The sequence below is a fragment of the Cetobacterium sp. ZWU0022 genome (assembly GCF_000800875.1).
Classification (GTDB): Bacteria; Fusobacteriota; Fusobacteriia; order Fusobacteriales; family Fusobacteriaceae; genus Cetobacterium_A.
In genome coordinates this window covers 1-57671 of sequence record NZ_JRJZ01000039.1, presented here as the reverse complement: position 1 = coordinate 57671, position 57671 = coordinate 1, and the positions used below count along the sequence as shown (strand labels likewise).

Genomic DNA, 57671 nt, shown 5'->3' with positions numbered 1-57671 from the left:
CTTACAGGAATTTTGAAATTAGAATTTGAAACTTTTAAAATATAAGTGCCATTAAACCAAGGTTCTACTTCGATAATTTTATCGATATTTACAATATATGAACGATGGCATCTAAAAAATAATTCTTCAGAAAGAATATTTTCTAATTGAGAAATTTTTAATTTTGATGTATACATTATTTCTTTCATAAAAATATTTGTTTCTTTTTCATCTGCTTCAATGTATAAAATATTATCAGTTGAAACTACTAACATTTTTGAATCGGAATTAACAGTTATTTTTTTTATATTATAGTCTTTAGGAGGGGAATCAATTTTTTTAATTTTTTCTACAATATTTTCAAGAAGAGTTATTATCCGATCTTCTGAATATGGTTTTAAAATATAATCAAAAGCTTTTATTTCAAAAGCTTCTACAGCAAAATCCTTATAGGCAGAAATAAAGACTAATTTTATATTTTTATTGACTCGATGGATTATCTTTCCCAGAGTCATACCGTCTAATTCAGGCATATTTATATCTAGAAATACGACATCTACTTCATTTGCCTCAATATATTTCAAAGCATCTATTGGATTTTCAAATTCTTTTTCAATTTGAAAATTGGTATTACTGTTAATAAAGAATTTTAATTCCTCTCTAGCGGGAAATTCATCTTCAACAATTACACATTTAATCATTGTTCCTCCTGGTCAATATAGAATGAAATTTTTGTTCCGTTACTTAGACGTTCTATATTTAATCCTTTACCATAGATAAGTTTTAAACGATTATGAACATTTTTTAAACCTATATTTTTTTCAATTTTATTATTTATATTTTTGATTATTTCTGGATCAATTCCAATACCGTCATCCTCTACGGAGATTAAACATTTTAAATACATTTTTTTTATAGTAATTTTAACTTTTCCAGAACCATTTCTTTTTAATAATCCGTGTTTTATACTGTTTTCAACAAGTGGCTGAATGGTTAAACTAGGTATTTTTAAGTTATCTAAATTTTGATCAAAGTTATAAATTACTTCAATTCTATCTTGAAATCTTGCTTTTTCTATATTTATATAAGCTTTAACTTGTTCTAACTCTTTTTCTAAAGGAACAAGTCTATCTGTATTTTCTAAATTGTATCTAAGATAAGTGGATAAATCAATAATAATCTCTCTTGCTTTACTGGGATTAAATCTAACAAATGAAGCTGTTGTATTGAGAGCATTAAATAGAAAATGTGGATTTATTTGTGCTTGTAGAGCTTTTAGTTCAGCATCTCTGGCCATGGCTTTCAAATTTTCTAATTTACTTATTTCAAGTTGACTAGAGATAAGTTGAGAAAGGCCAATAGCTAAATATTTTTTTCTAGCAGTAATATTTTCTTCATTATTAAAGTATATTTTCAAAGTACCGGATACTCTTTCATCTTGAAAAAGAGGGGTAATAATACAAGATTTTATACCTTTTTCAGAGTACCAGAAATCATTTAGTTCACTGTTTCTATCAAAAATTAAAACTTCACCAGAAGATAAAACTTTTTTAGTAGCATCACTTTGAATACTTTGATTTTTTATACAAAAATCTTTATTTTTAAAAGCGTTTGCTATTATAAAATTTTTATCAGTGATAACAACAGTTTCAGCTTTTAATGATTCAAGTAAAATTTTACAAACACTATCGAGAGATTCTCCTTTTTTAAAGAACGGAAGAGTTTTGTTGGCGATTTCGAGAGCTAATTTAGCTTGTGTTCCCGCTTCTCTTTCTTTCTCTTCTAAAATTTCTTCGGTTATTATGATTATGACTGCGACACCTATTCCATTTATAAATATCATTGGAAGATAAAGATTTTTAACGATATCCATAGCTAAAATTTTATTACTAGAAAGAACTAATATTAGTAGCATACTAAGGTTTTCAACGAAAACACCTGCGAAAAAGCCTAGAAAAGAACGATTGTTAGAGTTAGATTTTTTGTAGAGGTAGCTAGTAATAAATCCACCTAAAACTGTTGCAATAGAGCATGGAATTGCAGTAAGTTGACTAACTCCGATAGAAGCTCTGTGTATACCAGCAATAATAGCCGAGATAATAGCAACCTCAGGGCCTGCAAGCATACCACCAACAATGACTCCGATGTTTCTAGTGTTTGCAATTGCACCTTTATAATCGACTCCAATATAAGTTCCTAAAATAGCTAAACTAGAAAAAACAATTGAAAGAAGTATTGTATCTTTTTTTGTATGTTTTTCTCTTACAAAAATATTTTTGGCACTTTTGAATCGAGAAAAGAAAAACGCGATAGCTATAATATAGCCGAGAGTATTAAATAGTTTACTTGCCAATTCGAACATAAGACACCTCTAAATTATGATCTTAATTATACCATATAAAAAAGAAAATTAACAAATTAGAAGAAATATTGTTATAATGAAAAAAAAGAAAAAAGGAGTATAAATAATGTTTGAAATAGATTATAAAGTAACAGTATCAGATATAAATTACGGTGGTCATATGGGAAATGAAAGAGCTCTTCTTTTGTTTCAAGAGGCAAGAATAAATCTTTTTAAGGCGTTGGGTGGAGATGAAATGAATGTAATAGATGGTATTGGTACAATTCAAAAGGATGCTCATGTTTATTATAAAGGTGAAGTTTATATGGGAGAGAAATTGAAAGTAAGAATTGTAAGAGTTGAGCTTAAAAAGGCTTCAATAGATTTTTTTTATCAGGTTGCAAATGAAAATGGTGATATAGTAATAGAGGGTTCAACACTAATCGTAGGTTTTAATTATGTATTAAAAAAAATCTCGAAATTTCCTAAAGAATTATTTGAAAAATTAAAAGCTATTATTTAGTTAGGAGGGTGTTTTATGGATAAAGAGAGAGTTAAATATTTAAAAATAAATAAAGAGAAAAAAGGGGAATATATAATTTATTGGATGCAAGAGACTCAAAGGATAGAATATAATTTTTCTTTAGAAAAAGCTATTGAAGTCGCAAATGAATCGAAGTTACCACTTTATGTTATATTTAACTATATAAAAAATTATCCAGAAGCATCTGAAAGACATTTTAAATTTATGCTTCAAGGACTAAAGGACGTTCGTGATACTTTGGAAAGATATGGTGTTCAGTTTGTTTTGTTAGAAGGAGATTTAGAAAAAAATATGCTAAAAATTTCCAAGGATGCTCGAACTTTAATTTGGGATAAAAGTTATCTGAGATATCAAAGAGATATTCGAGAAAAAATTTTAAAAAAATTGGATTTAACTATAATTGAAGTTGAAAATAATGTTGTTGTACCTGTAGAAGTTGTAAGTTTTAAAGAAGAATATAGCGCAAAAACATTTAGGGATAAATATAAAAAAGTCAAAGAAAGATATTTAAAAGAATCTGATTATAAAATAGTTATAAAGTTTGCTTATAATGAGTTGATAAATAATAAATTAAAGAAAATGGATCAGTCGCAAATTTATCTTCCTCAAAATAAAGCTAGGTTAGATGGAGATTTTATTGGAGGAGAAATAGAAGCTAAAAAAGTGTTGGAAAAATTTATAGAAGAAAAATTAGAGTTTTATTCACTTAAAGGACCTGATAACGATTGGAGCTCTAAACTTTCTCCATATTTACATTTTGGACAGATATCACCTCTTCAAATATGGAGTGCGCTAAAAAAAATCAAAGAATTAGAGATTCAAAAAGATAAATTTTTAGAAGAACTTTTTATAAGAAGAGAATTAGCTATAAATTTTGTATACTATAATTTAAAGTATGATGCTTGGGATGGGATTACTTATAAATGGGCTTATGAAACAATGGAAAAGCATTTAAAGGATCAAAGAGATTACTTATACTCTTTAGAAGAATTAGAAAATTATAAAACTCATGATATTTATTGGAATTCAGCACAAAAACAGATGGTAGATACAGGATATATGGAAAGCTATATGAGAATGTACTGGTGCAAAAAGCTATTAGAATGGGTTGGCTCTCCTCAAGAAGCATATGAGATAGCGATAAATTTAAATAATAAATATTTATATGATGGAAGAGATCCTAATTCTTATGCTGGGGTAGCGTGGTGTTTTGGAAAACATGATAGAGCTTGGAAGGAAAGAAAAATTTTTGGAAAAGTTAGATATATGAATAGTTCTGGCTTGGAAAAAAAGTTTGATATGAAAAAATATATAAAAAAAATTGTGAAATAAAGAAGGAAAATGAGACTTCGTTATTAACAATAAGATAACAATATCTTAATTCGTTTTGAGGAGGAATTAAAATGAAAAAAATAACTATGTTAGCATTATTAGGTATAAGTGTACTTATGGTTGCTTGTTCAGGAGAGAAGCAAGAAGCTAAACCTGCTCCAGAGGCACCAGTAATAGAAGCTCCAGCAGCACAGGAAAAAGCTGCAGCAGTAGAGGCAACTGTTCAAGAGGATGTAAAGCAAAATGTAGAAACAGCAGCACAAAGTGTTGATACAACTACTGAGAAAATAGGTGCTGAATTAGAAAAAGTAGGAGATGCGGCTAAAGAAAAAGTTGACGATGGTGTTGATGCGGCTAAAGAAAAGGTTGAAGCTGGAGTAGATATGCTAAAAGAAAAAATAGCAAATTAGATAAAAAAACAAGGAGTGGATGAAAATCTACTCCTTGTTTTATTTTAAAACTTCTTCTAATTTTTCGTAGGTATAAGCTACTATCTCTTGGCAACTAGTACCAGATTTTTTCAATTCAATACATAATTCAGAATTATATTTTTCTTTGATTTCTTTTAAAAGTTGATTAGAAAGCGCTCTAGCCTTATTTTCCTCTAAATAAGTTTCTCTACCTTTTAAAAAACCAATAATAAGAACAGCAGCATTCACAGCTCCACAAAGGCTACCAACAGTAACACCAGTCCCCATACCGCTTCCTAAAGCTATAGGAATATTTGTTCCGTTATTTTTATTGAAAGATGCAATGATACTTTCAGCACAATTAAATTGACCTTTAACATATTCTACTTTTTTATTCATAAATCGCTCCTTAGGTAAATGTTAACTTGATTATAATCCTGAAAAGAAATAGTGTCAATAGTAAGTATAAACAAAGTGAATTTGAAAACAAGAAAAAAACGAGGTAAACTTTTATTAGAATTCAAATCATAAAGGGGGTAATTATGGTATTGAAAAAAGTAACGGTTGGAATGATTTCGGTTTTAAAGGTTATTTCGGAGATTTTATATGAAGTTTTAAGGCGATTTTCAGTTCTGTATTACATAATATTTATTTTAGGTTTGTTAATATCGATAAAAAATAAAACTGTAAGTTTTGAGGTCATTTTAGTGTCGACAATCTTTTTGTTGGTAACTTGGTTATATTGTAAATATTATACTAGGATACATGATTTCTTAGATAAAGATGTTTGATTTAAAGGGAAGTTCGTAGAACTTTCCTTTTTTTATTTACCTTCGTTTTTTAGATGGTATAGTGTTCTGTTTTAGGTTAAAAAAAATATATAGTGAATAAAAGTTGTTGCTTTTTATAAAATTATTAGAAAAAAACAATTGACAATAATTTATTTTAAATGTATACTAAACACAAAATCGTATACAATCTTCACAAGAGTATACAATAATGAAAGTTATTAAAAGCTAATAGGGGAACAAAAAATAAATTTAAATAATAAAATTAAATAGAGAACACGGAGGGAACATCTAATCATGAAAAGGTTACAAATTGAAAACTACATAGAGTCTTACTTAGGGAGTTATAAAGAATATAAGACTGAATGGAATTATGAAGATGGTTGCATATTAATAGGAGCAGAAGCATTATATAAGGCTACAAAAGATAAAAAATATTTAGAATTTATTTTAAATTATTTAGATAAAAGAATTGATGAAAATGGAAAGATAGCAGATTTAAATCCAGTGGAATATAATATTGACAATATAAACTCAGGAAGAGTTTTATTTACAGCATTCAAAGAAACAAACGATGTAAAATATGAAAAAGCTACTGAAAGTGTAAAGTATTTGCTGAATATTCACCCAAGAACATTGGAGGGGAATTTCTGGCATAAAGGAAGATATCCTTATCAAGTTTGGTTAGATGGACTATATATGGCCCAACCATTTCTTGCAATCTATTCAAATGAAAAACACGATGAAAATGGTTTAAAGGATGTTTTAAATCAATTTAAAAATGTAAGAAAAAATCTATTCTGTGATGATAGAAAATTATACTTCCATGGTTTTGATGAAACAAAAACTATGAATTGGGCAGATAAAGAAACAGGAAAATCAAAAAACTTCTGGGCAAGAGCAGTTGGTTGGTATGCTATGGCTTTAGTTGATGTTATTGAAGGTATTGATGATGTGACATTTAACTCATATAAAAATGAACTTGCAAAGTTATATGTAGAGCTTATGGAGGGAGTTGTAAAATATCAAGATGAGTCAGGGTTATGGTATCAAGTTATGGCTTTAGAAGGAAAAGAAGGAAACTACTTAGAAACTTCAGCTACACTGATGTTTGCATATTCATTATTAAAAGGAAATAGATTGAATCTAGTTGATGAGTCTTATTTAGAAAAAGGAAAAAAAGCTTTCGATGCAGTTATTGCAAATAATTTAAAAGAAAAAGATGGAAAGTTAGAGTTAGGAAACATATGTATAATGGCTGGTTTAAATGGACTTATACCATTTAATGGAGATAGAAATGGAAGTTTTGAATACTATATTTCTGAAAAAGTTGGATCTGATGACCCTAAAGGAGTAGGACCTCTATTTAAAGCTTATAGTGAAATAATCTTATTAGGTGATAAGGGAGGAAAGTAATGAAAATAGATATATTAGTAATTGTAATTTACTTTATGTTTATGATGGCAATAGGATATTTCTTCCAAAAGCATGCTTCGAATTCTACAAGTGACTATTTCTCTGGTGGTGGGAAAATGTTGTGGTGGATGGTAGGAGGAACGGCTTTTATGACTCAATTTAGCGCTATGACTTTTACAGGAATGGCAGGGGATGCATTTACAAAAGGTATTGGTCCAGTTGTTGTATTTTATGCAAATGCATTAGGATATTTAACTTGTTTCTTATGGTTTGCACCTAAAGCGAGGCAATTAAGAATTGCAACTCCGATAGAAGGAATAAGAATGAGATTTGGAAATACGAGTGAACAAGCTTTTACGTGGGCGATTATGTTACCGAATATAATCTCGGCAGGTGTTTGGTTGAATGCGCTAGCAATATTTGCAAGTGCTGTATTTGAAGTTTCGATAGATGTTACTATATTAGTAACAGGATTAGTTGTATTATTTATGTCTCTGACAGGTGGAGCATGGGCTGTAATAGCATCTGATTTTATGCAGATGATTATCTTAATGGTAGGAACGGTAGCTTGTGCTATAGTTGCATCGATAAAAGGTGGAGGGTTCTTCAATATTTTAAATATGGGACTTCCAACTAATAAAATAGTTGGTCCAGATATAAACTACGTTTGGTTATTTGCAATTTGGTTTATAATGATTTTCTGTAAACAGTTCTTCAGTGTAAGTAGTTTAACAGGTGGAGCATATAGATTCTTCTCTGCTAAGGATACTAAAAATGCAAAAAAAGGAGCTTTATTGGCACTAGGTTTGATGCTGATAGGACCTTTAGTGTGGTTCTTACCAGTTTGGTATATGTCAGCCTTTAATCCAGATGTAACTACTTGGGGGTTATCAACTCTAGGAAAATCTATAACAAATGGTGTTTACTTAGCGTTTATAAAGAAAGAGATGCCTGCAGGAATGGCTGGAATTATGATGTCGGGAATCTTCGCAGCGACAATGTCATCTATGGACTCGGCATTAAATAGAAATGCCGGAATAGTAATTAAAAGTTTCTACTGCCCAATTGTAAATAAAAATGCGACAGAAAAACAGATGATGTCAGTTAGTAAAATTGTAACATTCTTCTTTGGAGTGATGATAATTTCAATCGCTTTAATATTAAATAAATTTAATAACCTGAGTTTATTTACAATAACTCTTATGATTGGAACGCTATTAGATTTACCAATTTTAATTCCAGGATTATTAGGTTATGTTGTGAAGAAGACTCCAGATTGGGCTGGTTGGGCAACTGTAGTAGTAGGATTCATAGTTTCGTTTGCAGTTATGAAATTATATAATCCAATTTGGGTAGCGAACACACTTAATTTAGTAGTTCCGTTTACAGCTAGAGAAGCAAAAGATTTGGAGATTGTTGTTGGTTTAGGGGCTCAGTTAACAATAACTTGTGGATTCTTTATGTCGACGAAGTTATTCTTTAAAGGATTCAAGTCAAAAGAGAGAGAGGAATCTTATAATAAATTCTTCAATAATATTTCGACAGAGGTTATAGCAGTACAATCAGATGAAAATGAGTTAGACAATACTCAAAGAAGTATATTAGGAAAGCTTATATTTGCTTTTGGAATAATACTATCAATGCTGGTAGTTATACCTAATCCTACTTTTGGAAGAATAACTCTTCTATTGATTGGATTAACGAATTCTACAATAGGGTATTTTTTAAATAAAGCAAGTACACCGAAAATAAAAAATAAAATTTCAGTTACAGAAGCTAGTTCAATCTAAAGTGAGAAAATGAGAGGTTTTATCAAAAGAGAAAAGTAATTCTTTTTGATAAGACCTCTTTTATTGCTTATTAAAATTAAAAATGTTAAACTAATTTAAAACAAAAGTTAAAAGGAGAATGTTGGTATTGAAAAAAGATATAAAAAAAGGAGAATTACATCCTAATAATCCACATAAAGGAAGATATGATTTTAAAAGCTTAAAAGAAAACTTACCAGAGTTAAAATCATTTGTAATAAAAAATCCGATAGGAGAAGAAACCATTGACTTTAGTGATAATAAAGCGGTTATAAGTCTTAATAAAGCATTGATCAAAACTTATTATAATGTAGATGAGTGGAATATTCCAGATGGATTTTTATGTCCTCCAATTCCGGGGAGAGCTGACTATATCCATTATATCGCAGAGTTACTATTAAAAAAGAAAGATGTAAGAGTACTTGATATAGGAACGGGAGCAAACTGTATATATCCTATAATAGGAAGCCAAACTTATGATTGGAACTATGTTGCATCGGATATAGATCCAAAATCTATAGAAAATGCTCAAAAAATAGTTGATTTAAATGAAAACTTAAAAAACAAAGTTACTTTGAAACTTCAAAAAGATAAAAATCATATTTTTATAGGGATTATTGAAAGTGAGGATAAATTTGATTTGACAATGTGTAATCCGCCATTTCATTCATCACTTGAAGACGCCTTAAAAGCAAATAAAAGAAAAGTTGATAATTTAAATAAAGGTAATAAAGATATAAAAAAAGGTTTGAATTTTGGTGGACAGAAAGCTGAATTATGGTGTCCAGGAGGCGAACGTCTTTTCTTGAAGAAAATGGCAAAGGAGAGTGCGATATTTGCATCTCAAGTATTTTATTTTACAAGTTTGATTTCGAATAAAGATAACATAAAACCAACAGTGAAAATTCTTGAAAAATTAGGTGCTAATTGTAAAATATTAGAGATGACTCAGGGACAAAAAATAAGTAGAGTATTGGCTTGGACTTTTAGAAAAAAATAAAATTAGGAGGATATATTGTGGCAAAAGGGTTTGATAAGCATCAGGAGAGATTGAGTATAGTTTCTGGATTTGGAAAAAATTTGGCTAGAAGATCAAAATCAAAGTGTGAATTGTGTGAGGCGATAGGAGTTAAATTGTCTGTTTTTGAAGTTCCGCCGTCAAAAGATGAACCAGATTATGATAGATGTATATTTTTATGTGATAGTTGTATAGAACTTTTGAAAAATATAAAGAGATCAAAAGAAAATGATTTTAGATTTTTAAGTGGAGCTATGTGGAGTGAAACTCCGATAGTAAAAGTAACAGCAATATATATATTAAATAGCATAAAAGAAAAATATTCATGGGCAGAAGAGTTACTGGAGAATGCATATTTAGATGAGGAAGAACAAGCTTTGTTAGAAAGTATAATTTTTTAAATTCTAAAAAAGAAACGAAGATTGAAGAGAGTAAGAATAGAATATAAAATTTAAAAGGAGTTAAATCTATGCTTACAGGAATCAAAGTTATTCTTATGTTTCTTTTAGTGCCGATGAGTAAAATGAAAAAAGTTAACACCATTAACTTTTTAAGAAATCCAGACAATAAAGATATAATATATCCAAATGAAACTCTTTATACAGCATATGACAATAAAATAAATTCATTTTTAATAACAAATACTCGTTTGATTAGTGTTTTTAAATTAAGAAATAGAATAAAGATATTTTCAATACCACTTTTTCAACTAGGAACATTGGATACCTTTAGTTTTAAATTGTTTAAGTTGAAAGCGATTTGTATAACGTCATCACCGGGATACAATTTTTATTGGTTTTTCAGATATGAGGTTTCTATGGAGGAGTTATCAAATGAGATTTCTAAAGTAGTGGCGGATGTTCAAATAAGTGGTGGATCAAAATTGAATAAAATATTTTAAAAGAAGGAGGACAAAATTTATTGCCCTCCTTTTTTTAGTAAGAATAGATAAAAGCTTTTTCTGTTAAAACTTTAATTTTAGAGTAGTCGATATCGTCATCTTTTGAAGAACATCCCCCAGAGCTACAACCGCTAGAAGAACATCCTCCAGAGCTACATCCCCCACAAGAGTGTTCCTCCTCTCCCTTTTCATAGTCGGGATTTCTTTTTAGAAAATCTTCATAACTTTCTAAATACCCTTGTTTTGTAAGAGAATTATAGATGTTTTCTAACTCTAATTCATTGATACCAAGGTTTTTCATGATGGCACCATCACTATAAACCATTCCGCTTTTTAGAAAGTCTAAAACAGCAGTTTCTATTTTATTCATAAATTTTATTCACCTCATAAATTAAGATTAAGAACATTTTAACACAAAAAAAAAGAATTGTTAATTTTTTTGCAAGCATGGTATAATGGAATGAAAACCTATAGAATTTAATTGGAGGGAAAATGGAAGAAAAAGTTTTTGAAACGAAAAAAGATATGGTTGAGCACTCTATAAGAACTGCATACAGAAAAAAAATATGGTCTAAATTTATGAAAGCTATAAAAGATTTTGATTTGATTCAAGATGGAGATAAAATCGCAGTAGGGGTATCTGGAGGAAAAGATAGCTTGCTACTTTCGAAACTATTCCAAGAGTTAAAAAAAGATAGAAGTAAAAATTTTGAGGTGGCTTTTATATCTATGAATCCTGGATTTGGATCAATGGACTTAGAGCAATTTAAAGTAAATTTAGAAGAGTTAGGAATCCCATGTGAGATATTTGATGCTAATGTTTGGGAGATAGCATTTGAATCATCACCTGATAGTCCATGCTTCTTATGTGCAAAGATGAGAAGAGGTGTTCTTTATAACAAGGTTGAGGAGTTGGGATATAATAAACTAGCTTTAGGACATCATTTTGATGATATGGTTGAGACAGCAATGATAAATATGTTTTATGCAGGAACTGTAAAAACAATGATACCTAAGGTGAAATCGACAAGTGGAAAGATGGAGTTGATAAGACCGTTGATTTATATAAAAGAACAAGATATTATCAATTTTACTAAAAAGAATGAAATAGCAGCAATGGCTTGTGGATGTCCAATTGAATCAGGAAAAGTTGATTCAAAGAGAAAAGAGATCAAAAATCTTTTAGCAACGTTAGAAAAAACTAATCCACAAATAAAGCAAAGTATATTTAATTCAATGAAAAATATAAATTTAGATTATGTATTAGGATATGTATCTGAAACGGGAAAAGGAGAATAGAAAAGTGTTAAAGATAGATAATATAAAAGATTTAAATGGATATGTCTTTCAAGCATACACATTTGAAGTACAAGAAGATAAGGTTTTAGTAACTAATTCAAAAGAGGAAATCAAGATAGAGATTTCATATTCACAAAATAAAATAATAAAATTAATAGATAAAATATATAAACAAACAGGACTAAAAATCTCATTAAATAAATTAGATGAGAAGGAGATTTTAGCTTTTATACAAGATAAAGGTTTTGAAAAGACTTTATGGAGTCCAATAGGAAAAGCTATGCATGATTATAATATGATTGAAGAAGGAGATAGAGTAGCTATAGGTATTTCAGGAGGAAAGGATAGCTTAACTGTGCTAAATGCTTTAATAAGAATTCAAAAAATATCAGGAATAAAGTTTGAAATATTTCCGATTCACATCCACCCTGTTGAAGAGGGAGGGAAATATGGAGATATACAAGAGTATTGCAGAAAGCTAGGAACAGAGTTACAGGTTATAGAAACATCGATAGGAGAAAGTATTTTAACAAATGCTGAATTAAAAAATCCATGTTTTATGTGTGCTAGAGTAAGAAGAGGGATTTTATATAAAGCTATGAAAGAACAGAATATAAATAAACTTGTTTTAGGACATCATAAGGATGATATTGTAGAAACATTTTTATTAAATGTTTTATATCAAGGAAATATGGGAGTTATGAAACCTGCTTATGATTCTGAAGAATATGGATTGAGAGTAATAAGACCTCTTGCATATGTTGAAGAGAAAGAAACAATTAGGTATGCTAAGAAATTAGGATTACCAATTCTTCATAATGATTGCCCTTATGAAACAAGTGATAACTCTAAACGTTTAAAAGTTAAGAAGATGATAGAGGAGTTATCAAAGGATAGTCCAAATATAAGAAGTGTTATGTTACATAGCATTAAAGATCTGTTTGCATAAATAAAACTTTAATAATCAAAGTTTTATTCTTGACAAATGTTACTGCATAGAATATAATTCTAGTATAGATAGGAAATTATTACTAGGAGGTTTATTCTATGACGCCATTAGTTTTTGCAGAACAAAATAAAGAGTTTGTTATAAAAGAGATAAAAGGTAGAGACAAAGATAAGAGTAGACTGACAGAAAAAGGTTTTTGTATAGGAAATAAAATATGTTTACTTAGAGATGATCAAAGTAATTATATTGTTAAAATAAATGAAACGAAGTATGTATTAAATTTTGGGTTGGCAAACAAAATAATAATAGGAAATGAGTAAGAATAAATCACAGGATTATCCTGTGATTTAAATTTTTCCAAATATACTTTGTGTTTCAAAATATATTTATGACTAATGAGTTGGGAGGCTTGAATGAAGTTAATAGAATTAAAAAGAGGAGAATCAGCAAAAATCGTCAAAATTGGGAAAATTGGCGAATTGAAAAAAAGGTTAGTTGACATGGGAGTAACTAACGGTGAGATTATTAAATTAGAAAGAAATGCGCCCCTAGGAGATCCACAAGAGTTTATTGTAAAATCAACAAACATCGCTATAAGAAAACAAGATGCACAAAATATTGAAATAGAGATAGACGGATAGGAGATAGAGATGATAAAAATAGCATTTACAGGAAATCCAAATGTAGGGAAATCAGCATTGATAAACGCAATAGCAGGTTCTAATCTAAAGGTTGGGAACTGGGCAGGTGTTACAGTTGAGAAAAAAGAAGCTGAATTTGATTATAACGGAGAGAGAATTCAGTGTATAGATTTACCTGGAGTATACAGTTTAAGTCCTTATACTTTAGAAGAAACAATAACAAGAGATTTTATAATAAATGAAAAACCGGATGTAATCATAAATATAGTTGATTCAACAAACTTAGAGAGAAATTTATATTTAACAATGTTATTGAAAGAGTTAGAGAAACCAATGGTAATGGCATTGAATTTCTATGACGAATTTGAAAAATTAAACTATAAGTTAGATATGAAAAAGTTTACAGATATGATAGAAATGGATGTTGTTATGACATCAGCAACAAAAAGAACAGGTTTACAGGAACTATTAGATAAAGCTTTAGAGATAGCAAAAGCAAAAAAAGAGTATAAGAAATACACTCTTTTATTTGATAGTTGTTTACAAGATGCAATTGAAAAAATAAAGTGTGATATTAATTGTAATGAAAAGTTAATCAAAGCATCAAAAAAATTCGGAGAGGATTTTTTAGCAATCAAATTATTAGAGCAAGATTCTCATTTAATAGAGATATTAAAATCAGAGTATGGATATGAATTAGATTCTGAAATAATAAAGAGAACGAAGCAATTAGAAGATGATCATGATGAGGATATAGAAACTATATTCGCAGAAGGTAGATATGGAACTGTAAAGGGTATTTTAGCAAAAACATTTACAACATCAATAAAATCTAGATTAGATTTCACTGATAAAGTTGATAGAGTTTTACTAAATAAATATTTGGGATTACCAATCTTCTTCTTAATTATAGTTGGATTGATGGGAACTGTATTTAATGGTTCAGCACCATTGATTGATTGGGTAGATGGATTTGTAAGTGACTATATAGGGAAATATGTAGGGTTGTTAATAGATGAAAATACCCCAGATTGGTTAGCATCATTAGTTATGGATGGTATATTAGGTGGAGTAGGTGGAGTAGTTGTATTCGTTCCATTAATGCTTTATTTATACTTCTTCTTAGCTTTACTTGAGGAAAGTGGATATATGTCTAGAGTTGCTTTCCTTATGGATAAGATAATGACAAAATTAGGATTAAATGGTAAGGCGTTTGTTCCGATGGTTCTTGGATTTGGATGTACTGTACCAGCAATATATGCAACAAGAACTTTAGAGGATGATTCATCAAGAAGATTGACCGCAGCAATGGCACCGTTCATGTCTTGTGGAGCAAGGCTTCCTGTATATGGGTTATTTACAGCGGCGTTCTTTGGAGCTAAAGCTGGATTAGTTGTAATGTCGTTATATGTTTTAGGAATTGTTGTAGCAATATTAACAGGGTTGGTTTTAAAGAATTTTGAAATGTTTAAATCTGAAGGAAGAGCATTACTTATAGAATTACCACCTTATAGAGTGCCAAGTTTAAGAGTTATTTTAAAATCAACTTTAACTAGAACTGGATCATACTTAAAAAAAGCAACAACAATTATCATGGGAATGTTGATGATTTTATGGGCATTGACATACTTCCCAAATCATGGAGATACATCAAATTCTTATATGGCCAAATTTGGAAAAACGTTCCAACCAATTTTACAACCTACAGGTTTTGCAAATAGATGGGAAACAGTAGCCGCAATTCCACCGAGCTTAGCTGCTAAAGAGATTGTTGTAGGATTTATGGCTCAAGTTTTAGTAGGTGATGAATCAGCTGAAGATGTTATAGAAGCGGAAGAGATGGAAGAAACAACATTTGTAGAGGATACAGTTGAGCAAGTTGTTGGGTTAGGAATAGCAATAAAAGATTCTGTTGTAGGAGTTTTAAGTTTTGATATTGGTGGATTATTTACAGTACCTGATGCGGAAGAGATAGAGGAAGAAGGAAGTGGAGTTGTAGCGGCAACGAAAGCTTTATGGACAGATAATTTAGCACCACTAAGAGCTTATTCATTTATGGTGTATATTTTACTAGTAGTTCCTTGTGTAGTAACTTTAGGAGCTATAAAGCAAGAGTTCGGATATAAGTTTACAGGATTTGTAATTGGATTACTTTTAGTTATACCTTATATAGCGTCTACTTTAGTATTCCAAATAGGAAAACTGTTCTTTTAACTCTTTATAAGGAGGAGAAAATGAAAACATTAATTTTAGTTGGAATAGTTGTTGTGATAGGAGCAATAGCTTTGAAAAGTTTATATAAGATGTTTAAAGGTGAAAGCGGTTGTAACTGTTCAAAGGCCAAAAATGGAAGTTGTAGTATAAAAGATAAGTGTAAACATTAATTAAAGAGAGCTAGCTCATTTATGAACTAGCTCCTTTTTTTATAATTAATTTTCATCTTCTTTTAGCCAGTGTACTTTCTCGGTCGATGAGTCTGGTTCTATATCAACAGTCATCATATTATAGATAAAATCATCTAAGGGACAAACGAGTACTGCCATAACAACATTGTCAGGTAATCCCATTCTAAAGCTTTTTAATTTTTGTAGCAATAAATCAACTTTTGAACCAGAAACAATTAGGTGAAAAACAGCTTCTGAACCAGGCCAAACATGATTATTTAGATGTCTAATTCCATGTTCCCAACTACCTTCAAGTTTTGATTGGATAGTATAATAATGAAAGCCGATAGAGTGTAAAAAGTTTTGGAGATTATTTTTTTGAGAATCATTAATGTAAATAACAGTTCTTTTCGCATTTTTTCTATCAATAATCATAAAAGCCTCCTCTAAAATCTTATTAATACTTTATTTACTACATTTTTAAAAAAAAATCAATATCTTAAAACAGTAAAAATTCTTACAGAATAAGAACATGTAAAAAAACAACTCACAAATGAGAAATAAAAAGATAAAAAAAGTACACAAAATTATAAATGTATGTTATAATCTAATGAATGAATATAAAAATATTAAGGAAGTGAATATGGAAAGTATATTAACATTTAAAGATTTAGGTTTAACTGAAAAAACGTTAAAACCTTTACAAGAAAAAGGGTTCGAAAGACCAAGCCCAATACAAGCATTAACTATACCTGCATTATTAAATGGAGATAAGGATATAATCGGACAAGCTCAAACAGGAACAGGAAAGACAGCTGCATTCTCATTACCTATTTTAGAGAAAATTGAGAAGAGTACAGGTCATGTACAAGCTATAATCTTAGCTCCAACTAGAGAGTTAGCAGTTCAAGTTGCTGAGGAGATGAACTCGCTTGCACACGGAAGAAGATTAAAGATAATTCCAGTTTATGGAGGACAATCATTAGAGCAACAAAAGAGACAACTTAACAGAGGTGTTGATATAGTTGTTGGAACTCCAGGAAGAGTTATGGATTTAATGAACAGACAAGTTTTAAAATTAAACAACATTGATTACTTCATATTAGATGAAGCTGATGAAATGTTAAACATGGGATTCGTAGAAGATATCGAGCAAATCTTAACTCAAACTAACGAAGATAAAAGAATGTTATTCTTCTCTGCTACAATGCCACCAGAAATTTTAAAGATAGCTAAATCTCACATGGGAGAGCATGAAGTATTAGCTGTTAAAAAGAAAGAGTTAACTACAAACTTAACTGAGCAAATTTACTTCGAAGTAAAAGAGAGAGATAAGTTTGAGGCTTTATGTAGAATAGTTGATATCGAAGCTGATTTCTACGGAATAGTATTCTGTAGAACTAAAAATGATGTTAACGAATTAGTAGGAAAACTTCAAGATAGAGGATATGACGTTGAAGGTCTTCATGGAGATATCAGCCAAAACCATAGAGAAGTTACTTTAAAGAGATTTAAAAATAAAAACTTAAACATTCTAATAGCAACTGACGTTGCTGCAAGAGGAATTGACGTAAATGATCTTACTCACGTAATCAACTACGCTATACCACAAGAAGCAGAAAGTTATGTTCATAGAATTGGAAGAACTGGAAGAGCAGGAAAGCAAGGAACAGCTATAACGTTCATAACTCCTTCTGAGTACAGAAAATTACTTCAAATTCAAAGAATAACAAAAACAGAAATCAAAAAAGAGCAAGTACCAGGAGTTAAAGATGTAATCTTAGCTAAGAAAACTAGATTATTTGATAACGTTGCTAACTTAATATCAAATGGAGATGCTGAGTCTTACTATGATATGGCTAAAGAGTTATTAAATCAAGAAGCTACTCCAATTGAAGTAATTGCTGCTATATTAAAGAATTGTTATGAGGAAGAGTTAGAAGAAACTAACTACTCTGATATCGAGAGCGTTTCTATCGATAAAACAGGAAAAACAAGATTATTCATTGCTCTTGGAAAGAAAGATAAAATGACTCCAAGAAAATTAGTGGACTTAATCTCTAAGAAAGCTAAAGTACATGAATCAAAATTAAAAGGTGTAGAAATATATGAGAACTTCTCATTCGTATCTGTACCATTTGTTGAAGCGGAAACAATAGTAGATGTATTCCAAAAAGATAGAAAAGGAAGAAAGCCTTTAATCGAAAAAGCAAAACAATCTAAAAGATAATTAAATAGATTAAGAAAAAGCTGTAACTAGGGAGACCAAAGTACAGCTTTTTTCAGCATAAAATCGGGAGAGTGTTATGAAGAAAAAATTTTTAATTTTTTTATTAATTATTTTAACAGGAGTTTTTTCAATATTTAAGTTGTATTCAATAAAAGTAGATGCAAAAAAAGAATACAAAGTTCAAGTGAACTTAAGAACTGGTACAAGTTTGAATAGTGCATTTAAACAGATGGGAATAGCAGATTCTATTTTCTTCAAAATATTTTTAAAATATGAAAAAAATTCAGGAAAAAATATAAAGGCTGGATTTTATGAGTTAGATGGAAAATATTCTTATAGAGATATAATTCAAATGATGGAAGAGGGAAGAGTTAAATACACAATTTTAACAATACCAGAAGGATATTCAATAAAAGAGATAGGGTCTTTACTTAAAGAAAGAGGAATTGGTACTGAAGAGGGATTGAGAAATGCTTTAAAGGAAATAAAGGATTTTCCATATTTAACCCCTGATGGAAACTTTGAGGGATATTTATATCCAGAAACATACTATTTAGCAGTAGATACAAATGAGAAAGAGGTAGCGAAGGCTATGCTAGGACAATTTTTGAAGATATTCCCACCTGATAAGTATTCTGATAAAAAAGAGTTTTATGAAAAGTTAATCATGGCATCAATAATTGAAAGAGAAGCGCAATTGAAGGATGAGAAACCTTTGATGTCATCAGTTTTTTATAATCGTTTGAAAAAAGGTATGAAATTAGGATCTGATGCAACAGTAAATTATTTATATGACTACAGTAAGAGAAGAATGTATTACAAAGATTTAAAAATAGATTCTCCTTACAATACATATATGTATAGAGGATTACCACCGGGACCAATATCAAACCCAGATTATTCTTCGGTGATGGCAGCGATGAATCCAGCCGAAACAGATTACCTATTTTTTGTTGTTACAAGCACAGGAAAACATACGTTTACAAAAACATATAGAGAGCATTTAGAAGTTCAAAAGAAAAAATAAGCAGGAGAAAAAATTATGAATAAAATAGTTTTAGTCGGTATAAATAGTCAGTTTATACATACGAATTTAGCAATTAGATATTTAAAAAGTTATGTAGAAAAATACAGTGATTTAAAAATAGAACTTTATGAAAGTAATATAAATAATCAAGTTCAAAGTATAATTACAGATTTATTTAATCTTGACGCAGATCACTATATATTTTCAACTTATATTTGGAATAAAGAGTATGTGTTTAGAATTATAAAGGAATTAAGAAAGATTAGACCAGACGTAACAATTACTCTTGGTGGACCAGAAGTTAGTTATAATGCAAAAGAATCTTTATTAGAAAATGGAGCTATTGACTATGTTCTGATTGGAGAGGGAGAAAAAGTTCTTTATAACTTTTTAGTAGAGAATGATAAATTACAAAGAGGAGTGGCAACTTTAAAAAATGGAGAGTTTATCTATAATGGAGATGAGTTTCCAATTGAGAATTTAGATACGATTCCTTTTCCATATACAGAAAACGAATTAAAAGAGAATATAAAAATACTTTATTATGAATCGAGTAGAGGATGCCCGTTTAGCTGTTCTTATTGTCTATCATCTATAGATAAGGGTGTTAGATATTGGAGCTTAGAAAGAGTAAAAACTGATTTAAAGAAATTTTTAGATTCAGGTGTTGAGTTAGTTAAATTTGTTGATAGAACTTATAATTTAAGAAAAGAAAGATATTTAGGAATTTGGGAATTTTTATTAGAAAACTATAAGGAAAATGTAACATTCCATTTTGAAATAAATGCTAATATATTTGATGATGAAATTATAGAATTCTTAAAAAAAGTTCCAGAGGGTTACTTTCAATTTGAAATTGGAGTTCAAAGTATTAATAAAGATACAATGAATAGCATTAATAGAAGAAATCTACTTGAAAGATTGAGATATAATATAAAGGCAATATCGAAAAATGTTCATCTACATGTAGATTTAATTGCAGGACTTCCACACGATACATATGAAACATTTAAAGATTCGTTTGACTATGTTTATGATTTAGATGCCGAGATGATTCAATTAGGTTTTTTAAAAATATTGAGTGGGACAAAAATTTCTAAAGAGATAGAAGAATATGATTATAAATATATGGAGTTTCCGCCATACGAGATATTATCAAATTGTTTTATAAATTATACTGAATTAGTTAAAATGAAAAATCTTGAAAAAATGTTAGATTTCTATTATAATTCTGAAAAATTTAAAAACTCTGTAAAATATATAATTGATAATCATTATGATAGACCATTTACTTTCTTTGAGGAGATTGCAGAATATTATGAAAAAAATAACCTTTTAGGAGTTGGGCACAAGATAGTTGCCATATTTAATCACTTGGTTAAATTTTATAAAGAAAAGAATTTTATAGGAAAAGATATTTTTATTGAGTATTTAAAGTTGGATTATTTACTTTTAGGTAAACCAGGAGCTTATCCAGAATGGTTTATTTCTAAAAAAGATAAAGAAAAATACAATGAAATAGTAGTCGAAAAAAACTTTTCATCAACAAGAGAAGCATATAAAAAAACTGAATTTGAAAAATTCGAATATGATGTTTTAAATCACAGAGTAGATACAATTGAAATATTTTTCAATTACTCGAATAAAAAACCAAAACTAGAGATTTTTAAATAAAAATAAGAGGGAAAAGAGTTTGAAAAAGATTCTCTATATGGTATAATTCTATAAAATACTGTCATGAAGGGTAAAATTATGTTAAGAAAAATTTTAAAAAAAATAAAAAATGAAAAATTAATAGAAAATGGAGATAAAATTGTTCTTGGTTTTTCAGGAGGACCAGATTCAGTATTTTTATTAGAAGTTTTAAAAGAATTAAAAAAAGAGTTAGACTTTGAGTTTGTATTAGCCCATATTAACCACTTGTTTAGAGGTAAGAATTCAGACGGTGATGAGAAATTTAGTCTTTTAAGCGGAGAAAAGATAGGAATACCAGTTTTTATAAAAAGAGCTTCGATGGAAACAGTAGCTAAAGAAAATGGAATTGGATTAGAGGAAGCGGGAAGAATGATAAGATATGAATTCTTTTCAGAAGTTTTAAAAGAAACAAATAGTAATAAAATAGCAATAGCTCACAATTTAGATGATCAAATCGAAAACTTTTTATTTAGACTTATTAGAGGTTCATCTTTGGAAGGTTTAGAAGGAATTCAACATAGAGAAAATATAATTAGACCTATAAATGAAACATATAAAAATGATATTTTAAATTTTTTAGATACCCAAAATATTGAATATAGAGTAGATGAAACAAATTTTGAAAACGATTTTACTAGAAACAGCATAAGATTGGATTTAATTCCATTTATAGAAGAAAGATATAATGTTAGTTTTAAAGATAAAGTTCATAATTTAATTGAAGAGATTAAAGAGGTTAATGAGATTCTCAAAATAGATTTAGAAAAATATAAAATTCTTGAAAATGATAAGGAAGTTTTAAATATAGATTTGATTCAAACAGAAGATAGTTATATCCAAAGAAAAATAATTAATGAATATTTTAAAGAGTTTGAATTAGAATCATCTAGAGAAAAAATTGGAAATGTAATAAAACTATTTAAAAGTTCAGGAAGTAAAAATATACACTTAGAAAATAATTTTATTTTAAAAAAACAATATAAAAATATTTGGATAGAGAAGGAAAATATAGATAATTTAGAAAATATAAATATTAGTCTTATAAAAAAAGTACCCTTTAAAATAAAAGTTGATAATTTTATTTTAGAAGCATTTCTAGATGAAAGAAGTTTTGGTAAAAATGAATTTTTAACAAATTTAAAAATAGGTGATACTTTAGAGATAAGGTATCGAAAGGATGGGGATAGAATAAAACCTTTAGGAATGACTTCTCATAAAAAAGTAAAAGATATATTTATAAATGAGAAGATACCAAAGGAAATGAGGGGTACAATCCCATTAGTAATAAAAGATAATGAGATTGTCTGGATTTCAGGAGTAAAAAAAAGTGAAGACTTTAAATGTAGAAAAAATGAAAAAGGAATTAAGCTAATCATAAGGAGGCAAGATGAAGAATAGAGAAGATAATGAAAAAATGGCATTGCATAACTTCATTGAAGAAGAGCCAAAAAAAGATGACGTGCATGATGATGAAGCTAAAAAAGAAGAAGAAAAAAAAGTAAAAGATGAACAAGAACAAAGTGAATTAGAGGAAAGAAAAAGAAAAATTAAGGAAAAATTAAAAGAGGGAATAGATAAAAGTAAGCAGGAAAAAGAATCTGGAGAACCTAGAGAAATTGGAGGGAAATTTAATCTTAAAGGATTTGTAATGTTGTTGTTTATAGTAACAATAATTTTATCACTACCAACAATGTTCTCAAAGTCAGATTCATCAAATGTAAAGACTATTAGTTATACTGATTTTATAAAAGAGTTAAACGATAACAAACTTGTTAGAGTAGATGAAAGAGAAGGGTATGTTTATGGATATACTTCTGAAAAAGATACGACAGCAGTAAAAGCTAGAATGATAACTGATAGATTAGGGGGAGATTCTCAACTTGTTAGCTTGATAGAAAGTAAGACAGTCAAAATTGAATCGTTACCACCACAAGAACTACCATTCTTATTAAATATGCTAGCATCTTGGTTCCCAATGCTATTATTAATTGGAATCTGGATATTTATGCTTAACAAAATGAATAAAGGTGGAGGTGGAGGACCTCAAGTTTTCAATATGGGTAAATCTAAGGCAAAAGAAAATGGAGAAAATGTATCTCAAGTAACTTTTGCGGATGTAGCTGGAATTGATGAAGCTAAAATCGAATTAGAAGAGGTTGTTCAGTTTTTAAAAGAGCCGGATAAGTTTAAAAATTTAGGTGCTAAAATTCCTAAGGGAGTTCTTTTATTAGGATCACCAGGTACAGGAAAGACACTTTTAGCAAAAGCGGTAGCTGGAGAAGCTGGAGTTCCATTCTTTAGTATGTCAGGATCAGAGTTCGTAGAAATGTTCGTAGGGGTTGGAGCTTCAAGAGTTAGAGATTTATTCTCTAAAGCTAGAAAAAACTCTCCTTGTATAATTTTTATAGATGAGATTGATGCTGTAGGTAGAAAAAGAGGAAGTGGTCAAGGTGGAGGAAACGACGAAAGAGAACAAACACTTAACCAACTTTTAGTAGAGATGGATGGATTTGGAACTGAAGAGACAATCATTGTTTTAGCAGCAACAAACAGACCGGAAATTTTAGATAAAGCGTTAATGAGACCTGGAAGATTTGATAGACAAGTTGTTGTTGATAGACCAGATATAAAAGGAAGAGAAGCTATTTTAAAAGTTCACTCTAAAAATAAAAAGTTTGCTTCAGATGTAGATTTTGAAGTAATCGCAAGAAAAACACCTGGATTTGTTGGAGCAGATATAGCAAATATGTTAAATGAAGCCGCTATTTTAGCTGCAAGAGCTGGAAGAGAAGAGATAAATATGGCAGATTTAGAAGAAGCTTCAGAAAAAGTTACTATAGGTCCAGAAAGAAAATCAAGAATGGCTGTTCAGAAAGAAAGAATCATTGTAGCTTATCATGAGGTAGGGCACGCAATGACTCAGAGATTATCACCAAATACAGAGCCAGTTCACAAAGTGACGATTATTCCAAGAGGTATGGCTGCGTTAGGATATACTATGACGCTACCAACGGAAGATAGATATCTTAAATCAAAAAATGAATTTTTATCTGAGCTTGTAACTTTATTAGGAGGAAGAGCCGCAGAGGAGATTGTATTTGGAGATATAACAACGGGAGCAAGTAACGATATTGAAAGGGCAACAGCAATAGCTCATGCCATGGTAACAAAATATGGAATGAGTGATAAATTTGGACCAATAATGTTAGATGCTACACGTGATGGAGATATGTTCCAGCAAAAGCTTTATGGTGAAACGACATCTAAAGAGATTGACGATGAGATTAGAAGATTAGTTTCTACAGCTTATGCTAAAGCTAAAGAGATTTTAACAGATAATAGAGATAAACTTGAAGAGATAACTCAAGCTTTATTGAGATTAGAAACAATAAATGGTGAAGAGTTAGATGAGATGTTAGCAGGGAAAACTGTTGAAAGATTAGAAAAAGAAAATAGTATCGAAGAAAAAATTGTGGATTTAAAAGAAGAAGAGGAAAAGTTAAAAGAGGAGCTAAAGCAAAAAGCAGCTCAATCAGTTTTGGATAATACACCAGAGTAATATCTAGAAAATAAACTTTACTAAAAAAAGAAATTATGTTATAATTAATTTAATCTTTGCTAGGATTTACGATTAAGCCCCGTAGACCTTGGCCTAGATATTAAATATTCAGGAGGAAATAAAAATGGCTATAAACAAAGCAGAAATCATCGCAGCATACGGAAAAGATGGAAAAGATACAGGATCTACAGAGGTTCAAGTTGCTATATTAACAGCACAAATCAACCACTTAACTAACCACTTAAGAACTCACAAGAAAGACTTCCATTCAAGATTAGGATTATTAAAAATGGTTGGAAAAAGAAAGAGATTATTAAGCTACTTAATGAGCAAAGATATCGAAGGATACAGAGCTTTAATTGCTAAATTAGGAATCAGAAAGTAATTTTAAAACGAGGAAATTTTCCTCGTTTTTTTTTATAAGTTACACAAGAAATACACAATGAAAAAGTATAAAGGGGAAAAGTCATGAAAAGAATGATAATTTTGTTGTTTTCAATATTTTCAATAGTTATATTTTCACAAAATATTGAAAGCTATGCAGAAGAGATAAGGCAAGAAGAGTATATAAAAGGAAAAATACTATCTTTAGAAAATGTAATAAAAAATGGGTATAATGAACAGGATGGAATAAGAGAGATAGAGGAGTATAAAGTTAAAATTTTAGAAGGGGAGGATAAGAATAAAGAGGTATTAGTTCAATCTCCGGTTTATGAAGAGAGAGCATATAATATATTTATAAGAGAAAAGCAAAATATCGTTTTATATAAAGAAAGTAGTGATGAAGCTGGAAATACATACTATATAGTAGACATAGATAAAAGAGATTCAATATTAGTTATAATTGGGATTTTTGTAGCGTTAACAATTTTTATAGCCAAACTTAAAGGCATAAAAGCCTTACTCTCTTTAGTTATTGTAGTGGCTATAATATATAATATATTTTTACCAATGATAGCAAATGGATATTCTCCAATTCTTATATCAACATTATGTGCACTTCTATGTTCTACGATTACAATATTTTTGACAACAGGATTTTCTCAAAAGGGTATTGTTGCAATTCTTGGAGCGGTTGCTGGAGTGATTATAGCAGGAGTAATTTCGATGTATTTTTCTTATAAAATGGCAATGACAGGTTTTGTATCTGTAGAAGCATTAAATTATTCGGCATTACTTCAAGGTATAAGAGTGAGAGAGATAATTTCGGCTGGAGTTATTTTAGGAAGTATGGGGGCAGTAATGGATGTATCGATGTCAATCTCTTCGGCATTAACTGAGCTTAAGGCTGTAGCCTCTAATATAACGAAAAAAGAGATTTTCGATTCTGGAATGAGAATAGGAGCAGACATAATAGGAACTATGGTAAATACTCTTATACTAGCTTATATAGGAAGTGGAATTCTTTCTACATTATTTATATATTTACAAAAAGAGCAATTTCCATTGATTAGAATTTTGAACTTTGAATCTGTAGCAGCAGATATACTTAGAGCTTTTGCAGGAAGTATAGGAATATTAGTTGCAGTTCCAATAACGTCATATCTTTGTTGTGTTTTGTTTGCAAAAAAAAATAGCTGAATTTCAGCTATTTTTTTATTGTTCTGTTGGAGTAAAGTTATTAACTACATTGATCCATAAGTTTTCTTTTTTTAATATATATTCAATAAATTCTCTAACCGCTCCATCGCCACCATTTCTAGTAGAGATAAAATCAGATATTTGTAAAATTTCTTCAACAGAATCTTTTGGAGCAGCAGCAAGTTTACATTTTTTCATAACAGCTAAATCAATTAAATCATCACCCATATAGGCAACATTTTCATATGAAATATTGTATTTTTCTAAAATTAAATCAAGTGTCGCTATTTTATTTTTAATTCCTTGGTGAATCTCATTTATTCCAAGTTCTTGACAACGCTTAGTAACAATATGTGATGTCTTTCCAGTTATAATAGCTATTTCTTTACCTTGAGCAATAGCTTGAGTTATTCCTAGACCATCCTTAACATTAAAAGCTTTCATCTCGTCTCCTGAATTTGAAACGTAAAGTTTTCCATCAGTTAATGTTCCATCGACATCTAAAACAATAAGTTTAATCATTGAAAATCCTCCTCCAAAAATAAAATAAAACTGGAGATGTCTCCAGTTTTATTTCTTCGATAGCATCGATTATAAAGCGTTAACTTTTGCAGCTAATCTAGCTTTTCTTCTAGAAGCTGTGTTCTTCTTCATGATTCCTTTGCTTACAGCTTTATCTAACTCTTTGTAAGCTACAGATAAAGCAGCGTTAGCAGCCTCAACCTCTTTAGTTTCTACTGCTACTAATACCTTTTTAAGCATAGTTTTTACTCTAGATTTTACAGCTTGATTTCTCTCTCTGTTTCTCTCCGCTACGATAACTCTCTTTTTTGCTGATTTTGAATGTGCCAAATCAAAAACCTCCCTTTAATTTTAAATAAAATTTTCATATCATAATAACATAAATAACGCTTTATGTCAATATGATTCTAATACCAAGTATGGTAGTTCAATTTGACAGGTAAGCATAAAAAGAGACACAATTTGTACAATGGACCTAAGATATTTTATCATATTTAATAGAAAAAAAGAAGATAATTAAAAAAATATTTTATATTTTTTCAAAAAAAGGGTATTATATTATAGATAGAAATTAGTAAATAAAGAAAGGATAAGAATGAATATAGAGGAAAAAATATCTTTAATAGCTGCAGAAAAAATGAGATTAGAGATAGAGAATGTAGATGGAAATGAGGTATTTTTTAGAGGTATTCCAGATGAAAATGGCATAGTGATAGATGTCGAAGTTTTAGCTAGAGGAAATAGATATTCAGTTCCAGCAATACTGAAAGCGATGAGAAAAGGTGAAGTTATAATACACAATCATCCTTCAGGTCATTTATATCCGTCAGACCCCGATGTTGAAATAGCGGCTATATATTCAAATAGACTTGATGGAGCATCATATATAGTAAATAATGATGTAACGGATATTTATGTGATTGTAGAGTTGATTCAAAGAAAAAATGTAAAGATAGATATAAAGCCATATTTTGAAAAAAATGGACTTTTAGCCAATGTTTTTAAAGAGTTTGAATATAGAAATGAACAGTTAGAGATGGCTGAAGTTATTGAAAATGGATTAAATACAGAAACGAAAGTAATAGTAGAGGCTGGAACAGGAACAGGAAAGACTTTAGGATATTTAATACCAGCAATTGAATGGAGCATAAAAAATAAAAAAAGAGTTGTTATAAGTACAAATACAATAAATTTACAAGAACAACTTTTAAACAAAGATATTCCGATAGCTAAAAAAGTTATCCAAGGAGACTTTAATTATATGTTAGTTAAAGGTAGAGGGAATTACCTTTGTAATAGAAAATTACACAATGTAGCAACGGGAGATATTGTAGATTTTGAAGAATATAGCCAAAATCAAAAGGCTCAGTTTCGAGAAGTTTTAAAATGGGGTGGTAAAACAGAAAGTGGAGATAAGGCAGAGCTTCCATTTGAAGTCGATTATACAATTTGGGAGCATTTTCAGAGTGAGAGTGACATGTGTGCAGGAAATAAATGTCCTTTTAAAGCTGACTGTTACTTTTTAAAAGCCAGAGATGAGAAGAAGAAAGCAGATATACTGATAACAAATCATCATATGTATTTTTCTGATTTGGCAATAAGAAAAGAGATAGGATTCAATACGGAATATTCAATTTTGCCAGAATATGAATTGGTTGTTTTTGATGAAGCTCATAATGTTGAAAAAGTGGCAAGAGATTATTTTTCTTATGATGTTTCAAAATACGGGTTTACAAAAACTATGAATCAAATATATACAATGGAAAAATCTAAAAAAAGAGGAACGGGAAGTTTAGATGTCTTAATAAATTATTTAAAAACAGCGGATTATGATGGAAAAAAAGGAACTGAATCAGATTTAGAGAATGATATTAAATTGAGACATCGTAATTTATTTACATCTGGAAGAGCGTATTTTAATTTTTTAATAGAAATTTTTTCAAAGGGACAAATGTCGAGCATAACTTATAGATTAAAGAAAAATGAATTTGAAAGAGCTGTATTCTATGAGCAGCTAGATAATTTGAAGGATGAATTTATAGCAGATCTATCATCATATTTAAAAAAAGTTAGAACTATATTAGGAAGAATAAAAGATTTAGAGGATAAAGAGGGATATATAAGTGATTTTTCAAGATATATAGATCGATTAGACGGGTTCTTTGAAAATTTAAAATTTATTAATGCTTTAGATGATGAGAAATTTATTTATTGGGCAGAAGTAAATGGAAAAAAAAGTAATTCTAAATTGGTGGCAACACCACTAAAAATAGATGGAGAACTAGATAAAAATCTATATACAAATTTAAAACAGATGATTTTCACATCTGCAACAATAGCAATAGGAAGTGATTTTTCATATTTTAAAGAGAGCATAGGATTAAAAGAAAAAACTTTAGAAAAAGTTATTCATTCACCATTTGATTATGATAATCAAATGAAAGTTTATTTACCTAAAGATCTTTTAAATCCAAGTGATCCAAAATTTATAGACAGTATTAGAGATTTTTTAAAAAATTTGATATTGAAAACTTCAGGGAAATGTTTTATACTATTTACTTCTTATACGACATTAAATTATATGTATTATATGATAAAAGATGATTTAGAAGACGCAGGATTAAATTTATTAATTCAAGGACAAGCTCCGAGAACTCAGCTTGTGAATATGTATAAAAATATAAAAAATCCAGTTTTATTTGGAACAGATTCTTTCTGGGAAGGGGTAGATATAAAGGGAGAACAATTAAGTTCTGTAATTATAATAAAGCTACCATTTAAAGTTCCAAGTGACCCTATTACAGAAGCAATAATAGAAAATATAACTCAACAAAATAAAAATGCTTTTGTAGAATATCAAATTCCAGAATCAGTAATTAAATTTAAACAAGGAATTGGAAGATTGATAAGAAGTAAAAGTGATAGAGGAATTGTTACAATATTAGATAATAGAGTAATAACAAAAAGCTATGGAAAATACTTTAAAGATGCAATACCTACAAAAAATATAAAGATACTTAATAAAGAAGATATTTTAAAGGATATTTCTAAAACTTAAAAGGAGTAACTAATATGAAGAAAATTGAGCTGTTTGGTCTGAGCTTGACTTTTAAGATTAACAAAAAGAATGCAGATGATGCTGAATTATATACGAAAGATAATCATTTAAAGGAGAAGATATTTTATTTAATTTTGATGGTTATGGTAATAGTTATTAGTTCAAAGAGTGGCTATATAGTAAATACACAAAAGTATGATATAGGAGATGTAGCAATAAATGATATTTACTCTCCAAAGAGTATTCTTTTTAATGATAGAGATAAAAAACAAGATATTATAAAAAATTTAATGGAAGGTTCAAAGAAAGAATATATCTATGTACCTCAAGCAGGTAGCGTTTATATATCTGGTGCTGAATATTTATTTGATGAAATTTTGAAGAAAGATTTTAAAAAAAATAAACTTTATTTAGATAGAGTTGAAGATATAATAGGGAAACCGTTATCTCCAAAATTGATAAATGAATTGACTCAGCTAAATAAAAGAGATTTGACGGATACTAAAGAAAGAGTTATAGGGTTTTTAACAAAAGCTTATGCAACAGGAATCATAAGAGAAAAAGGAAGTTTAACAATCTCTCCTCCAAATGATGAATTATTTTTAGAACTGTCTGATTTTGATAAGAAAATTGTAGAGAATTTTTTAACGGCAAATTATATCTATGATGAAACAAAAACTAAAAACTCGATAGCAGAAAAGATATCTCAGATAGACGATCAGATTTTAGATATAAAAGCCGGAACTTTACTTGTGAAAAAAGGAGATATAATAACAGATAGTAGAGCTAAACTTTTAGAGGCTGTGGGAATATATTCGTATAAAAAAAGTTTAGGTTTTTCAGTTGCAAATTTTTTATATACAATTATTTTAACTGTTATATTTTATCATTTGTTAGCAAATAAATTTAAAAAGAATATATTAAATAAAAATGTTTATAGAAGTTTGTTTTTAATATATACTATAGGATTTTTAGCATATAGATTTACACAACCAGATCATATATATTTTGTACCGTTTGAAACTATGTTTTTCTTGATGTCTATACTATTTGCTAAAGATTTTGCATTTATAATGACATTGATGTCAATAACGTTTTTATTCCCAATTGTAGGATACGATCCTATTTTTATAATAGTGACATTTTTAGCTTGTTTGATGGGATCATATTTGATAGAGAAGGTTACAACAAGACAGGAGTTAATTGCTTTAGGAATGAAGTTAGCAGTAACTAAGTTTTTCTTATACTTATTATTAACATATTTTATAGGAAGAGAAAAGAACTTGATAGCCTTACAAAGTGGAGAAATAGTTATATCGGGACTGCTTTCAGGTATGTTAGCCATAGCTGTTCTACCGTATTTTGAAAAAACATTTAATATTTTGACGACATTTAGATTGTTGGAATTAGGAGATTTGTCTCATCCTTTATTAAAATTATTATCTATGAAGGCTCCAGGGACGTTCCATCATTCGATGATGGTAGCAACTTTATCTGAAGCAGCAGCAGAGGCTATAGGTGCAAATGCAATATTTGCTAGAGTTGCATCTTACTATCATGATATAGGAAAAATGAAGAGACCCAAATTTTATGTGGAAAACCAAGAGGGGGGAGAAAATCCTCACTCTAAAATATCTCCATTTTTAAGTACTCTGATAATAACATCTCATACTAAAGATGGAAATGAGTTAGGAAGAGAATATAAAATTCCAAGAGAGATAAGGGATGTTATGTTTGAGCATCAAGGAACGACTATGTTAGCTTATTTTTATAATAAAGCTAAACAGCTAGATCCAACGGTTTTAGAGGATGATTTTAAATATAGTGGACCAATTCCAAGAAGTAAGGAATCGGCTATAATAATGTTAGCTGATTCGATAGAAGCAGCGGTAAGATCTTTAGATGAAAAAACGCCAATAACTATTGAAAATATGTTAAGAAGGATTATTAACTCGAAAATAGAGGATAATCAACTTTCTGAAGCGGCACTAACATTTAAAGAGATTGAAATAATAATTAAAACTTTTACAAAGGTATTGATGAGTATTCACCATGTGAGAATAAAATATCCTGGGCAAAAGTAGAATAAGAGAGATTAAAAGGAGTTAGAGATGGAAGTAGTTTTAGATTTTTCTCTAGAAATAGAGGGATACAATGAATATATAAAAGAAGATGAAGTACAACAATATATCTGTGAAGTTTTAAATGATGAATTTGAATCAGAAAAACCAGTATATTTATCAGTAGCCTTAGTCGGAAATGAAGATATTCAAAGAATAAATAGAGATTTTAGAGATAAGGATAGACCCACGGATGTTATCTCATTTGCTTACCATGAAACAGAGGATTACATGATAGGGCCATATGATACATTAGGAGATATTATAATATCTTTAGAAAGAGTAGAGGAACAATGTAATGAGTATAATCACTCATTTAGAAGAGAGTTCTTCTATGTTTTAACTCATGGAATGCTTCACCTTTTAGGATACGACCATATAGAGGAAGAAGATAAGAAAGAGATGAGGGCTAGAGAGGAAGAAATTTTAGGGAAATTTGGTCATACTAGAGATTAGACGGGAGGATGCTTATGAAAAAAGGGACTAAACAGGATGTAACACAAAGTTTTAATGTTGCAATTGAAGGGATAATAGAGACAATTAGAACAGAGAGAAATATGAAGTTTCATGCTTTTTGTACAATATTAGTTTTGATGATTTCAATATTTTTAGGTGTTAGTAGAATGGAGTTAATTGTGTTATCAATTAGTATGTCCCTAGTTTTAGCGGCAGAATTATTAAATACAGCGATTGAAAGTTTTGTAGATTTAGTTTGTCCAGACTATAATCTTTTGGCCAAGAGAGCAAAAGATGTTGGAGCGGGTGCTGTTTTTATAGCAGCAACAAATGCTTTAATAGTTGGATATTTAGTATTTCATAAAAGAATAGCGGGAGAGTTTGCAAATTTTTTCGATTTACTAAAAGAATCATATGCTAATGTAATTGTTTTTATATTGATTTTTTTAGTTATATTGGTAATTACAATAAAAAGTTTTTTTAAAAAAGGAACTCCTTTAAGAGGAGGAATACCTAGTGGTCATAGTGCTTTAGGTGGTGCACTCTTTGTAGGAATATTCTTTTTAACAGATGATGTTAGAATTTTTTATCTTTCGCTTTTTCTTTTAATTTTAGTACTACAGTCAAGAGTTGAAGGAAAGATACATACTGTATTGGAAACCCTTATAGGGGCAGTACTAGGAATGGGAGTAACTTATCTATTCCTATCATTATTAAAAATTTAGATTGTTTGGGAGTGGTATAATGCAAAGAGCGAAAGATTATCTATTGCTTAGTGTACTCTCTTATTGTAATTTTTCACAAGAGGATTATAAAAAAAATTTAAATCAAATTTACAGAGAGAACGATTCATTAAAATTAGATAGCGATGGTTTCTATTTTTCAAATTCAAAAACAAGATATTTGTTTTATGATTTTTTTAAAGAAATTCTTCCAAATTGGGAGATATTCTATGTAGAAAGTAAAAGAGCTTCAGATCTGGATAAAAATTCAACAGGTTTTTATAGTGTAGTTTTTAAAAATACAAAATATGATAGATATGTTATCTCTTATAGAGGAAGTGAGAAATATCCTTTGGAGGATGCATACAAAGATTTTATAGAAAACGATTTGAAAATAGGTTTGGGTGTAAAACCGAAGCAATTTTATGATGGGCTAGAAGTTTTTAATAAACTTTATGACGAGTTTAAAATTCCTAAAGAGAAAATATCTATTACTGGTCACTCTCTGGGTGGAGGGATAGCTCAATTTGTAAGTATCATGGTAGATAAGGAGAGAGGATTTATTCCGTATACTTGTACTTGGAATGCTGTAGGAATCAATAGAGATGGAATAATAAATCTTTTGGATTTCTTTAATTATGATAAAATACTAGATAAATTAAATTTAGATGATATAGAGAGGCAATATTTTTTAGAGTTTAAGAATGAATATTTATCATTCTTTTTGAAAGAACTAAAAAAAGGTAAAGTGATAAAAGATAATAATACTTTATTATTGACAGGGAATATAGAAGTAACACCTCAAATTGATGAAAGCTTTGTAAAAAGTTTTGTAAAAAGTACTAAGTTTGAAAATCTATTGGGAAAAGTATCTGTAGATACAAAAAATAGATTGCTTGATAATAATAAAGTGTTTAATGCCTTGTTTAAAGTTGATAATTTAACAGAGGAACTTTATCAGGCTGATTATTTTATAAGAAGAATAAAAACAAATAAAGTTTATGAAGAAAATATTGTTAATTTTTGTCATTCTGAGGATTTGACAGTTTCACTTTTTCCTCATATAGGAGCAGTTTATCAAGTTGATAAATATTTTTTGAGAAAAGAAGTGAGGAAGAAAACTATTTTTTCTAATTTTTTATTTTTTACTAAGTCAGTTCAAGATTATCATTATCAAGATATTTTCTTACCTTTCATTGAAGTTGAGGGAGAACGTATTGGGATGTTTAGTAAAAATCTGTCGATTGGATATTTAGGAACTATAATTAGAAAGATTTTAACATTGGAATACTGTGTTGAAAGAGAGTTGCTTGCAGATTATTATAGTTTAGTTCCAATGACAGATAGTAATTATAAGAAGATAAAGACAGAGATTTTGAATGCAATAAAAAAATGTGGTGATGATATTTTATATAAATCACAAGCATACAATCAATTAAAAGATATGGATCAACAGACTTTTACAAGAGTATGGGAGAATTTGAAAATGAAGCTACCAAGTCCATACAGAATACAAGATATTTATGATTTGATATTATTTTAAAAGGACATGAAATTCATGTCCTTTTATAATTTAAATATATTTACAATTAATGGAACTAGTAGAGGTACTGATGTAGTCAGAACAACGCCTGAAAAAAATGCGATAACAGATATATCAGAACTATTACTTTTATTTATAACAGGAAGAAGAGTATCCATAGCTGTAGCACCAGCTGTAGATATAGATTCAAAACTTCCAATGAATTTAGCAATAAGAGGAATTGTTAAAATTGCAAGAACTTCTCTAAAAACATTACTTAAAAAGGCAACACTTCCAAGTTCAGGACTTATTTTAGTTAATTCAATGGCCGATAGAGAGTACCAACCAAGACCAGAAGAAACAGCAAGGCTTTCTCCAATAGAGATGGGAAGAAATAAAGAACCAATAACTCCACCTAAAAGAGAACCTAAAATTGTGGAGATAGGAAGAAGCCATATTTTTTTACCATATTTTTTTAAATTAGAAAATACAGAAGAGTTATTTCCAATATCGATTCCAACAAAAAATAAAAGTAAGCAGAGACCTAAATCGATAAAAGTATCTGATGAATTAGATAAAAATGGAGTTTGAAAAAATAATCCTATAATAACTCCAAAAATAATTGATAAACAAATTCCTAGCATCTATTTGTCACCTCTTTTTCTGAAGAAAAATTTAGTAATAAAAATACTTCCTAAAATAGAGAAAAATGCAATAACAATAGCTTGTAATCCAAGATTTGGAAATTCTTTTATAATTTTGTTATCACTACCAATTTTATACCCCATAACTCCTAATAAAAAGAAAAGAGAAAATGATTGTAAAATAGCAGTTTTCATCTTTAATTTTAAAGGTATTAATTGGTATTTACTCAATAAAAAACCACAGCTTATAATGAAAATATAAAATAAAATTCTTACCATGCTTCCTCCTAGATATTAAATATAGTAGGAGTTTACCATAAAGATTATACAAAAATCAAATTTTGCAAAAAATAAACCCTTAAAAGGTTTGAAAAAAATAAAAAATAAAAAAATGAAATTAATTTATTTTTTCACTAAAATTTATATAAAAAATAAAAATAAATTTTTTTTATTTTTAAAAATTAAATCATTATAAATAAGAAGAATTATTTTTATGTGAAATTAGAAAGAGAAAGAAATACTACTTTTACACAAAAAAACCATAAAAAGGTTTATTTTAAATATAATCAAAGATTTTTTTTTGGAGTTATAATGAAAAATATATTTTCAACTACTATATATGTTCTAAAATGAGCGTTATTGACATAAAAAAGAAAATGAAGTATATATGATATCAACAAGAAAAAATAAATGAGGAGGAATTATTATGTCAAAAGGATTTGCACCAGAACCATATAAAATAAAAATGGTTGAAAATATGGCTATTATGACTAAAGAAGAAAGAAAAGAGGCTATTGAAAGAGCTGGATACAATACTTTTTTATTAAAATCAGATGAATGTTATATAGACTTACTTACTGACTCTGGAACTAATGCTATGAGTGATGCTCAGTGGGCTGGCTTGATGCTAGGTGATGAAGCCTATGCAGGAAGTAAAAATTTTTATCATTTAGAAAAAACAGTTCAGGAACTTTTTGGATTTAAATATGTAGTTCCAACTCATCAAGGAAGAGGAGCCGAGAATATATTATCAACATTAACTATAAAACCAGGAGACTATGTACCAGGAAACATGTATTTTACGACAACAAGATTTCATCAAGAAAGAAATGGAGCAACATTTAGAGATATTATTATAGATGAAGCACATGATTCACAGATTGATTTACCATTTAAAGGAAATGTAGACTTAAAGAAATTGCAGGCTTTAATAGATGAAGTTGGAGCTGAAAAAATACCATATATTTGTTTAGCTGTAACAGTAAATCTAGCAGGAGGACAGCCAGTTTCAATGGCAAATATAAGAGCAGTTTCTGAATTAGCCCATAGTTATGGAATAAAAATAATGTATGATGCAACTCGTTGTATAGAGAATGCATATTTTATAAAATCAAGAGAAGAAGGATATGCAGATGTAGCGATAAAAGATATTGTGAAAGAGATGTTTTCTTATGGTGATGGATGTACGATGAGTGGAAAAAAAGATTGTTTAACTAATATTGGTGGATTTTTATGTATGAATGACTATGATTTATATCTACAAGCAACAGCTACAGTAGTTCAATTTGAAGGGATGCCTAGCTATGGTGGTTTAGCAGGAAGAGATATGGAGGCAATGGCAATTGGACTTAGGGAAGCTGTTAACTATGAATATATAAGTCATAGAGTAAACCAAATTAGATATTTAGGAGAGAGATTGGATGCAGCAGGAGTACCAATGGTAAAACCATACGGTGGTCATGCAATATTCTTAGACGCAAGGGCTTTTTTACCTCATTTAACTCAGGATGATTTACCAGCTCAATCACTAGCTGCAGCTATATATGAAAGCTCAGGAGTTAGAACAATGGAAAGAGGTGTAGTTTCAGCAGGAAGAGACATAAAGACAGGAAAAAATCACTATCCAAAGTTAGAAACAGTTAGATTAACAATACCTAGAAGGGTTTATACATACGCACATTTAGATTATGTAGCAGACGCAATAATTTCTCTTTATAAAAATAAAGAGGAAATAAAAGGACTGAAGTGGGAATATGAGCCAGCTTGTTTAAGATTCTTTACAGGAAGATTTTCTCACAAATAGATAACAGCAATTAAAATATCCTAAGGGCAACTTTAGGATATTTTAATATAAATACCTACATAAAACTTTCTACTAAAATTAAAAAATAGGAGGTACATATGGGGTTTATAGACATGTTATTATCACCATTGAAAACGGCAGTAAGTGCTCTTAATGGTTTTTTATGGGGAGATATTATTCTTTTTAATGTTGGAGAAACGAATATAGGATTAAGTTTATTAGTTTTAATGTTGATTCCTACAGGAATATATTATTGTATAAAAACTAAAATGTTATCATTTAGATTATTTCCAGAAATGATTAGAATAGTATTAAAAAGTAAAGCTAAAGATGATAAAGAAGCAATTTCGGGGTTACAAGCACTTTTTATAGCAACAGCTTCAAGGGTTGGAATGGGTAATTTGGCTGGTGTTGTAGCGGCTGTATCTTTCGGTGGTCCAGGAGCAATATTTTGGATGTGGGTAGCAGCTATAATAGTTTCTAATACTGCTTTTATAGAAAGTACTCTCGCACAGATATATAAAGAGAAAGATCCTTTGTATGGTGGATGGAGAGGTGGTCCAGCATACTTTATGAATAGAATGGAGGTAGTGGTAGAGGCCAAAAATAGTGATCCGTTTGAAACTAATATTATTTTAGAGTCAGATGTTATAGATAAAAATAAGAAAAAATACTATAAAAGAACTTCAAATTTTAAACTGTGTGGAATTTTATTCGCAATATCAGGATTGATAACTTGGGTAGGAATAACTCAGATAGTATCGAATTCAGTATCGGAATCTTTTAGTAATGCATTTGGATTGTCACCTCTATACACTTCTATCGGAATGACAGTTTTAGGAACAATAGTTTTATTTGGAAAAGGACGAAAAGATAAAATAGCAGAAGTTTTAAATAAATTAGTTCCCATTATGGCAATTTTATATTTTACATTGACACTATTTATTTTGATAAAAAATATTGGTTCAGTTCCAGGAATGTTTTTAGAAATATTTGAGGAAGCTTTTGGTGGAAGACAAATAGCAGCGGGAGGATTTGGAGCGGTATTAATGCAGGGAGTTAAGAGGGGTTTATTTTCCAATGAAGCAGGAAGTGGATCAGCACCATGTGCAGCCGCAGCTGCAGACGTTGAACATCCAGCACAACAAGGATTAATACAAGCTTTAGGAGTTTTTATAGATACTTTAGTTATATGTAGTTGTACAGCTTTTACGATGCTTTTAGCTCCAGCAGCTGTAAGAGATGGAAAGATGGGAATGGATCTATTACAAAGTTGTATGGACTATCATATTGGAAGTATAGGGACACCTTTAGTTGCTTTAATATTGTTTTTATTTAGTTTTAGTACTTTTTTAGGAATATTATTTTATGCAAGGTCTAATGTGGCTTTTTTATTTGGTGATAATATGAAAGCACAGGATGCTTATAAAATATTTGCACTTGTAATGATGTTTGTTGGAGGGATGGCGCAGTATTTATTTGTGTGGGAATTAGGAGATTTAGGAGTTGCGTTAATGACAGTATTTAATATAATAGCGATAGTTCCTATGTCAAAAATTGCTTTAGATTCTTTAAAAGATTATGAAAGAGTCTATATAAAAAATGAAAATAAGGTTTTAGAAGAAAAATAAATTTAAATACCTTAGATTGAGTATATCAATCTAGGGTATTTTTTATTGTAAAAATATGGAAAATTTGATACTCTATAATAAACAGCTTTTTTTATTTTTAGGGGGAGATATCTATGTTTTTATCGCCAGGGGAAAAGATATTAAAGTATAGAAAACATTATAAAATAAAACAAGAGGAATTAACAAAAAATATAGTTTCTAAAACTTATTTAGGAATGGTTGAAAGTGGTAAAAAAGTTTTAAGTAAAAGAATGAGTTTTATTTTCTACAAAAATTTGAATGAAATTTTAGAGAAAAAAGGAGAAAAATTAGAATTAACTTATGAGGAATTTATTGAGAGTTCTGAAGTTAAAGCTAAGAGATATTTAGATGGAATTTTAAAAACGGGGATTATAGAAAATAAATGGTTGATAGAGGAAGCAATCTTAAAATTAAATATCGCTGATCAAATAAAAATGATTCTCGATTTAAGTAGATTCTATTTAAGATTAGATCTTCAAGATGAAGCAAGAAAAATGTATGGAAAATTATTTCAACGAGTATCTGAAATAAAAAAATATGAACAAGAATTTATAATTTTTTTAAATTTGTGTGAAAAATATAAAAAGTATGAGATAATAATATTACTCTTTGAAAAATATGAAGAGGACATAAAAAAATTAAAAAAAATAAATGAGATATATTATCTTTATTTGTATTCGAAATATAGAATGGGAACTATTGATTCGATAGAGTTAGAAGATATAATAAAAGGAATTTTAAAAAATTTAAAAAATAGTGACACAAAAAATAATTATTTAAAAATTTTAATAGAGATTTCCACACTAGATTCGTTAGAGAAATCTATAAAAATATATAATGAAGTTTTTAAACAAGCTTTAGATTTAGAATTTAAATTAGAGATTTTATATAAATTAAGTGAAATTTTGATAAAAAGTTTAAAAAATGATGAGTTGAAAGTTATTTATTTGAGATTAAAAAGGATTCATGAACGTAAATTGGAAAATGAAAACAGAAAGAAATTTATACTTTTATATAATTTAGGTAAGATTGCAGATATCTTGAATAAAAAAAATGAAGCGAAAAAATATTATATTGAAGCTTTAATAATAGGAAAAGGAATTGACGTTCCTTTGAATCAAGTTACGGAGATAATTAATAAGTTATTTATCAGTTTTGAAAAAAGTGATTATTACTCTTTATTGAGCATAGAGGAAGAGTATTTAAGAATATTAAAAAATTATGAGGATTATAAACCAGTAGTAACATTATTACAATATTACTATAAAAATTATCCCCATAAATTGGATGAAAAATTTAATTTATTTAGAAACTATTTGGAGTAAAATAGTAAGGAGAGAGGCGAAATGATAAAAGTAGGAAAAAGACAAACGATGAAGATTAACAACTTCAGTAGTAAAGGTGCACATTTAGATGCAGGAACAGGGGATGCAAAAGATAACATTCTTCTACCAAACAATGAATTAGAAGGAAAAGTGTTAGATATAGGTGATGAGATAGATGTTATGATCTATAGAGATTCAGAAGATAGATTGACAGCGACATTTAGAAAGACAGCTTTAACAGTTGGAACAGTAGGGAAATTATATGTAACAGATATGAACGAAAAACTAGGAGCATTCTTAGATTGGGGACTAAAGAAAGAGTTATTATTACCTTACGCACAAATGGATGGAGACGTAAAACCAGGTGATGAAGTTTTAGTTGGTATATATGAAGACAGTAAAGGAAGATTATCTGCAACTATGAAAATATACAGCTTCCTAATGCCAAATAAAGATTACAAGAAAAATGATTTTGTAGAAGGTACTGTTTATAGAATCAATCCAGAAATTGGAATATTTGTTGCAGTAGATAATAGATACTTTGGACTTATACCTAATAGTGAATGTTTCAGAAAATTTAATGTTGGAGAAGAGATTCAAGCAAGAGTAATTAGAGTTAGAGAAGATGGAAAGTTAGATTTAGCAATGAGAGAGTTAGCTTTTGTTCAAATGGATAAAGATGCTGAAGTAATAGTAAGTAAAATGAAAATATTAAAAACTCACTTTAGATTTAATGATGACAGTTCTCCAGAAGCTATAAAAGAATATTTTGGAATAAGTAAAAAAGCGTTTAAAAGAGCAATGGGAAGACTATTAAAAGAAGGTAAAGTAGAGAAGACAGAGGAAGGATACTTCAGACTAAAATAAAAGGGGATTTTATGGAAGGAAAAACTATACAATCTATCCAAAGAGCAATAGATATAATGAATTGCTTTAATGAGGAAGTTCATGAACTATCACTAAAAGAGATTAGTGAGAAGGTTGGATTAAGTAAAAGTACTGTTCATGGAATTGTTTCAACACTTTTAAAAAATTCATATTTAGAGCAGAGTGAAAAAAATAGTAACTATTCACTAGGACCAGCTTTTATAGAGAAAAGTTTTATTGTAAATGAAGATGTTTTGATAAAGAATGTGGGACATAAATATTTAGTCAACATATCAGAGGAGTTTTCTGTAACAGTAAATCTGTTTATTTTTAAAAGAGAGCATTTAAAGTTAATTGATAGAGTTCAGTCTGATTCAATGTATTATACAATAAGTACATCAGTAACTAAGATTCCTTTGAATGCATCAGCTTCTGGAAAGTTAGCATTAGCTTACTCTAAGGATGTAAATATAGATGTTATATTTAATAAAGATTTATTATATAAATATACTAATAGTACAATAATAGATAGAGAAACTTTAATCGAAGAGATTTACAAGATTAGAAAAGATGGTTATTCTCTAGAGAGATCAGAAGTAGAATTGGGAATATATTGTATTTCAGTTCCAATTTTTAAGGTTAATAATGAATTTGTAGGAACTGCATCGATAATGGCTACAAGGGAGAAAATGATGCATATTCTTCCGCATCTGGCACCGAAAATGGTAGCTATGAGTAAAAAAATATCGTTCGAATTAGGAGCAAGAGAGGAGTATTAACTCCTCTTTTTTATTTTTTGGTTGACAAAAATATAAAAATAGTATATTGTGAATATAACAAATTTTTATTAAAGAACAACGTTCGACAATGTAGAACGAAAAAGAGGAGGATTTATGAACAACATGCTAGAAATTTTTGGACAATTTTGCTTTACAGAGGATAAATTAAAAAGCAGAATACCAGAATCGTATTTTAAAGAGTTTAAAAAGGTTCAAAACGGAGAAAAAGAGTTATCTATCGAACTTGCGGACTCTATAGCTAATGCAGTTAAAAATTGGGCTACTGAAAATGGAGCAACACATTTTACACACTGGTTCCAACCTTTGACAGAACTAACAGCAGAAAAGCATGATTCATTTATTTCAATGTCTTCAGATGGAAGTTGTGTTTCACAGTTTTCAGGAAAAGAGCTTATAAAAGGAGAAGCTGACACATCATCATTCCCAAATGGAGGAGTAAGATCAACTTTTGAAGCTAGAGGATATACAGCGTGGGATTGTAAATCACCAATGTTTTTAAGAGGAGAAGGATTATCTAAGTCGTTATATATTCCAACAGCCTTTATAGGATACAATCAAATGGCATTAGATAAAAAAGTTCCTTTATTAAGATCAATTGATTTTATATCAGAGCAAACATTAAGATTAAAAAGAATTTTAGATCCTAAATCAAATGTAACTTCAATTACAAATACTTTAGGTCTAGAGCAAGAGTATTTTTTAATAGAGAAGAGTTTCTGGGAGAAGCGTCAAGATTTAATGCTTTCTGGTAGAACAATATTTGGTTCATTGCCTCCAAAAGGTCAAGAATTAAATGATCACTACTATGGAAGTATTAAAGAGAAAGTTGAAAAAGTAATGAATGAAATAGACGCAGAGTTATGGAAAATAGGAATTATGGCTAAAACAAAGCATAATGAAGTAGCTCCAAACCAGTTTGAGATAGCACTTATGTTTGCGACAGCAAATGTGGCAGTGGATCAAAACCAATTAACAATGGATATAATTAAAAAAGTTGCAGACAGACACAATTTAAGTGCCTTATTACACGAGAAGCCATTTAAAGGTGTGAATGGATCAGGAAAACATTGTAACTGGTCATTAGCAACAAATTTAGGAGAAAATCTATTGGATCCATCTTCTTTATCAAAAAATAATCTTCAGTTCTTAGTATTTTTAACAGCAGTATTAGAAGGAATTGATAGATATGCTGATGTATTAAGAGCGTCTTGTGCAACACCAGGAAATGATCATAGATTAGGGGGGCATGAGGCTCCACCAGCAATAATTTCTGTTTTCATTGGTGATGAATTAGAAGAAATTTTAAAAAATATTGGAGAGATTGTTCCAACAAACGATGTAAAAGAAAGCATGGAATTTGGTGTTAAAAACTTTACAAAAATACCAAAAGATATTTCTGATAGAAATAGAACATCTCCATTTGCATTCACAGGAAATAAATTTGAATTCAGAATGCCAGGATCAAGTGCTTCAGCATCAACACCGACATTTATTATAAATACAATAATTGGTACAATCATAAAGGAATATGCGGATTTATTAGAATCTAAAGATCCAAAGGATTTAAAGAAAAATATAATTGAATTAATTAAAGATAGATATGAAAAACATAAAAGAATCGTTTTTAATGGAAATGGTTATGATGACAGTTGGAAAGTTGAAGCTGAAAAAAGAGGTTTAAAAAACTTAAGAAATACTTTAGAAGGATTAAAAGTTTATAAACAAGAGAATATAATCGAACTGTTTAAAAATGCCAAGGTTTTATCTCCGGAAGAATTAGAGGCGAGATATTCAGTTTACTGTGAGCGTTATATAAAGCAAGTAAATATTGAAGGAAGCTCAATGGTTAGAATCGCAAGAAATGAAATATATCCAGCACTTATGGAGTATGCTGCAAAAATATCAAACAGTATTCTTTCATTGAGAGAAGTTTTAGGAAATGATGAATATTTATCTGCTGATAAAGCTCACTTAGTTAAATTATTAGCTGGTAAAAATCGTTTAAAAGATTATTTAGCACAATTAGAATCACAATTAGTTGTAGCTAATGAAATTGATGGATTATATGAAAAAGTAGAATATTTAAATAAAGAGATTATTCCTCTTTTAAGTTGTTTAAGAGATATTGTTGATTTATTAGAGCATCAAGTTGAAAAGAAAGTTTGGCCAGTTCCAACTTATGAGGATATGTTATTCAGATTATAAATATAAAGAAGTCAGAGTTTTGAGGCTCTGACTTCTTTTTTTATAAAATTATAAGTTTTTAACTATATTGAGCTCTTAAATTTTGTTTTTTAAGTACAAATTTTATAGCTTCAAGTGCCGCTATTGTTCCATCAGAAGTTGCTGTAGTCACTTGTCTAATCATTTTTGATCTGACATCTCCAGCAGCAAATATACCCTCAATAGAAGTATGCATAGCTTCATCTGTTATAAGATATCCATTTTCGTCTAAAGATGCCACTTCTCCATATAGCTCTTTCAATGATTTAGTTCCTAGATATAGAAAAGCAAATTGAGTTTTACAGTTTATTTTTTCTCCAGCTACCTCAGCTATTACCTCTTCTACAAATTCTTCACCTTTTATTTCTAAAAGTTTAGATGAATAGTACATTTTAATTTTTTCATTGGCTTTTAAAGTTTCCATAAGTGATTTATCCTCTGATTCATCCGAAGCTTCAGTTAAAAACATATGGATTTCTTTAGAGTATTTTGTTAAAAATAATGCTTCTTCAGCGATTTCTTTACCCTTTCCGAAAAGTGAAACGCTCATATTTCTAGTGAAAGCACCATCGCAAGTAGCACAGTAAGAAACTCCTTTACCTAAATACTGTTCTTCACCAGGTAATTTTTTAGCACCATTTTTTGCCCAACCACTTGCAATAATAACAGTTTTAGCTGCAAAGTTATCTTTATCAGTTTTAACTATTTTATTTTCACCAAGTAGATCAAAACCTAAAAATGTAGCATCTACAAATTCTACATTAAATTTTAAAGTTTGTTCTTTCATTAAATTATAGATATCTTTACCAGTAGGTGATCCTTGAATTCCAGGATAGTTTTCAATCTTGTGGGCCATAAGTAAGCTTCCAACAGTTGGTTTTTCAATAACTAATACTGACAAGTTTGATCTTCCTGCATAAAGTGCAGATGTTAAACCTGCGGGTCCAGCTCCAATAATAACAACATCATAAATTTTATTTTCCATATTAAGTCCTCCTAAAACATTCCTTGGGATTTTAATACTCTTCTCTCCTCCCCTAAAAGTGTAGGTTCAGTGTGGGCACTATACACTATAGTATCTTCTGGATAGTTCTCACAAATCTTTTTTAAACTTCTTTGTAATTGTGATAAATTTCCAGTTGGTAGATCATATCTACCGTAGCTTCTTCTAAATAGTGTGTCGCCAGAGATCATAAAATTAGCTTCTTTGTTATAAAAACATTTCGAACCAATTGTATGACCAGGAGTATCAATAACTTCAAATCCAAAAATAGAATCTCCCTCTTTTAAAGGAGTAAAATCACCTGTATATACAAAGTCAAATCCTTGTATAGCGTAAGATAGATTTAAAGAAGCGTCTGTTAGGAACTTTTCTTCCTCTTTTCCTATGAAAAGTTGTACCTCAGGAAAAATATTTTTAATTTCATTTATTCCACCGATATGGTCTCCGTGACCATGAGTTAAAATAACATTTTTTAAAGTTAAATTATGCTCTTTTATAAAAGAAACAATCCCTGCTAATCTTGTATCGCTACAATCAAAAAGAGAAGCCTCATTTTTATCATTCCAAACTAAATAACAGTTTGTCATATAGCTTCCTAAAGGAAAGGCTTTAATTTTCATTAAAATTACCTCCAAATATATTCTTTTTCCTAATTATACATTATTTTAGTATTTTTTTCTATGAAAATCTTTTTTAATAAAAAAGAGAGGAAAATCCTCTCTAAGTTTATAAAAATGTTCTTAATACTTTTTTTATCATTTCGATACGATCTTCAATTGACGAGATAACAAGATACTCAGTTTCCTCATGAGAATTTCCTCCAATAGGGCCAATCCCATCTAAGACTCCAACTCCAAGTATTCCTAAGAAGTTAGCATCAGAGCCACCACCAGTTTTTTCCCATTCAGCTTTAATTCCTAATTCAGCTTTTGCAACATCAAATTTCTCTAAAAGAACTTTTGAAAGATTATTTAAAACAAGAGGAGGTCTATATCCAATCTCTTTTACTTCTATTTCAATTCCACTTACATAAGGAGTTGACTTTAAAGTATCTAAAGTTTTGATAATATTTTCAAAATGTTTTATATCATGAGAACGACCTTCAAATTTTATAACAGCTTTATCAGGAACGGTATTTACACCAAAGCCACCATTTATAACTCCAACATTTATAGAGTTTCCAATCTCTAAATTTTGAAGTTTTGAAATTTCTAAAACCCATCTTGAGGCTTCTATGATAGCATTGATTCCATTTTGTGGTGCGATTCCTGCATGAGCCGCTTTTCCCTTGAAAGTAATCTCATATTTAACTAAACCTTTTCTTTCTGAAACCATATTTCCATTTTTTCTAGCAGGTTCAAAAACTAAAGCATATTTTGTTTTTTTCCCCATTTCAGTAATTAAATCTCTAGAGATTAAAGAGCTAATCTCTTCATCTGTATTTATAATAATACAGATATTTAACTTTGAATCTTTAAACTCCTTCGCAACTTCATACATAGAAAGTAATCCTGATTTCATATCGTAAACACCAGGTCCGGTAGCTATATCTCCATCTATTTTAAATGGTCTTTTAGCTACAGTTCCCTCAGGAAAAACAGTGTCGTTATGTCCAATAAAAAGAAAATCAAAATTTTCGACATCTCTATTTTTTATAACAAGAACAGGATTATTTTTATTTAATTCATGATATTCAACAATCCAATCGCAATAAAGCTCTTCAAAAAACTTCGTTACAATTTTAAGACCATCAGGAGTGTTACTTCCACAATCTACATTAACTAAAGTTTCTAAATTTTTTAAATATTTATTTAAATCCATAAAATCCCCCATTTAATATAAATTATCCAAATAAAATCATATTTGAAACTAATAAAACAATTAAACCAACAAGCATAGGTAAGAAAGTTCTTCTTACAACTAAGAAAGGTGAAACACCAGAGATACCGCAAACAGCAACAATAACAGCAGTTATAGGAGAAACACTTCTAGCAATTCCAGATGCAAGTTGCATAGGCATAGCAATAACAACAGGATCTATATTGACAGAAGCCGCAACAGTAGGAGCAAGGGCAGCAAAAGCGAAGAATGGAGCATTTCCAGATCCCATAATAACAGATGATGCAGAGATAACACCAGTCATAACAAGAATCATAGGTTGAACACCAAGACCTGCATGTTTTGTCCATTCGATAATACTATCGATAACTCCAACTTTAGTAAGTCCGTAAGCAAAGAACTGACCCGCAACAATAAGTGTTATAACAGCCGCAAATTGAGAACCCATAGAATTAAAAACTATTTTTAAATCAGTGATTGTATTTTTGAAAGTACGTCTTCTTACTCCTTCAACAACCATACTAACAGTGATACTTAAAAGCATTGCAACTTCAACATTCATTTTGATACTACTTTTGAAAAGTGAACTAAATCCTAATATTATAACCAAAGGAATAATCGGGAATAATGCATAGAATCCAGGAGCCTCTTCCGAATTATCAGCTTGAGTTGCTTCTTTTTTGATTTCACTTTCATCATATGAAAGATTCTTATCTCCAATTTTTTGAACAAAATAATGCGTTAAAGCGATAGCAGTGATAACAAAAACAGAGACAGGAAGTTGATATTTAACAAAATAAAGAGCTGCGTCTATATTTGCTGTTTTAGCAGCAAGAACTGAGTTTCCAGATGCAGGTCCTAAATCAAGGCAGGCAGTTGTTCCTATAACGGCTGTAGCTGAAAGTGGACTAGCACCAAGAGAAACTAGTATAGGATAAACAGTTACCATAAGTAAAACTCCAAGACCTGATGCACTAGGAATAAATATATTTAATATCTGTCCAAGAATATAAGTTAAAGCTAAAACAAGATATGGAGAGTTAAGTTTCTTCATAGGTTTTGTTGTAATTTTAACAAGAGCCTTACTAGCCCCGATATGATCCATATATTTAGCAAATCCACCAACAACCATAATAGTTAACCCTAAACCGGCTGTTGTTTTAGAGAAAGTATCTTTTAGATATTGGAATATGTCTAAAAAATTAGATCCTAGAGAAGCCTTTTCACTTAACATGGGTGTGTCGTTAAATAAAATTGCGGTACAAAGTAAAAGAAATCCTCCTACAAATAGGACCCCTTGAGGATAATATTTTTTAACTATAAAATATCCCACAAAAAAGATGATTAAAAGTGTGATGAAAAAAATCATTGAGTAGTTTCCTCCTTAAAATTTAATTAACATTCAAAAATAAAACTGTATAAAAATAGTGTTGATAAATTTATTTAAGAACATTTTTCACTAATTATACATAGTTTGTACACAACTGTCAACAAATGAAAAATATATTTTATTAATGGTAACGATTAACCGTTTATTAAGCGAGTTTTGGTTAAGTTTTCATAAAAAATGAAAAAATAAAAAAAAATAGTTGACGTGAATACTAGTGTAATACTATAATTTAAGTAAAAAGTGTTCTTTTAATGAAGTAATTCATTTGTTTTCAGAACAGTAATTTTTGAAAAAATACTTTTAAAATGGAGGAATGGAATGAAGTATAGTTACTATCCAGGTTGTACCTTAAAAACTAAAGCAAAAGATTTAGAGAATTATGCTTTAGATGCAGCTAAAAAGCTAGGAATATCAATGGAAGAGATTGAAAATTGGCAATGCTGTGGTGGGGTATATCCTCAGAGTGACGGAGAGGTAGCGCATAAACTTTCATCAGTTAGAAGCTTAATTTCAGCAAGAGATAAAGGAGAAAAACTTTTGACTCTTTGTTCAGCTTGTCACAATGTTATAAAAAGAGTTAATAACGATATGAGAACAAAACCAAATGTTAGAAAAAAAGCGAACTTATACTTAGAGGTTGAGAATGAGTATGTTGGTGAAACAGAGGTTGTGCATTATTTAGAGATGTTAAAGAATGATGTTACTTTTGAGAAATTAAAGGCAAAGGTTACTAATCCTTTAAAAGAAAGAAAAATCGGAGCTTATTATGGTTGTCTATTGTTGAGACCACAAAAAGAGATGACTTTTGATAATCCTGAAAATCCCAAAATAATGGAAGATTTTATAGAAGCTTTAGGTGCAAAGGCGATAAAATATCCTTATAGAACAGAGTGCTGTGGTGGATATTTATCTGTAAATAATAAAGAGCTAGCTGAAAATATGAGTGAAAAAATTCTAAAATCAGCAGAGTTAAATGGAATAGAGGAAATTATAACAGCTTGCCCTCTTTGTAAATATAACTTAGAGGAGAAAAATTCTAAGATAAAAGTTACATATTTTACTGAGTTATTAGCAGAAGCTTTAGAGATTAAAGCAGAGGAGGAGTAATGTTTAAAGGGAAAATAAATCCTAAAAGAAACTCAGAAGTAGAAAAAGTACTTGAGTTAAGCAAAGAAAAAATAGATGACTGCATGCAGTGTGGAAAATGTTCTGCAGGATGTCCAGCAAATGCAGGAATGGACGTTTTACCTCACCAAGTTATAAGATTTTTACAAATTGGAGATGTAGAAAAGTTAAGGGAATCTAAATCTATTTGGAACTGTGCAGCTTGTTTTACTTGTGAATCGAGATGTCCTAGAAATGTCAGTGTTTCAAAGTTAATGGAAGCAGTTAGACAAACAGTTGTTAGAAAGCAAGGAGAGGATAGATTAACTCCTGAGTTTGTAGCAAAAATAATGCAAGATAGAAAAATGCCACAACAAGCAGCAGTAAGTGGATTCCGTAAATATACTAAGTAATTTTTTTAATTAAGGGAGGAAAATCAGTGCGTAGAATAGGGGTGTTTGTTTGTTGGTGCGGAAGTAACATTGCTGGTACTGTAGATGTAGAAAAAGTAAGAGATGCAGTAAAAGATATGCCAGGAGTTGTACATTCAGTAGACTACCAATATATGTGCTCAGAGGTAGGGCAAAACTATTTAAAAGATGCAATAAAAGAGAAAAATTTAGATAGAATTGTTGTAGCGTCATGCTCACCTAGAATGCATGAGGCAACATTTAGAAAAGCAGCTGAAACAGCGGGATTAAATCCGTATTTAGTTGAAATAGCAAATATAAGAGAACATTGTTCTTGGGTTCATAAAGATAAAGAGGTTGGAACAGAAAAAGCGATATCTTTAACAAAAGCAGCAATAGCTAAAGCGACATTAAATGAAGAGTTAGTAGCTGGAACAACTGCAGTTGAAAAAAGAGCTTTGGTTGTTGGAGGTGGAATTGCAGGTATTCAAGCAGCTTTAGATATAGCTGATGCAGGATATTTAGTTGATATTGTTGAACAAACACCAAGTATTGGTGGAAAAATGGCTCAAATAGATAAAACATTCCCAACATTAGATTGTTCAGCTTGTATATTAACACCTAAAATGGTTGATGCAGCAGCTCATCCAAATATAACTTTGTATACTTATAGTGAGATAGAAAGTGTAAATGGGTTTGTTGGAAACTTTAATGTTGCAATTAAAAAGAAACCAAGATATGTAGATATGGATAAGTGTACAGGATGTGGAGTTTGTATAGAAAAATGTCCGTCGAAAAAAGGAAGAAGTGAATTTGAAGAGGGATTAGCAACAAGAACAGCAATATATACTCCCTTTGCTCAATCAGTTCCAAAGGTTCCGGTTATAGATAAAGAGCAATGCTTAAAGTTCAAAACAGGAAAGTGTGGAGTTTGTTCAATTGTATGTGGAACAAAAGCTGTGAAGTTTGATCAAGAGGAAGAGATTGTAAATCAAAAGTATGGAGCTATAGTTTTAGCAACAGGATTTGATCTTATAAAACTAGATAACTTTGGAGAGTATGCGTATGAGCATCCAGATGTAATAACAGGGTTAGAGTTTGAAAGATTGACGAATGCAGCAGGACCAACAAAAGGAAAGTTTGTAAAACCATCAAATGGAGAAAGACCTAAGAAAGTTGTTTTTGTACAATGTGTTGGATCAAGAGATACAAGTGAGAGAGGAAAATCTTACTGTTCAAAAATTTGTTGTATGTATACAGCAAAACATGCAATGCTGATAAAAGATAAATATCCAGACACAGAAGTTTATGTATTCTATATAGATGTTCGTACACCTGGAAAAAACTTTGATGAGTTCCATAGAAGAGCAGTAGAAGAATACGGGGTTCACTACATAAAAGGAATGGTTGGAAAGGTTATTCCAGAAGGAGAAAAACTTATGGTTCAAGCTGTTGATTCTCTTGCAGGTGTTCCATTAGAGATAGATGCGGATATGGTAGTTTTATCATCGGCAACAGTAGCTAAACCAGATGCAGTAGCATTGAAAAGAAAACTAAATATCAGTAGTGATTTAAATAACTTCTTTACAGAAGCTCATCCAAAATTAAAACCAGTTGAAACTGCTTCAGCAGGAATATATTTAGCAGGAGCTTGCCAAGGTCCAAAAGATATTCCTGAAACAGTAGCTCAAGCGAGTGCAGCAGCAGCAAAAACGATAATTCTTCTAAGTAAGAAAGAGTTAACTAACAACGCTTGTGTTTCAAGTGTAAATAAAAATATGTGTAGTGGGTGTAAAGCTTGTTCTAAGATGTGTCCATATGATGCTATAAAAATAAAAATGGTAGATGTGTATGATCATGGAAAAGTTATCAGAAAAGAGGTTGCTGAAGTAAATGAGGCACTTTGTCAAGGATGTGGAGGATGTACTGTTTCTTGCCGTCCGGGAGCTATAGATTTAAAAGGATTTACGAATAAACAGATAATGGCGGAGGTAGACGCAATATGTCTTTAGAAATAAATAAGAACGAAGAGTTCAAACCACTAATCGTTGCATTTTGTTGTAACTGGTGTAGTTATGCAGGAGCGGACTTAGCGGGAACAAGTAGATTAAATTACCCAGCAAATGTAAAGATAATTCGTGTTCCTTGCTCATGTAGAGTTAATCCTAACTTTGTACTTCGTGCATTCCAAAAAGGAGCTGATGGAGTTGTAATGGCAGGATGTCATCCAGGAGATTGTCACTACTCTACAGGAAACTATTATACAAGAAGACGTTTCTCAGTATTTACAAATCTTTTACAATTTATGGGAATAGAGAAAGAACGTTTTAAAGTTGATTGGATATCAGCAGCTGAAGCAAATAAGTTTTCTACAGTTATGAATGATATTTTAGAAAAAGTTCATACACTAGGACCTAATAGAAAGTTGAGGGATACGAGATGGGAAAGATAGAGATGATATTAAAAGCAAAAGAGGATTTTATATCAAAAAAAATTGATATGATAATTGGATGGAAAAAAGAGGATGATTCAATAGAGTCAATACCGGCATTTATAGATGAAGAGTCAGAACTAGATACACTGATTTTTGATGAATATTGTGTAAATAATTTAGCAAAATATTTAATAGAAGAGACTCATAACGGAAAAAAAGTAGGAGTTTTCTTAAAAAAATGTGATAGAAAAGGTTTTGATCAAATTATAATGGATAATAGATTATCAAAAGAAAACGTTGTAGTTTATGAAGTTGCCTGCGATGGAATGAAAGATTTTGTTACAGGAGAGGGATTTAAAAAGTGTGAAACTTGTTTAAATGAAAATTTAGATAAGTATGCTGAAGTAAAAGAGATTGAAAATATGAGTTATGATGAAAGATATGAGTACTGGATGGGAGAGTTATCAAAGTGTATTAGATGTAACGCTTGTAGAAATATCTGTCCTGCTTGTAACTGTGAAACTTGTGTTTTTGAAAATAAAGATGAGGATGTTTTAGGAAAAGCAAACAATGAAAGTGAAACAGGATTTTATCAGATTATAAGAGCTTATCACGTAGCTGGGCGTTGCTCGGATTGTGGAGAGTGTGAAAGAATTTGTCCTGTGGGAATTCCTTTAGGAAAAATAAATAGAAAGATTATAAAAGATTTAGAGGAGCTTTATGGAGCTGAAGAGGATAGTCTTTCAAACTTTGATATAGAGGATAAAGATAGTTTTTCAGATAAAAAAGGAGGGAAGTAATGAAAAAATTATTTAAAAATAATTTAGATAATCTTTGGAAAAAAATAGATGAAGAGTATAATCTATTCCTTCCTAAAATGGATAAAGGAACTTTAAAGTTTAAAAATTTTCATGAAGATGGAGAGGTAGATTTAAAAACTTTAAAAACAGCAGTTCCTTTAAAAAACTTTGTATTTCCTCAAAGTGAAACTTATTTAAAATTTAAAACAGAGAATAAAAAGATAAAATTCAGTGTTGAAAGTGTATCAGAGGATAGATATGTAATTTTTGGAGCAAGACCTTGTGATATAAAATCATTAGAAATTTTAGATAATATATTTTTAAGAGAACCAGTAGATACTTATTATAAGGCTCATAGAGATAGAGGTATTGTTATATCTTTAGCTTGTAACAACATCGAAAGTAGTTGTTTTTGCGAAGTTTTTGGAGTAGAGCCAGCAGGAGTTTTAAAATCTACAGATGTGGCCCTAGTTGATTGTGGGGATTTCTATTATTGGAATGAAGTTAGTGAAAATGGTAAGAGATTAACTGAGTTACTTAAAGATATTTTAGAAGATGTAAAATCAGAAGATGAAATTTTATATAATGAAGCAAAAGAGAGAATTACAAAAATGTCTGCAGAAAATACCTTAAATAATTTAGAAATTGATAAAATTGGAGATTTAAAAGAGGTATTTGAAAATGAAAAAGTTTGGAAAGATTTAGCAAGAAGATGTTTAGCTTGTGGGTCTTGTACTTATGTTTGTCCAACTTGTCACTGTTATGATGTAAAAGATTATGCTGGAAATAATGGTGGAGAGAGATTTAGATGTTGGGATTCGTGTATGTATTCAGATTTTACACTGATGGCTCATGGAAATCCTAGAACAACTCAGATGCAAAGAGTAAGACAAAGATTTATGCATAAGTTAGTTTATTATCCAGCTAATCATGATGGCGTATACTCATGTGTTGGATGTGGAAGATGTATAGAGAAATGTCCTGTGCATTTAGATATAGTAAAAGTAATAAAAAAATTGGTGGTGAATAAATAATGGCTTGTACATGTCATGAGAAGGACCCTTTGGTTCCACAGTTAGCAAAGTTAGAGTTTGTAAGAAGAGATACTCCAGATGTAACAACATTTAGAATAGTATCAAAGGATGGTAAAGCACCATTTGAATTTATGCCAGGACAATGTGCTATGATATCTGTTCCTCCATTGGGAGAAGCTATATTTTCAATAACTTCATCACCAACGGAAGAGGGATATATAGAGTGCAGTATAAAAAAATGTGGAGTAGTAACAGACTACTTACATACACTAGAAGCTGGAGATGAAATAGGAATAAGAGGACCTTATGGAAATAACTTCCCAGTAGAACTTTTAAAAGGAAAGGACCTTTTATTTATTGGTGGAGGAATCGGATTAGCTCCTTTAAGATCGGTTATAAACTATGTTATGGATAAAAGAGAGGAGTTTGGAAAAGTTGATATAGTTTACGGAGCAAGAACTCCAGAAGATTTAGTTCATCCAAAAGATATATTTGGAGTTTGGCCTAATTCAAAAGATACAGATGTACATTTGACAGTAGATAGAGAAGCTGAAAACTGGAATGGTCATGTTGGGTTTGTACCTAGTTATATAAAAGAATTAGGGTTTGATACAAACAAAGTTGCTTTAGTTTGTGGGCCACCAATTATGATTAAATATGTTCTTCAAGGGTTGGAAGAGATTGGCTTTAAAAAAGAGCAGGTTTATACAACTTTAGAATTAAAAATGAAGTGTGGTTTTGGAAAATGTGGTCGTTGTAATATCGGAGACAAATATGTTTGTAAAGATGGACCTGTATTCAGATGTGATGAGATAACAGAACTTCCAGATGAATATTAATACTTTGCTAGGAGGAATAAAAAAGTGACAGATAAAAAAATGGTAGATATATATATATTAGGTAAGAGATACTCTGTTCCTAATACATTAACAATAATGGAATCTATGGAGTATGCTGGATATCAACTTAAAAGAGGGTGTGGATGTAGATCAGGATTCTGTGGAGCATGTGCAACTGTTTATAGAGTAAAGGGAAACAAAGAGATGAAAGTTGTTTTAGCTTGCCAAAGTAAGGTTGAAGACGATATGTACTTAACTCAGATTCCATTTTTCCCAGGGGATAAGGGAAGTTATGATATAAATGAGTTAGATGCAACAGCAGATTCGATAGCTAAATACTATCCAGAGATATACAAGTGTATAGGATGTAACTCTTGTACAAAAGGATGCTCTCAAAGCTTAGAGGTAATGCAGTATATTGGATACGCTCAAAGAGGAGAGTTAGAGAAGTGTGCTCATGCATCATTTGACTGTGTATCTTGTGGAATTTGTGCAACAAGATGTCCAGCTGGGATAACTCACTATAATGTAGGACTACTAGCTCGTAGATTGACAGGTAAATATATTGCAGCTGAAACAACGCACTTAAATGATAGAGTGAAAGAGATTGAAGCTGGAGAGCATAATTTAGCTTTAGAAGAGTTAATGAAAAAGGATATATCAGAATTAAAAGATCTATATAATAATAGAGACATAACAAAATAGAGAGTTGGAGGAGTGGTTATGTATACACCAGAGATGAGGGAGCTAATAAAAAAAGTTGAAGCGACACGTGCTGAAAGAATAGCTCAAGGGGATTACCCAAGAATGACAGCGGATGAGAAAACAGAAGTTTTAAGAGAGAATCATCCGGATTATATAGAATCTGGATTTGTTCAAATAAAAGTAGGAAAAAATAAAGGAGAGAAAGTACCTAACGAGTTAGGAGCTTTACTTCATGGAAAAAGTAGATTAGAAAATATAGAGATAGATTTAAATAAAGTTGATTATGAAGCTGATGTTTTAATCATAGGAGGGGGAGGAGCTGGAGCCGCTGCTGCCTTAGAAGCTCACAAAGCTGGAGCAAAAGTAATAATCACAACAAAATTACGTTTTGGTGATGCTAATACTATGATGGCAGAGGGTGGAATTCAAGCAGCAGATAAACCTGATGATTCACCAGCAAAGCACTATTTAGATGTTATGGGTGGAGGTCACTATTCAAATGTTCCCGAGTTAGCAGCAGCTTTAGTAAAAGATGCTCCTTTAGCTATAAAATGGTTAGATGATTTAGGAGTTATGTTTGATAAAGAGATTGATGGAACTATGGTTACAACTCATGGTGGAGGAACATCAAGAAAAAGAATGCATGCGGCAGCAGATTATTCTGGAGCTGAAATAATGCGTGTTCTTAGAGATGAAGTTCAAAATAAAGAGATTGAAGTACTAGAATTCTCACCAGCAGTAGAACTAATTTTAGATACAGATGGAAAAGTTGCAGGAGCAGTTTTATACAATATAGAAACTGAAGAGTACCATGTAGCAAAAGCTAAAACAGTTATATTAGCAACAGGTGGAGCAGGAAGACTTCATTATCAAGGGTTCCCAACATCCAATCACTATGGAGCAACAGCTGATGGATTAGTTTTAGGATATAGAGCTGGAGCTAGATTAGCATTTGCTGATACAATTCAGTATCATCCAACAGGAGTTGCATTCCCAGCACAAATATTTGGAGCACTAGTAACAGAGAAAGTTCGTAGTTTAGGAGCTACACCTTTAAATATTGATGGAGAACAGTTTGTATATCACCTAGAAACAAGAGACGTTGAAGCATCAGCTATCATTAGAGAGTGTAACAAAGTTGGTAAAGGAATAGAAGCTCCAAATGGAGTGAAAGGTGTTTGGTTAGATACTCCACTGATAGAGATTTTAAATGGGCCTGGAACTATAGAGAAAAGAGTTCCTGCAATGATGAGAATGTATCAGAAGTTTGGAATTGATATGAGAAAAGAACCAATTTTAATCTATCCAACTTTACATTATCAAAATGGAGGGTTACTAATTAAAGAGGATGGATCAACAGAGATTGAAAATCTTTATGTAGCGGGAGAAGCAGCAGGAGGAATTCACGGTAGAAATAGACTTATGGGTAACTCACTTTTAGATATAATCGTATTTGGAAGAAGAGCTGGAGCATCTGCAGGAGAAGTTTCTAAGAGTATAGAATTAAAAGACTTAACATTAAGTCATGTAAATTCATACCATGAGATGTTGAAATCTGAAAATTTAGAAGAGGCTAAGGCATCACCGATGTTATTACCTCATTATACACATAGAGGGAAGTAGACATGGGAAAAGAATACGATGAAACCTTAAATAAGAGTTTGAGAATATCTGTTTCAGTTTTCTGGTGTGTTTTTTTACTAAAAGTTTTATTGAATGCAAATCCATTTTACGCTGCTATAGCAGCAGTATCTTGCTTGCAAGGAACTGTTAAAGATTCTGTAAAAGTAGGTATAGAAAGAGTAATTGGAACAATATTTGGAGGGCTAATGGGACTATTAGCCATCTATTTTATAACTACAGAAGCAAGTGATTTTAAAGGAAGCATTATTATGGCTCTTTCGATGGTTATAATCATATTTGGATGTACTTATGTATTAAAGAAACCATCGTCTAATACAATAGCTTGTATTGTTTTCTTAGGAATAGCAACAAATATGGAGGGGCGTGATCCTTACTTTTGGGCTGGAAAAAGAATTTTAACAACAATAGTTGGAGTTATAATAGCTTTAACTTGTAACTGGATATTAAATGGAGAGTACAAGTATTTAGAGAGATATAAAGATAGGTATAAAAAAAGTAGGATGTAAATCCTACTTTGAGTCTTCTTCAAATTTTGTGTAAACTCTAAAAATTAAGAGTAATATTTTATATTTT

56 protein-coding genes (1 of these 56 running past the window's edge) are annotated in these 57671 nt (G+C 30.0%); 43 read left to right on the top strand and 13 right to left on the bottom strand.

Annotated features, from left to right (window positions below; genetic code table 11):
- Window positions 1-680, bottom strand: partial view of a LytTR family DNA-binding domain-containing protein gene (locus tag L988_RS03445; protein ID WP_047381612.1) — the 5' portion only. 46 nt of this gene lie to the left of the window's left edge; 680 of the gene's 726 nt are visible here — the first part of the coding sequence; it begins with the start codon at window positions 678-680; its stop codon lies beyond the left edge, outside the window.
- The gene (locus L988_RS03440) at window positions 677-2341 is read right to left on the bottom strand and encodes a LytS/YhcK type 5TM receptor domain-containing protein (protein ID WP_047381609.1); all 1665 of its coding nucleotides are present in this window, start codon (window positions 2339-2341) and stop codon (window positions 677-679) included. The genes L988_RS03445 and L988_RS03440 overlap by 4 nt, the downstream gene beginning before the upstream one ends.
- Window positions 2342-2447: 106 nt before the next feature.
- On the opposite strand from L988_RS03440, the gene L988_RS03435 reads away from it, so the two are divergent.
- From L988_RS03435 to L988_RS03425, 3 genes are all read left to right on the top strand, one after another.
- A complete protein-coding gene (locus L988_RS03435) occupies window positions 2448-2843 on the top strand; it encodes a thioesterase family protein (protein WP_047381607.1) in 396 nt (131 codons plus the stop codon).
- Window positions 2844-2858: 15 nt separating this feature from the next.
- Entirely contained in the window at window positions 2859-4196 is a 1338-nt protein-coding gene (locus tag L988_RS03430) for a deoxyribodipyrimidine photo-lyase (protein WP_047381603.1), read from the top strand.
- A gap of 71 nt (window positions 4197-4267) precedes the next feature.
- Window positions 4268-4606 carry a hypothetical protein gene (locus L988_RS03425; RefSeq protein WP_047381601.1) on the top strand — a complete coding sequence of 113 codons (339 nt, stop codon included), beginning with the start codon at window positions 4268-4270 and terminating at the stop codon, window positions 4604-4606.
- A gap of 39 nt (window positions 4607-4645) precedes the next feature.
- On the opposite strand, the gene L988_RS03420 is transcribed toward L988_RS03425, so the two are convergent.
- Window positions 4646-5005 (bottom strand): C-GCAxxG-C-C family (seleno)protein, encoded by a 360-nt coding sequence (locus L988_RS03420; RefSeq protein WP_047381599.1) that lies wholly within the window; start codon window positions 5003-5005, stop codon window positions 4646-4648.
- A 143-nt stretch (window positions 5006-5148) separates the two neighbouring features.
- Here L988_RS03420 and L988_RS03415 point away from each other — a divergent pair, with 143 nt between their 5' ends.
- The 6 genes from L988_RS03415 to L988_RS03390 all read left to right on the top strand — a co-directional run bounded on the left by L988_RS03415 (window position 5149) and on the right by L988_RS03390 (window position 10537).
- Entirely contained in the window at window positions 5149-5397 is a 249-nt protein-coding gene (locus L988_RS03415; protein ID WP_047381597.1) for a hypothetical protein, read from the top strand.
- Between the two features lie 294 nt (window positions 5398-5691).
- Entirely contained in the window at window positions 5692-6810 is a 1119-nt protein-coding gene (locus L988_RS03410) for a glycoside hydrolase family 105 protein (RefSeq protein WP_052191663.1), read from the top strand.
- A complete protein-coding gene (locus L988_RS03405; protein WP_047381594.1) occupies window positions 6810-8600 on the top strand; it encodes a transporter in 1791 nt (596 codons plus the stop codon). Before L988_RS03410 ends, L988_RS03405 begins: the two co-directional genes overlap by 1 nt.
- 127 nt (window positions 8601-8727) lie before the next feature.
- The gene (rlmF, locus tag L988_RS03400) at window positions 8728-9618 is read left to right on the top strand and encodes a 23S rRNA (adenine(1618)-N(6))-methyltransferase RlmF (RefSeq protein WP_197053380.1); all 891 of its coding nucleotides are present in this window, start codon (window positions 8728-8730) and stop codon (window positions 9616-9618) included.
- A 17-nt stretch (window positions 9619-9635) separates the two neighbouring features.
- On the top strand, window positions 9636-10037 hold the full coding sequence (locus L988_RS03395) for a PhnA protein (protein ID WP_047381591.1): 402 nt from the start codon (window positions 9636-9638) through the stop codon (window positions 10035-10037).
- A 68-nt stretch (window positions 10038-10105) separates the two neighbouring features.
- On the top strand, window positions 10106-10537 hold the full coding sequence (locus tag L988_RS03390) for a hypothetical protein (RefSeq protein ID WP_047381589.1): 432 nt from the start codon (window positions 10106-10108) through the stop codon (window positions 10535-10537).
- A 34-nt stretch (window positions 10538-10571) separates the two neighbouring features.
- On the opposite strand, the gene L988_RS03385 is transcribed toward L988_RS03390, so the two are convergent.
- The gene (locus tag L988_RS03385; protein WP_047381588.1) at window positions 10572-10907 is read right to left on the bottom strand and encodes a hypothetical protein; all 336 of its coding nucleotides are present in this window, start codon (window positions 10905-10907) and stop codon (window positions 10572-10574) included.
- A 122-nt stretch (window positions 10908-11029) separates the two neighbouring features.
- On the opposite strand from L988_RS03385, the gene L988_RS03380 reads away from it, so the two are divergent.
- From L988_RS03380 to L988_RS13575, 6 genes are all read left to right on the top strand, one after another.
- Complete coding sequence (locus L988_RS03380) at window positions 11030-11836, top strand: ATP-binding protein (protein ID WP_047381587.1); 807 nt, start codon at window positions 11030-11032, stop codon at window positions 11834-11836.
- Window positions 11837-11840: 4 nt separating this feature from the next.
- The gene (locus L988_RS03375; protein ID WP_231549755.1) at window positions 11841-12785 is read left to right on the top strand and encodes an ATP-binding protein; all 945 of its coding nucleotides are present in this window, start codon (window positions 11841-11843) and stop codon (window positions 12783-12785) included.
- A gap of 98 nt (window positions 12786-12883) precedes the next feature.
- Window positions 12884-13105, top strand: coding sequence for a FeoA family protein (locus L988_RS03370; protein ID WP_047381585.1), 222 nt, complete (start codon window positions 12884-12886; stop codon window positions 13103-13105).
- 93 nt (window positions 13106-13198) lie between these two features.
- Window positions 13199-13426 carry a ferrous iron transport protein A gene (locus tag L988_RS03365; protein WP_047381583.1) on the top strand — a complete coding sequence of 76 codons (228 nt, stop codon included), beginning with the start codon at window positions 13199-13201 and terminating at the stop codon, window positions 13424-13426.
- 9 nt (window positions 13427-13435) lie between these two features.
- Complete coding sequence (gene feoB, locus L988_RS03360) at window positions 13436-15640, top strand: ferrous iron transport protein B (protein WP_047381582.1); 2205 nt, start codon at window positions 13436-13438, stop codon at window positions 15638-15640.
- 20 nt (window positions 15641-15660) lie between these two features.
- Window positions 15661-15810, top strand: a complete 150-nt coding sequence (locus L988_RS13575; protein WP_156110641.1) for a FeoB-associated Cys-rich membrane protein — start codon at window positions 15661-15663, stop codon at window positions 15808-15810.
- Window positions 15811-15855: 45 nt separating this feature from the next.
- On the opposite strand, the gene L988_RS03355 is transcribed toward L988_RS13575, so the two are convergent.
- Window positions 15856-16245 (bottom strand): PG0541 family transporter-associated protein, encoded by a 390-nt coding sequence (locus L988_RS03355; protein ID WP_052191662.1) that lies wholly within the window; start codon window positions 16243-16245, stop codon window positions 15856-15858.
- Window positions 16246-16453: 208 nt separating this feature from the next.
- Between L988_RS03355 and L988_RS03350 the strand changes: the two genes are divergently transcribed.
- From L988_RS03350 to L988_RS03320, 7 genes are all read left to right on the top strand, one after another.
- Window positions 16454-18040 (top strand): DEAD/DEAH box helicase, encoded by a 1587-nt coding sequence (locus tag L988_RS03350; protein ID WP_047381580.1) that lies wholly within the window; start codon window positions 16454-16456, stop codon window positions 18038-18040.
- Window positions 18041-18116: 76 nt separating this feature from the next.
- Window positions 18117-19067, top strand: coding sequence for an endolytic transglycosylase MltG (mltG, locus tag L988_RS03345; protein WP_047381579.1), 951 nt, complete (start codon window positions 18117-18119; stop codon window positions 19065-19067).
- 15 nt (window positions 19068-19082) lie between these two features.
- A complete protein-coding gene (locus tag L988_RS03340) occupies window positions 19083-20741 on the top strand; it encodes a B12-binding domain-containing radical SAM protein (RefSeq protein WP_047381577.1) in 1659 nt (552 codons plus the stop codon).
- 78 nt (window positions 20742-20819) lie between these two features.
- On the top strand, window positions 20820-22160 hold the full coding sequence (gene tilS / locus L988_RS03335; protein ID WP_052191661.1) for a tRNA lysidine(34) synthetase TilS: 1341 nt from the start codon (window positions 20820-20822) through the stop codon (window positions 22158-22160).
- A complete protein-coding gene (gene ftsH / locus L988_RS03330; RefSeq protein WP_081982700.1) occupies window positions 22150-24321 on the top strand; it encodes an ATP-dependent zinc metalloprotease FtsH in 2172 nt (723 codons plus the stop codon). Before tilS ends, ftsH begins: the two co-directional genes overlap by 11 nt.
- Window positions 24322-24445: 124 nt before the next feature.
- The gene (gene rpsO / locus L988_RS03325; protein WP_047381572.1) at window positions 24446-24706 is read left to right on the top strand and encodes a 30S ribosomal protein S15; all 261 of its coding nucleotides are present in this window, start codon (window positions 24446-24448) and stop codon (window positions 24704-24706) included.
- 83 nt (window positions 24707-24789) lie between these two features.
- Entirely contained in the window at window positions 24790-25902 is a 1113-nt protein-coding gene (locus tag L988_RS03320; protein WP_047381570.1) for a YibE/F family protein, read from the top strand.
- Window positions 25903-25917: 15 nt separating this feature from the next.
- Here the strand turns inward: L988_RS03320 and L988_RS03315 are convergent, their stop codons facing one another.
- Both L988_RS03315 and rpsT read right to left on the bottom strand, forming a co-directional pair.
- A complete protein-coding gene (locus L988_RS03315) occupies window positions 25918-26424 on the bottom strand; it encodes an HAD family hydrolase (protein WP_047381568.1) in 507 nt (168 codons plus the stop codon).
- A 69-nt stretch (window positions 26425-26493) separates the two neighbouring features.
- Window positions 26494-26754: a 30S ribosomal protein S20 gene (gene rpsT / locus L988_RS03310; protein ID WP_047381566.1), complete on the bottom strand. Its 261-nt coding sequence runs from the start codon at window positions 26752-26754 to the stop codon at window positions 26494-26496.
- A 265-nt stretch (window positions 26755-27019) separates the two neighbouring features.
- Between rpsT and L988_RS03305 the strand changes: the two genes are divergently transcribed.
- The 5 genes from L988_RS03305 to L988_RS03285 are packed head-to-tail and all read left to right on the top strand — an operon-like array spanning window position 27020 to window position 34323.
- Window positions 27020-29482, top strand: a complete 2463-nt coding sequence (locus L988_RS03305; protein WP_047381565.1) for a helicase C-terminal domain-containing protein — start codon at window positions 27020-27022, stop codon at window positions 29480-29482.
- A 14-nt stretch (window positions 29483-29496) separates the two neighbouring features.
- Window positions 29497-31566, top strand: coding sequence for an HD family phosphohydrolase (locus L988_RS03300; RefSeq protein ID WP_047381562.1), 2070 nt, complete (start codon window positions 29497-29499; stop codon window positions 31564-31566).
- 27 nt (window positions 31567-31593) lie between these two features.
- Window positions 31594-32058 carry an rRNA maturation RNase YbeY gene (gene ybeY / locus L988_RS03295; protein WP_047381559.1) on the top strand — a complete coding sequence of 155 codons (465 nt, stop codon included), beginning with the start codon at window positions 31594-31596 and terminating at the stop codon, window positions 32056-32058.
- A 14-nt stretch (window positions 32059-32072) separates the two neighbouring features.
- A complete protein-coding gene (locus tag L988_RS03290; protein ID WP_047381558.1) occupies window positions 32073-32783 on the top strand; it encodes a diacylglycerol kinase in 711 nt (236 codons plus the stop codon).
- Window positions 32784-32802: 19 nt separating this feature from the next.
- On the top strand, window positions 32803-34323 hold the full coding sequence (locus tag L988_RS03285; RefSeq protein WP_047381555.1) for a hypothetical protein: 1521 nt from the start codon (window positions 32803-32805) through the stop codon (window positions 34321-34323).
- A gap of 23 nt (window positions 34324-34346) precedes the next feature.
- On the opposite strand, the gene L988_RS13390 is transcribed toward L988_RS03285, so the two are convergent.
- Entirely contained in the window at window positions 34347-34946 is a 600-nt protein-coding gene (locus L988_RS13390; protein WP_081982698.1) for a lysine exporter LysO family protein, read from the bottom strand.
- Entirely contained in the window at window positions 34947-35225 is a 279-nt protein-coding gene (locus L988_RS03275) for a LysO family transporter (protein WP_047381551.1), read from the bottom strand.
- A 427-nt stretch (window positions 35226-35652) separates the two neighbouring features.
- Between L988_RS03275 and L988_RS03270 the strand changes: the two genes are divergently transcribed.
- The 6 genes from L988_RS03270 to L988_RS03245 all read left to right on the top strand — a co-directional run bounded on the left by L988_RS03270 (window position 35653) and on the right by L988_RS03245 (window position 43878).
- Window positions 35653-37029: a tyrosine phenol-lyase gene (locus L988_RS03270; protein WP_047381549.1), complete on the top strand. Its 1377-nt coding sequence runs from the start codon at window positions 35653-35655 to the stop codon at window positions 37027-37029.
- Between the two features lie 98 nt (window positions 37030-37127).
- Window positions 37128-38660 carry a sodium:alanine symporter family protein gene (locus L988_RS03265; RefSeq protein WP_047381548.1) on the top strand — a complete coding sequence of 511 codons (1533 nt, stop codon included), beginning with the start codon at window positions 37128-37130 and terminating at the stop codon, window positions 38658-38660.
- Window positions 38661-38773: 113 nt separating this feature from the next.
- The gene (locus tag L988_RS03260; RefSeq protein ID WP_047381545.1) at window positions 38774-40006 is read left to right on the top strand and encodes a hypothetical protein; all 1233 of its coding nucleotides are present in this window, start codon (window positions 38774-38776) and stop codon (window positions 40004-40006) included.
- A gap of 21 nt (window positions 40007-40027) precedes the next feature.
- Complete coding sequence (locus L988_RS03255) at window positions 40028-40873, top strand: S1 RNA-binding domain-containing protein (RefSeq protein WP_047381542.1); 846 nt, start codon at window positions 40028-40030, stop codon at window positions 40871-40873.
- 11 nt (window positions 40874-40884) lie between these two features.
- Window positions 40885-41652, top strand: coding sequence for an IclR family transcriptional regulator (locus L988_RS03250; protein WP_047381540.1), 768 nt, complete (start codon window positions 40885-40887; stop codon window positions 41650-41652).
- 114 nt (window positions 41653-41766) lie between these two features.
- Entirely contained in the window at window positions 41767-43878 is a 2112-nt protein-coding gene (locus tag L988_RS03245; RefSeq protein WP_047381538.1) for a glutamine synthetase III, read from the top strand.
- A gap of 58 nt (window positions 43879-43936) precedes the next feature.
- On the opposite strand, the gene L988_RS03240 is transcribed toward L988_RS03245, so the two are convergent.
- The 4 genes from L988_RS03240 to dcuC form a co-directional block, all read right to left on the bottom strand.
- Window positions 43937-44881, bottom strand: a complete 945-nt coding sequence (locus tag L988_RS03240; protein WP_047381536.1) for an NAD(P)/FAD-dependent oxidoreductase — start codon at window positions 44879-44881, stop codon at window positions 43937-43939.
- 11 nt (window positions 44882-44892) lie between these two features.
- Window positions 44893-45519: an MBL fold metallo-hydrolase gene (locus L988_RS03235; protein WP_047381533.1), complete on the bottom strand. Its 627-nt coding sequence runs from the start codon at window positions 45517-45519 to the stop codon at window positions 44893-44895.
- Between the two features lie 106 nt (window positions 45520-45625).
- Entirely contained in the window at window positions 45626-46720 is a 1095-nt protein-coding gene (locus L988_RS03230; protein WP_047381531.1) for a M20 family metallopeptidase, read from the bottom strand.
- A gap of 22 nt (window positions 46721-46742) precedes the next feature.
- Window positions 46743-48107, bottom strand: a complete 1365-nt coding sequence (gene dcuC, locus L988_RS03225; RefSeq protein WP_047381529.1) for a C4-dicarboxylate transporter DcuC — start codon at window positions 48105-48107, stop codon at window positions 46743-46745.
- 339 nt (window positions 48108-48446) lie between these two features.
- On the opposite strand from dcuC, the gene L988_RS03220 reads away from it, so the two are divergent.
- The 10 genes from L988_RS03220 to L988_RS03175 are packed head-to-tail and all read left to right on the top strand — an operon-like array spanning window position 48447 to window position 57604.
- On the top strand, window positions 48447-49235 hold the full coding sequence (locus L988_RS03220; RefSeq protein ID WP_047381527.1) for a CoB--CoM heterodisulfide reductase iron-sulfur subunit B family protein: 789 nt from the start codon (window positions 48447-48449) through the stop codon (window positions 49233-49235).
- On the top strand, window positions 49235-49645 hold the full coding sequence (locus L988_RS03215; protein ID WP_052191660.1) for a 4Fe-4S dicluster domain-containing protein: 411 nt from the start codon (window positions 49235-49237) through the stop codon (window positions 49643-49645). The genes L988_RS03220 and L988_RS03215 overlap by 1 nt, the downstream gene beginning before the upstream one ends.
- A gap of 26 nt (window positions 49646-49671) precedes the next feature.
- Window positions 49672-51654, top strand: coding sequence for a CoB--CoM heterodisulfide reductase iron-sulfur subunit A family protein (locus tag L988_RS03210; protein WP_047381525.1), 1983 nt, complete (start codon window positions 49672-49674; stop codon window positions 51652-51654).
- Window positions 51645-52094 carry a hydrogenase iron-sulfur subunit gene (locus tag L988_RS03205; RefSeq protein WP_047381523.1) on the top strand — a complete coding sequence of 150 codons (450 nt, stop codon included), beginning with the start codon at window positions 51645-51647 and terminating at the stop codon, window positions 52092-52094. The genes L988_RS03210 and L988_RS03205 overlap by 10 nt, the downstream gene beginning before the upstream one ends.
- On the top strand, window positions 52082-52876 hold the full coding sequence (locus L988_RS03200) for a 4Fe-4S dicluster domain-containing protein (RefSeq protein ID WP_156110640.1): 795 nt from the start codon (window positions 52082-52084) through the stop codon (window positions 52874-52876). Before L988_RS03205 ends, L988_RS03200 begins: the two co-directional genes overlap by 13 nt.
- Window positions 52876-53910: a 4Fe-4S dicluster domain-containing protein gene (locus L988_RS03195; protein WP_047381521.1), complete on the top strand. Its 1035-nt coding sequence runs from the start codon at window positions 52876-52878 to the stop codon at window positions 53908-53910. Before L988_RS03200 ends, L988_RS03195 begins: the two co-directional genes overlap by 1 nt.
- Window positions 53910-54749: an FAD/NAD(P)-binding protein gene (locus L988_RS03190; RefSeq protein WP_047381519.1), complete on the top strand. Its 840-nt coding sequence runs from the start codon at window positions 53910-53912 to the stop codon at window positions 54747-54749. Before L988_RS03195 ends, L988_RS03190 begins: the two co-directional genes overlap by 1 nt.
- 24 nt (window positions 54750-54773) lie before the next feature.
- Window positions 54774-55454 (top strand): 4Fe-4S dicluster domain-containing protein, encoded by a 681-nt coding sequence (locus tag L988_RS03185; RefSeq protein WP_047381517.1) that lies wholly within the window; start codon window positions 54774-54776, stop codon window positions 55452-55454.
- 18 nt (window positions 55455-55472) lie between these two features.
- Window positions 55473-57077 carry an FAD-dependent oxidoreductase gene (locus L988_RS03180; RefSeq protein ID WP_047381516.1) on the top strand — a complete coding sequence of 535 codons (1605 nt, stop codon included), beginning with the start codon at window positions 55473-55475 and terminating at the stop codon, window positions 57075-57077.
- A gap of 2 nt (window positions 57078-57079) precedes the next feature.
- On the top strand, window positions 57080-57604 hold the full coding sequence (locus tag L988_RS03175) for an aromatic acid exporter family protein (protein WP_047394596.1): 525 nt from the start codon (window positions 57080-57082) through the stop codon (window positions 57602-57604).
- The last annotated feature ends 67 nt before the right edge of the window (window positions 57605-57671 follow it).

What these genes read in the sequence shown, in the direction of transcription:
- L988_RS03440 (WP_047381609.1), bottom strand. Translation starts at nt 2,341, where the DNA reads ATGTTCGAATTGGCAAGTAAACTATTTAATACTCTCGGCTATATTATA.
- L988_RS03435 (WP_047381607.1), top strand. Translation starts at nt 2,448, where the DNA reads ATGTTTGAAATAGATTATAAAGTAACAGTATCAGATATAAATTACGGT.
- L988_RS03430 (WP_047381603.1), top strand. Translation starts at nt 2,859, where the DNA reads ATGGATAAAGAGAGAGTTAAATATTTAAAAATAAATAAAGAGAAAAAA.
- L988_RS03425 (WP_047381601.1), top strand. Translation starts at nt 4,268, where the DNA reads ATGAAAAAAATAACTATGTTAGCATTATTAGGTATAAGTGTACTTATG.
- L988_RS03420 (WP_047381599.1), bottom strand. Translation starts at nt 5,005, where the DNA reads ATGAATAAAAAAGTAGAATATGTTAAAGGTCAATTTAATTGTGCTGAA.
- L988_RS03415 (WP_047381597.1), top strand. Translation starts at nt 5,149, where the DNA reads ATGGTATTGAAAAAAGTAACGGTTGGAATGATTTCGGTTTTAAAGGTT.
- L988_RS03410 (WP_052191663.1), top strand. Translation starts at nt 5,692, where the DNA reads ATGAAAAGGTTACAAATTGAAAACTACATAGAGTCTTACTTAGGGAGT.
- L988_RS03405 (WP_047381594.1), top strand. Translation starts at nt 6,810, where the DNA reads ATGAAAATAGATATATTAGTAATTGTAATTTACTTTATGTTTATGATG.
- L988_RS03390 (WP_047381589.1), top strand. Translation starts at nt 10,106, where the DNA reads ATGCTTACAGGAATCAAAGTTATTCTTATGTTTCTTTTAGTGCCGATG.
- L988_RS03385 (WP_047381588.1), bottom strand. Translation starts at nt 10,907, where the DNA reads ATGAATAAAATAGAAACTGCTGTTTTAGACTTTCTAAAAAGCGGAATG.
- L988_RS03380 (WP_047381587.1), top strand. Translation starts at nt 11,030, where the DNA reads ATGGAAGAAAAAGTTTTTGAAACGAAAAAAGATATGGTTGAGCACTCT.
- L988_RS03370 (WP_047381585.1), top strand. Translation starts at nt 12,884, where the DNA reads ATGACGCCATTAGTTTTTGCAGAACAAAATAAAGAGTTTGTTATAAAA.
- L988_RS03365 (WP_047381583.1), top strand. Translation starts at nt 13,199, where the DNA reads ATGAAGTTAATAGAATTAAAAAGAGGAGAATCAGCAAAAATCGTCAAA.
- feoB (WP_047381582.1), top strand. Translation starts at nt 13,436, where the DNA reads ATGATAAAAATAGCATTTACAGGAAATCCAAATGTAGGGAAATCAGCA.
- L988_RS13575 (WP_156110641.1), top strand. Translation starts at nt 15,661, where the DNA reads ATGAAAACATTAATTTTAGTTGGAATAGTTGTTGTGATAGGAGCAATA.
- L988_RS03355 (WP_052191662.1), bottom strand. Translation starts at nt 16,245, where the DNA reads ATGATTATTGATAGAAAAAATGCGAAAAGAACTGTTATTTACATTAAT.
- L988_RS03350 (WP_047381580.1), top strand. Translation starts at nt 16,454, where the DNA reads ATGGAAAGTATATTAACATTTAAAGATTTAGGTTTAACTGAAAAAACG.
- mltG (WP_047381579.1), top strand. Translation starts at nt 18,117, where the DNA reads ATGAAGAAAAAATTTTTAATTTTTTTATTAATTATTTTAACAGGAGTT.
- L988_RS03340 (WP_047381577.1), top strand. Translation starts at nt 19,083, where the DNA reads ATGAATAAAATAGTTTTAGTCGGTATAAATAGTCAGTTTATACATACG.
- tilS (WP_052191661.1), top strand. Translation starts at nt 20,820, where the DNA reads ATGTTAAGAAAAATTTTAAAAAAAATAAAAAATGAAAAATTAATAGAA.
- ftsH (WP_081982700.1), top strand. Translation starts at nt 22,150, where the DNA reads ATGAAGAATAGAGAAGATAATGAAAAAATGGCATTGCATAACTTCATT.
- rpsO (WP_047381572.1), top strand. Translation starts at nt 24,446, where the DNA reads ATGGCTATAAACAAAGCAGAAATCATCGCAGCATACGGAAAAGATGGA.
- L988_RS03320 (WP_047381570.1), top strand. Translation starts at nt 24,790, where the DNA reads ATGAAAAGAATGATAATTTTGTTGTTTTCAATATTTTCAATAGTTATA.
- L988_RS03315 (WP_047381568.1), bottom strand. Translation starts at nt 26,424, where the DNA reads ATGATTAAACTTATTGTTTTAGATGTCGATGGAACATTAACTGATGGA.
- L988_RS03305 (WP_047381565.1), top strand. Translation starts at nt 27,020, where the DNA reads ATGAATATAGAGGAAAAAATATCTTTAATAGCTGCAGAAAAAATGAGA.
- L988_RS03300 (WP_047381562.1), top strand. Translation starts at nt 29,497, where the DNA reads ATGAAGAAAATTGAGCTGTTTGGTCTGAGCTTGACTTTTAAGATTAAC.
- ybeY (WP_047381559.1), top strand. Translation starts at nt 31,594, where the DNA reads ATGGAAGTAGTTTTAGATTTTTCTCTAGAAATAGAGGGATACAATGAA.
- L988_RS03290 (WP_047381558.1), top strand. Translation starts at nt 32,073, where the DNA reads ATGAAAAAAGGGACTAAACAGGATGTAACACAAAGTTTTAATGTTGCA.
- L988_RS03285 (WP_047381555.1), top strand. Translation starts at nt 32,803, where the DNA reads ATGCAAAGAGCGAAAGATTATCTATTGCTTAGTGTACTCTCTTATTGT.
- L988_RS13390 (WP_081982698.1), bottom strand. Translation starts at nt 34,946, where the DNA reads ATGCTAGGAATTTGTTTATCAATTATTTTTGGAGTTATTATAGGATTA.
- L988_RS03275 (WP_047381551.1), bottom strand. Translation starts at nt 35,225, where the DNA reads ATGGTAAGAATTTTATTTTATATTTTCATTATAAGCTGTGGTTTTTTA.
- L988_RS03270 (WP_047381549.1), top strand. Translation starts at nt 35,653, where the DNA reads ATGTCAAAAGGATTTGCACCAGAACCATATAAAATAAAAATGGTTGAA.
- L988_RS03265 (WP_047381548.1), top strand. Translation starts at nt 37,128, where the DNA reads ATGGGGTTTATAGACATGTTATTATCACCATTGAAAACGGCAGTAAGT.
- L988_RS03260 (WP_047381545.1), top strand. Translation starts at nt 38,774, where the DNA reads ATGTTTTTATCGCCAGGGGAAAAGATATTAAAGTATAGAAAACATTAT.
- L988_RS03255 (WP_047381542.1), top strand. Translation starts at nt 40,028, where the DNA reads ATGATAAAAGTAGGAAAAAGACAAACGATGAAGATTAACAACTTCAGT.
- L988_RS03250 (WP_047381540.1), top strand. Translation starts at nt 40,885, where the DNA reads ATGGAAGGAAAAACTATACAATCTATCCAAAGAGCAATAGATATAATG.
- L988_RS03245 (WP_047381538.1), top strand. Translation starts at nt 41,767, where the DNA reads ATGAACAACATGCTAGAAATTTTTGGACAATTTTGCTTTACAGAGGAT.
- L988_RS03240 (WP_047381536.1), bottom strand. Translation starts at nt 44,881, where the DNA reads ATGGAAAATAAAATTTATGATGTTGTTATTATTGGAGCTGGACCCGCA.
- L988_RS03235 (WP_047381533.1), bottom strand. Translation starts at nt 45,519, where the DNA reads ATGAAAATTAAAGCCTTTCCTTTAGGAAGCTATATGACAAACTGTTAT.
- L988_RS03230 (WP_047381531.1), bottom strand. Translation starts at nt 46,720, where the DNA reads ATGGATTTAAATAAATATTTAAAAAATTTAGAAACTTTAGTTAATGTA.
- dcuC (WP_047381529.1), bottom strand. Translation starts at nt 48,107, where the DNA reads ATGATTTTTTTCATCACACTTTTAATCATCTTTTTTGTGGGATATTTT.
- L988_RS03220 (WP_047381527.1), top strand. Translation starts at nt 48,447, where the DNA reads ATGAAGTATAGTTACTATCCAGGTTGTACCTTAAAAACTAAAGCAAAA.
- L988_RS03215 (WP_052191660.1), top strand. Translation starts at nt 49,235, where the DNA reads ATGTTTAAAGGGAAAATAAATCCTAAAAGAAACTCAGAAGTAGAAAAA.
- L988_RS03205 (WP_047381523.1), top strand. Translation starts at nt 51,645, where the DNA reads ATGTCTTTAGAAATAAATAAGAACGAAGAGTTCAAACCACTAATCGTT.
- L988_RS03200 (WP_156110640.1), top strand. Translation starts at nt 52,082, where the DNA reads ATGGGAAAGATAGAGATGATATTAAAAGCAAAAGAGGATTTTATATCA.
- L988_RS03195 (WP_047381521.1), top strand. Translation starts at nt 52,876, where the DNA reads ATGAAAAAATTATTTAAAAATAATTTAGATAATCTTTGGAAAAAAATA.
- L988_RS03190 (WP_047381519.1), top strand. Translation starts at nt 53,910, where the DNA reads ATGGCTTGTACATGTCATGAGAAGGACCCTTTGGTTCCACAGTTAGCA.
- L988_RS03180 (WP_047381516.1), top strand. Translation starts at nt 55,473, where the DNA reads ATGTATACACCAGAGATGAGGGAGCTAATAAAAAAAGTTGAAGCGACA.
- L988_RS03175 (WP_047394596.1), top strand. Translation starts at nt 57,080, where the DNA reads ATGGGAAAAGAATACGATGAAACCTTAAATAAGAGTTTGAGAATATCT.